Annotated in this window: 52 protein-coding genes, 1 other RNA gene and 1 pseudogene (1 of these 54 running past the window's edge); 18 read left to right on the top strand and 36 right to left on the bottom strand. The window is 56.5% G+C overall.

The features are described from left to right. The 6 genes from BM275_RS19060 to BM275_RS19035 all read left to right on the top strand — a co-directional run. Positions 1-384 carry the final stretch of an oligosaccharide flippase family protein gene (locus tag BM275_RS19060; RefSeq protein ID WP_045667101.1) on the top strand. It extends 849 nt beyond the left edge of the window, so only the last 384 of its 1,233 coding nucleotides appear in the window; the start codon falls outside the window, past its left edge; its stop codon occupies positions 382-384. Between the two features lie 64 nt (positions 385-448). Beyond that, entirely contained in the window at positions 449-1,699 is a 1,251-nt protein-coding gene (locus tag BM275_RS19055) for a Coenzyme F420 hydrogenase/dehydrogenase, beta subunit C-terminal domain (RefSeq protein WP_014820793.1), read from the top strand. Between the two features lie 44 nt (positions 1,700-1,743). Beyond that, positions 1,744-2,997, top strand: a complete 1,254-nt coding sequence (locus BM275_RS19050) for a hypothetical protein (protein WP_090522981.1) — start codon at positions 1,744-1,746, stop codon at positions 2,995-2,997. Beyond that, positions 2,957-3,832 carry a glycosyltransferase family 2 protein gene (locus BM275_RS19045; protein ID WP_042926909.1) on the top strand — a complete coding sequence of 292 codons (876 nt, stop codon included), beginning with the start codon at positions 2,957-2,959 and terminating at the stop codon, positions 3,830-3,832. The genes BM275_RS19050 and BM275_RS19045 overlap by 41 nt, the downstream gene beginning before the upstream one ends. Next, a complete protein-coding gene (locus tag BM275_RS19040) occupies positions 3,825-4,592 on the top strand; it encodes a WecB/TagA/CpsF family glycosyltransferase (protein ID WP_036998962.1) in 768 nt (255 codons plus the stop codon). The genes BM275_RS19045 and BM275_RS19040 overlap by 8 nt, the downstream gene beginning before the upstream one ends. 448 nt (positions 4,593-5,040) lie before the next feature. Then, on the top strand, positions 5,041-6,141 hold the full coding sequence (locus tag BM275_RS19035) for a polysaccharide biosynthesis/export family protein (RefSeq protein ID WP_090522979.1): 1,101 nt from the start codon (positions 5,041-5,043) through the stop codon (positions 6,139-6,141). Between the two features lie 227 nt (positions 6,142-6,368). On the opposite strand, the gene BM275_RS19030 is transcribed toward BM275_RS19035, so the two are convergent. After that, entirely contained in the window at positions 6,369-7,553 is a 1,185-nt protein-coding gene (locus BM275_RS19030; RefSeq protein WP_090522977.1) for a thiolase family protein, read from the bottom strand. A 242-nt stretch (positions 7,554-7,795) separates the two neighbouring features. Beyond that, entirely contained in the window at positions 7,796-9,295 is a 1,500-nt protein-coding gene (gene pap, locus BM275_RS19025; protein WP_090522975.1) for a polyphosphate:AMP phosphotransferase, read from the bottom strand. Positions 9,296-9,611: 316 nt separating this feature from the next. Here pap and BM275_RS19020 point away from each other — a divergent pair, with 316 nt between their 5' ends. Beyond that, complete coding sequence (locus BM275_RS19020; protein ID WP_090522973.1) at positions 9,612-10,349, top strand: 4'-phosphopantetheinyl transferase family protein; 738 nt, start codon at positions 9,612-9,614, stop codon at positions 10,347-10,349. A 182-nt stretch (positions 10,350-10,531) separates the two neighbouring features. Beyond that, positions 10,532-10,939: a PA2817 family protein gene (locus BM275_RS19015; RefSeq protein ID WP_046619785.1), complete on the top strand. Its 408-nt coding sequence runs from the start codon at positions 10,532-10,534 to the stop codon at positions 10,937-10,939. A 206-nt stretch (positions 10,940-11,145) separates the two neighbouring features. Here BM275_RS19015 and BM275_RS19010 read toward each other — a convergent pair whose 3' ends face one another. The 30 genes and pseudogenes from BM275_RS19010 to BM275_RS18875 all read right to left on the bottom strand — a co-directional run bounded on the left by BM275_RS19010 (position 11,146) and on the right by BM275_RS18875 (position 44,348). Next, complete coding sequence (locus BM275_RS19010; protein ID WP_090522971.1) at positions 11,146-13,158, bottom strand: polysaccharide biosynthesis protein; 2,013 nt, start codon at positions 13,156-13,158, stop codon at positions 11,146-11,148. 4 nt (positions 13,159-13,162) lie between these two features. Beyond that, complete coding sequence (locus tag BM275_RS19005; protein WP_090523080.1) at positions 13,163-14,359, bottom strand: DegT/DnrJ/EryC1/StrS family aminotransferase; 1,197 nt, start codon at positions 14,357-14,359, stop codon at positions 13,163-13,165. A gap of 80 nt (positions 14,360-14,439) precedes the next feature. After that, positions 14,440-14,880: a MaoC family dehydratase gene (locus BM275_RS19000; RefSeq protein ID WP_419723458.1), complete on the bottom strand. Its 441-nt coding sequence runs from the start codon at positions 14,878-14,880 to the stop codon at positions 14,440-14,442. 2 nt (positions 14,881-14,882) lie between these two features. After that, positions 14,883-15,539, bottom strand: coding sequence for an acetyltransferase (locus BM275_RS18995; RefSeq protein ID WP_090522969.1), 657 nt, complete (start codon positions 15,537-15,539; stop codon positions 14,883-14,885). Then, entirely contained in the window at positions 15,532-16,176 is a 645-nt protein-coding gene (locus BM275_RS22485) for a sugar transferase (protein ID WP_244153893.1), read from the bottom strand. The genes BM275_RS18995 and BM275_RS22485 overlap by 8 nt, the downstream gene beginning before the upstream one ends. Positions 16,177-16,299: 123 nt before the next feature. Next, positions 16,300-17,385 (bottom strand): annotated as a pseudogene (locus BM275_RS22480) (glycosyltransferase family 4 protein); the annotation flags it as partial. A gap of 5 nt (positions 17,386-17,390) precedes the next feature. Continuing rightward, entirely contained in the window at positions 17,391-18,521 is a 1,131-nt protein-coding gene (gene wecB, locus BM275_RS18985) for a non-hydrolyzing UDP-N-acetylglucosamine 2-epimerase (RefSeq protein ID WP_090523076.1), read from the bottom strand. 19 nt (positions 18,522-18,540) lie between these two features. After that, positions 18,541-19,659, bottom strand: coding sequence for a UDP-2-acetamido-2,6-beta-L-arabino-hexul-4-ose reductase (wbjC, locus tag BM275_RS18980; RefSeq protein ID WP_090522965.1), 1,119 nt, complete (start codon positions 19,657-19,659; stop codon positions 18,541-18,543). Positions 19,660-19,662: 3 nt separating this feature from the next. Beyond that, positions 19,663-20,697 carry a polysaccharide biosynthesis protein gene (locus BM275_RS18975; protein ID WP_090522963.1) on the bottom strand — a complete coding sequence of 345 codons (1,035 nt, stop codon included), beginning with the start codon at positions 20,695-20,697 and terminating at the stop codon, positions 19,663-19,665. 30 nt (positions 20,698-20,727) lie between these two features. Beyond that, complete coding sequence (locus BM275_RS18970) at positions 20,728-21,513, bottom strand: AglZ/HisF2 family acetamidino modification protein (protein ID WP_090522961.1); 786 nt, start codon at positions 21,511-21,513, stop codon at positions 20,728-20,730. 1 nt (position 21,514) lies between these two features. Continuing rightward, entirely contained in the window at positions 21,515-22,129 is a 615-nt protein-coding gene (gene hisH / locus BM275_RS18965) for an imidazole glycerol phosphate synthase subunit HisH (RefSeq protein ID WP_090522959.1), read from the bottom strand. Next, a complete protein-coding gene (locus BM275_RS18960; protein WP_090522957.1) occupies positions 22,126-23,250 on the bottom strand; it encodes an N-acetyl sugar amidotransferase in 1,125 nt (374 codons plus the stop codon). The genes hisH and BM275_RS18960 overlap by 4 nt, the downstream gene beginning before the upstream one ends. Positions 23,251-23,254: 4 nt before the next feature. Continuing rightward, positions 23,255-24,418, bottom strand: coding sequence for a hypothetical protein (locus BM275_RS22155; protein ID WP_139229590.1), 1,164 nt, complete (start codon positions 24,416-24,418; stop codon positions 23,255-23,257). A gap of 37 nt (positions 24,419-24,455) precedes the next feature. After that, entirely contained in the window at positions 24,456-25,097 is a 642-nt protein-coding gene (locus BM275_RS18955; RefSeq protein ID WP_090522955.1) for a CatB-related O-acetyltransferase, read from the bottom strand. A gap of 16 nt (positions 25,098-25,113) precedes the next feature. Then, the gene (locus tag BM275_RS22150; protein ID WP_167362178.1) at positions 25,114-25,920 is read right to left on the bottom strand and encodes a motility associated factor glycosyltransferase family protein; all 807 of its coding nucleotides are present in this window, start codon (positions 25,918-25,920) and stop codon (positions 25,114-25,116) included. A 93-nt stretch (positions 25,921-26,013) separates the two neighbouring features. Further along, positions 26,014-27,075, bottom strand: a complete 1,062-nt coding sequence (pseI, locus tag BM275_RS18945; RefSeq protein ID WP_090522951.1) for a pseudaminic acid synthase — start codon at positions 27,073-27,075, stop codon at positions 26,014-26,016. Between the two features lie 15 nt (positions 27,076-27,090). After that, the gene (locus BM275_RS18940; protein ID WP_090522949.1) at positions 27,091-28,017 is read right to left on the bottom strand and encodes an ATP-grasp domain-containing protein; all 927 of its coding nucleotides are present in this window, start codon (positions 28,015-28,017) and stop codon (positions 27,091-27,093) included. Positions 28,018-28,024: 7 nt separating this feature from the next. Continuing rightward, a complete protein-coding gene (locus tag BM275_RS18935; RefSeq protein WP_090522947.1) occupies positions 28,025-28,720 on the bottom strand; it encodes a metallophosphoesterase family protein in 696 nt (231 codons plus the stop codon). Next, positions 28,720-29,394 (bottom strand): SDR family NAD(P)-dependent oxidoreductase, encoded by a 675-nt coding sequence (locus BM275_RS18930; protein WP_090522945.1) that lies wholly within the window; start codon positions 29,392-29,394, stop codon positions 28,720-28,722. The genes BM275_RS18935 and BM275_RS18930 overlap by 1 nt, the downstream gene beginning before the upstream one ends. Beyond that, positions 29,391-30,497: a UDP-2,4-diacetamido-2,4,6-trideoxy-beta-L-altropyranose hydrolase gene (gene pseG / locus BM275_RS18925; RefSeq protein WP_090522943.1), complete on the bottom strand. Its 1,107-nt coding sequence runs from the start codon at positions 30,495-30,497 to the stop codon at positions 29,391-29,393. The genes BM275_RS18930 and pseG overlap by 4 nt, the downstream gene beginning before the upstream one ends. 7 nt (positions 30,498-30,504) lie before the next feature. Beyond that, positions 30,505-31,197 (bottom strand): pseudaminic acid cytidylyltransferase, encoded by a 693-nt coding sequence (gene pseF, locus BM275_RS18920; protein ID WP_090522941.1) that lies wholly within the window; start codon positions 31,195-31,197, stop codon positions 30,505-30,507. Then, a complete protein-coding gene (gene pseC / locus BM275_RS18915) occupies positions 31,194-32,354 on the bottom strand; it encodes a UDP-4-amino-4,6-dideoxy-N-acetyl-beta-L-altrosamine transaminase (protein ID WP_090522939.1) in 1,161 nt (386 codons plus the stop codon). Before pseC ends, pseF begins: the two co-directional genes overlap by 4 nt. Further along, on the bottom strand, positions 32,351-33,628 hold the full coding sequence (locus tag BM275_RS22145) for an MATE family efflux transporter (RefSeq protein WP_139229588.1): 1,278 nt from the start codon (positions 33,626-33,628) through the stop codon (positions 32,351-32,353). The genes pseC and BM275_RS22145 overlap by 4 nt, the downstream gene beginning before the upstream one ends. A 224-nt stretch (positions 33,629-33,852) precedes the next feature. Continuing rightward, complete coding sequence (locus tag BM275_RS18905; RefSeq protein ID WP_090522936.1) at positions 33,853-35,469, bottom strand: MBL fold metallo-hydrolase RNA specificity domain-containing protein; 1,617 nt, start codon at positions 35,467-35,469, stop codon at positions 33,853-33,855. A gap of 131 nt (positions 35,470-35,600) precedes the next feature. Next, positions 35,601-36,881, bottom strand: a complete 1,281-nt coding sequence (locus BM275_RS18900) for a Wzz/FepE/Etk N-terminal domain-containing protein (RefSeq protein ID WP_090522934.1) — start codon at positions 36,879-36,881, stop codon at positions 35,601-35,603. Between the two features lie 260 nt (positions 36,882-37,141). Further along, positions 37,142-38,422 carry a Wzz/FepE/Etk N-terminal domain-containing protein gene (locus BM275_RS18895; protein ID WP_090522932.1) on the bottom strand — a complete coding sequence of 427 codons (1,281 nt, stop codon included), beginning with the start codon at positions 38,420-38,422 and terminating at the stop codon, positions 37,142-37,144. Positions 38,423-38,573: 151 nt separating this feature from the next. After that, positions 38,574-38,858, bottom strand: a complete 285-nt coding sequence (ihfB, locus tag BM275_RS18890) for an integration host factor subunit beta (protein ID WP_015276650.1) — start codon at positions 38,856-38,858, stop codon at positions 38,574-38,576. A gap of 257 nt (positions 38,859-39,115) precedes the next feature. After that, a complete protein-coding gene (locus BM275_RS18885; protein WP_090522930.1) occupies positions 39,116-40,786 on the bottom strand; it encodes a DEAD/DEAH box helicase in 1,671 nt (556 codons plus the stop codon). 376 nt (positions 40,787-41,162) lie between these two features. Next, positions 41,163-43,325 (bottom strand): methyl-accepting chemotaxis protein, encoded by a 2,163-nt coding sequence (locus BM275_RS18880; RefSeq protein WP_090522928.1) that lies wholly within the window; start codon positions 43,323-43,325, stop codon positions 41,163-41,165. A 273-nt stretch (positions 43,326-43,598) separates the two neighbouring features. Then, positions 43,599-44,348: a spermidine synthase gene (locus BM275_RS18875; RefSeq protein ID WP_003299506.1), complete on the bottom strand. Its 750-nt coding sequence runs from the start codon at positions 44,346-44,348 to the stop codon at positions 43,599-43,601. A 132-nt stretch (positions 44,349-44,480) separates the two neighbouring features. Between BM275_RS18875 and BM275_RS18870 the strand changes: the two genes are divergently transcribed. After that, on the top strand, positions 44,481-45,830 hold the full coding sequence (locus tag BM275_RS18870; protein ID WP_090522926.1) for a class II 3-deoxy-7-phosphoheptulonate synthase: 1,350 nt from the start codon (positions 44,481-44,483) through the stop codon (positions 45,828-45,830). A gap of 130 nt (positions 45,831-45,960) precedes the next feature. On the opposite strand, the gene efp is transcribed toward BM275_RS18870, so the two are convergent. The 3 genes from efp to ffs form a co-directional block, all read right to left on the bottom strand. Next, the gene (gene efp, locus BM275_RS18865) at positions 45,961-46,527 is read right to left on the bottom strand and encodes an elongation factor P (protein WP_003280508.1); all 567 of its coding nucleotides are present in this window, start codon (positions 46,525-46,527) and stop codon (positions 45,961-45,963) included. 177 nt (positions 46,528-46,704) lie between these two features. Next, complete coding sequence (gene earP, locus BM275_RS18860) at positions 46,705-47,859, bottom strand: elongation factor P maturation arginine rhamnosyltransferase EarP (RefSeq protein ID WP_090522924.1); 1,155 nt, start codon at positions 47,857-47,859, stop codon at positions 46,705-46,707. 196 nt (positions 47,860-48,055) lie between these two features. Next, positions 48,056-48,152, bottom strand: an RNA gene (gene ffs, locus BM275_RS18855) — signal recognition particle sRNA small type. 309 nt (positions 48,153-48,461) lie between these two features. On the opposite strand from ffs, the gene BM275_RS18850 reads away from it, so the two are divergent. The 3 genes from BM275_RS18850 (at position 48,462) to BM275_RS18840 (ending at position 51,093) form a co-directional block, all read left to right on the top strand. Further along, complete coding sequence (locus tag BM275_RS18850; RefSeq protein ID WP_031297547.1) at positions 48,462-49,448, top strand: NAD(P)/FAD-dependent oxidoreductase; 987 nt, start codon at positions 48,462-48,464, stop codon at positions 49,446-49,448. Positions 49,449-49,549: 101 nt separating this feature from the next. After that, the gene (locus BM275_RS18845; RefSeq protein WP_003299513.1) at positions 49,550-50,365 is read left to right on the top strand and encodes a motility protein A; all 816 of its coding nucleotides are present in this window, start codon (positions 49,550-49,552) and stop codon (positions 50,363-50,365) included. Then, positions 50,362-51,093, top strand: a complete 732-nt coding sequence (locus tag BM275_RS18840; protein WP_023444995.1) for an OmpA/MotB family protein — start codon at positions 50,362-50,364, stop codon at positions 51,091-51,093. The genes BM275_RS18845 and BM275_RS18840 overlap by 4 nt, the downstream gene beginning before the upstream one ends. 4 nt (positions 51,094-51,097) lie before the next feature. Here BM275_RS18840 and BM275_RS18835 read toward each other — a convergent pair whose 3' ends face one another. Then, positions 51,098-52,030: a ZIP family metal transporter gene (locus tag BM275_RS18835; RefSeq protein ID WP_003299516.1), complete on the bottom strand. Its 933-nt coding sequence runs from the start codon at positions 52,028-52,030 to the stop codon at positions 51,098-51,100. Between the two features lie 186 nt (positions 52,031-52,216). On the opposite strand from BM275_RS18835, the gene BM275_RS18830 reads away from it, so the two are divergent. From BM275_RS18830 to BM275_RS18805, 6 genes are all read left to right on the top strand, one after another. Beyond that, positions 52,217-53,401 (top strand): efflux RND transporter periplasmic adaptor subunit, encoded by a 1,185-nt coding sequence (locus tag BM275_RS18830; protein ID WP_090522922.1) that lies wholly within the window; start codon positions 52,217-52,219, stop codon positions 53,399-53,401. 4 nt (positions 53,402-53,405) lie between these two features. Beyond that, the gene (locus tag BM275_RS18825) at positions 53,406-54,626 is read left to right on the top strand and encodes an ABC transporter permease (RefSeq protein WP_090522920.1); all 1,221 of its coding nucleotides are present in this window, start codon (positions 53,406-53,408) and stop codon (positions 54,624-54,626) included. Then, positions 54,619-55,350, top strand: a complete 732-nt coding sequence (locus tag BM275_RS18820; RefSeq protein WP_090522918.1) for an ABC transporter ATP-binding protein — start codon at positions 54,619-54,621, stop codon at positions 55,348-55,350. The genes BM275_RS18825 and BM275_RS18820 overlap by 8 nt, the downstream gene beginning before the upstream one ends. 154 nt (positions 55,351-55,504) lie before the next feature. Further along, the gene (locus BM275_RS18815) at positions 55,505-56,368 is read left to right on the top strand and encodes an MBL fold metallo-hydrolase (RefSeq protein ID WP_090522916.1); all 864 of its coding nucleotides are present in this window, start codon (positions 55,505-55,507) and stop codon (positions 56,366-56,368) included. Positions 56,369-56,474: 106 nt separating this feature from the next. Beyond that, on the top strand, positions 56,475-56,777 hold the full coding sequence (locus tag BM275_RS18810) for a transposase (protein ID WP_042922387.1): 303 nt from the start codon (positions 56,475-56,477) through the stop codon (positions 56,775-56,777). Beyond that, complete coding sequence (locus BM275_RS18805; protein WP_043220498.1) at positions 56,774-57,637, top strand: IS3 family transposase; 864 nt, start codon at positions 56,774-56,776, stop codon at positions 57,635-57,637. The genes BM275_RS18810 and BM275_RS18805 overlap by 4 nt, the downstream gene beginning before the upstream one ends. The last annotated feature ends 34 nt before the right edge of the window (positions 57,638-57,671 follow it).

Raw genomic sequence — 57,671 nt, 5'->3', positions numbered from 1 at the left:
CTGCGCATCCTCGGCGAATACGCGGGCATGGGACTGGTGTTTGCCCTGGCGTTCTTCTTCATCGGTCCGCTGTTCACCGACTATTTCCTCGGCGCCGAGTACGCCGAGCTGAACACCCTGTGGCTGGCCTTCGCCTGCTTCACCGCGGCGCGCTTCATCGCCGCCGGCCTGGGTGTACAGCTGATGGCGATGGGCACTGGTTTTCTGCGCACCTTCGGAATCATCGCCTCGGGCGTGATCACGGTGCTCTGTTACTGGATTTTCATCCCCTCGCACGGGATACAGGCGGCTCCCTGGGTGTCCACTCTGGGCATGGTCGTCCTGACGCTTATCTACGGTTATGCGGTGCTCAACATCTATCGCAAACGGCGCCAGCCAGCATGACCGCACTCGTTAAATACTGCCGGTCGCGCATCGCGCTCGACTGGCCGCTCAAGGGAAGGCAGGTATGAAAGCTTCATTGAATCGCGTACTGAACAACGACTTGTGCAGCGGCTGTGGCATGTGCAGCTCGGTCGCAGACGACGACGCTATCAAGATTCGTCTGACTGGCGATGGCTATCACCGTCCGGTCCTCAACAGCCAGTACCAGAACAAGCCGGTGGCCAACGAGCAGACCAGCGCCGCTTTCGCCAAGTCCTGCCCGGCGCTGAATCTGGATATTCGCCCGTACAAGTCGGAGAACTACCACCCGATATGGGGCGAGATCCTCGACACGCTCAAAGGCTACGCCGCTGATAACGAGATCCGTCAGGCTGGCTCGTCCGGCGGCGTGATCTCGGCGCTGGCGCAGTATTGCCTGGAGAACAAGCTGGTCGACGGCGTGATCCAGATCCAGGCTTCGCAGACCGATCCGCTGGAGAACGTCGCCACCATCAGCCGCTCGCGGCAGAACGTCATCGCCTCTTCCGGCTCTCGCTACGCGCCGGCCAGCCCGGGCGAAGCGCTGAAGTGGGTGGCCATGTCCACCGAGAAGTACCTGTTCATCGGCAAGCCGTGCGACGTCGCCGCCGTGCGCCAGATGCAGCAGCACAACCCGCGGTTGAAGGAAAACATCCCCTACATCGTCTCCTTCATGTGCGCCGGCACACCGAGCCTGCAGGGCACCGAGCAGGTGCTGGACAAGCTGGAGGTCAAGCGCAGCGACGTTACCGCCTTCCGCTACCGCGGCGACGGCTGGCCGGGACTGACCAAGGCCACGCTGAAGAATGGCGACGAACGCACCATGACCTACAACGATTCCTGGGGAAAGGTGCTCAACCGCCACCTGCAAACCCGCTGCAAGATCTGCCCGGACGGCATTGGCGAATTCGCCGACATCGTCTGCGCCGATGGTTGGGAAGGCGATGAAAAGGGCTACCCGTCCTTCGAGGAGCGCGAGGGCAATTCGCTGATTCTGGTACGCACCGCAAAAGGTCGCGAACTTTTTCGCAACGCGGAGGCTGCTGGCGTTGTCAAAGCCGAGGCTTTCGATACGGGCAGCATCTTCTCCATTCAGCCGTTCCAGTACTACCGCCGCACGACGATCCTGCCGCGGCTGCTGGCGATGAAGCTGCTGTTGCTCAAGACCCCTACGTACAAAGGCTTCGAGCTTGGCAAAGGGGTAAAGGAGATCGGGTTCTACCAGAGCTTCAAGGCGTTCACCGGCCTCCTGGTGCGGCGCAAGAAGATCAAGAAGCGGGCGCTGGAAACAGCTTGAAAGGCTGTGGCGCTCAAGGAACCAATACCTAAGGACTCAGGTTGATGACGAATTTCAGTTCACGCTTCTTCTTTTTTCCGTTGCTGATCCTGGCACTGATACTGCACTTTTCGGTGTTCGGCGACAGCCCGCACAACCCCTACGGCATCAAGGGGCTGAACGAGGCGTACCTGGCAGTCAGCATCGTGTTCACCATTTTGCTGTTGCTGGCATCGGCGGAAAACGCTCCGCGTGAATTTCGCATCCTGATGTACTACTGCCTGTACAGCACGGTCGTTTTTCTCGTGATGCCGGCGGTTTTCGCCTATTACACCTACGGTCAGCCGGTGGTGTTCGGGCTCATCGAAGAACGCCGCGTGCTTTTCTGCCTGGGCTTTGCACCGCTGCTGTTCCTCGGCAAACGGGTCAGCACATTACAGTTCGAGCGTGGCCTGCTGTACGCGGCGCTGATCGCAGCGTTCTTTTCCTGGTGCTTCAAATTTGGCGTAATTCCGGATATGCGGGCTGAAGTGCGCTCGGATGACCGCCCAGATCGGTCCTCAATCGGTCCGTACCTCATCTGTTTCGGTTATTTCTACTGCATCCAGATCTGGTCGAAAGGAATCTCTCCGATCAACGGCGCGGCTCGTAACAAGACCCTTTATATGGTGATCGCCGCTCTGCTGCTGCTGACACTGGTATTCGCCACCCAGACCCGCCAATTGATCGTGCTGTGCCTGCTGTTCACGCTTTTCTGCCTACGTGCCAAGGCAGTCATATGGGCGGCTTCGCTATCAATTCTGCTGTCACCTTTCTATTTCTTTCCAAGCCTGCTCGAGGTTCTCGGCCTCAACACCGAGTTCTACGACAGCACGCTCGAAGGCGTAGAGGATGGCGTACGCACGTACACCATCTCCTCGATCTTCGCCCATCTCGATCAGGTCAACTGGCTACCCAGCGGCTCGCTGTCGCTGATGTGGCAGGACGGTTTCATCCCCTATTTCGGTGAGCACTTCTTCCTCTCCGATGTGGGTGTCTTCGGCACGCTGTTCCGCTTCGGTTTCCTGACCTTCTTTGTCATTCCGATGACCCTGTTCGTCTATCAGCGCATCGCCAAGAACATCACCACCGATATGACTTTCATCTACTCGACGATGTTGGCGTTCTTCGTCATCTGGCCACTCAACGGATTGTTCGAGTACGGCCAGCCGGTCATCGCGATGCTATTCGTTATTCACGCCCTCAAGGCCCGTCACCTTCGCAGCCAGGAACCCATCCATGAACGTCGCGCTTATCCTCAACTACAAGGCAGCTACTGAAACCATCAGTTGCGTTGAGAGCCTGCTCGCTCATTGCCCGGCTCTCAACCATGTGGTGGTCATCGACAATGACTCCCAGGATGGCTCCGTGGTGGCATTCAACCAGTGGCTGGAAGCCCAGCCGCGCCACAACGTTACCGTTCTCGCCAACCCGGAGAACAACGGCTACGCAGGTGGCAACAACTACGGCCTGCGTTGGGCGCTGGACAACCTGCCAGTGACAACTTTCTGGATCGTCAACAACGACACCTATGTCGACAGTGATGCCTTCACGCCGCTGCTCGATGCGCTAAAAGAGAACGATCGCCAATTCGTCGGCTCGGTCATCCTCAGCGCCGACACCGGGCGCCTGGAATGCTACGGCGGCGGCAAGCTCTACCCGCTGCTGGGCAAGGCCAAGCTGCTGGGCAAGGACCAGACCCTCGAAGCCATGGCAAACACCAGCGAGCAGCCGGATTACCTGATGGGCTGCAGCCTTGCGTTCTCGGCCAAGCTGATCGATCGCATCGGCCTGATGGACGAGGCGTACTTCATGTACTCCGAGGAAGTCGACTGGCAGTTCCAGGCCAAGAAGAAAGGCATTTCTATCCGCGTCGTGCCAAGCAGCAGGCTCTTCCACTACGGCTCGCTGAGTTCGGGCGGCCGCTCGGCCTTCTATCACTACTACCGCAATCGCGCCGCGACCCGATTCAACAAGCGCTTCTACGGCCAGGGTTTTGCCTTCGCGTCGGCCTGTTTCCTGTCGGCGATCACCGTCATCAAGGAGTTCAACCACCCCAGCCTCGCCTGGTCCGGCATCAAGGGCGCCTTCAAGGGAGTAACGATGAGTGTCTAACGAGACTAACCACGCGTTCGGTGTGAATTTCTATACCGGCAGCAAGGCCACGCTGCTGAACTGCATTCGCGAGGGGGTCAAGCAGCCCTACTCGTTCGTGGTAACCCCCAATGTCGACCACCTGGCGCAACTGCAAGATAACCCTGCACTTCGCGAGGCTTACGCCAAGGCTCGCCTGCGCCTGTGCGACAGCCGAATCCTGCAGCCACTGCTGCAGCGCCTCGGTGTGCAGATCGAAGAGGTGATTCCGGGCAGCGACCTGACCGTCGACCTGCTGGAATGGGCAGACCGCGAGCGCCTGCGCATCGTCCTGATCGGGGCGACCGAAGAGGAATGCGTCAAACTGCGCGCGATCTACCCCGGAATCACGCTCTATCACCACAATCCACCGATGGGCTTCATCAATCGTCCGGATGAAGTGCAACGGGCATTGCAGTTCGTTCGGGAAAACCCGTCCGAACTAGTGCTCTACGCAGTCGGCGCGCCACGCCAGGAAATACTTGCCAGTTCCATCGAAAGTCACGAACGGACCGGTATGGGCTTTTGTATCGGCGCATCCATTTCGTTCGCTACCGGCAGTATTAAACGTGCCCCGGTGTGGATGCAGAACTGCAAACTCGAATGGTTGCATCGGATGCTTTCCGAACCCAAAAGGCTGGTTAAGCGCTACGCACATGACGCGATGTTCATAGTTCCGGCATTCATGCGGGAAAAAAACTACCGCGTGCAGAAGGCCAAGCCGGCGAAACAGGACAGCTAATCCCAATGATCGAAAAATTGGGCGAAATTGCACTGAACGACGGTGAACCCAGCGAAATCGAGACGGTCTATCCCTTCTGTGTGAGCGTGACAGGATGGCAATTCAACATCTAACTAAACATGAGCGCCATCCCGCCTCGGTGGTAACGCAGCAGCCGTATGTGAAGAACTTAGGAATTAAACCTGCCCAACCAAACAGCCGCTGACTTTACAACCAGGAGGGAAATAAAAACGCGTCTACGTAGCTGAATAGATAGCTGCTGGAGATGAACAATTCAGGAAGGAGAGAAACTTTGGCTACCGATCCAATTTGGTCGCTGAGGAGTGTGGAGTGATGACTCCGGTCCTCTTGGAAAGGCGAAAAAATTACTCAAGCGCCTCAGGCAGAAAAGTGAATCAAGCCGTCTCACTCTTTGAACAACAACCACTCCGTCAAGGATGAACAACCCATGAAACCATTTATCGCTCTAGCTTTTACTTCCGCCTTGGTATTGCAGGGCTGTGCGTTCGCCCCCGGCCAGTACCTCGATCCCGATGAGTTCAAGGAAGGCGCCGAAGCCGAGCACGGCACCGTTCAGCTGATCCGCATCACCCCCGAAATGCTCAAGGGTGACCTCGCCTCCGACGCGGGCACCTCCAGCAAGCAGGAACTGCTCAACTACAAGCCCGGCGCCTACCGCATCGGCGCCAACGACCTGCTCTACATTACCGTCTGGGACCACCCGGAGCTGACCGCGCCGTCCGGCCCGCAGCAGCAGCTGGATGCCAACGGTCGTCTGGTTCGCCCCGATGGCACCCTGTTCTACCCGTACATCGGCAATATAGAAGCCGCGGGCAAGACTATTGAAGAACTGCGTGCCATGATTGCGCGTCGCCTGACCAACTACATCGACAGTCCGCAGGTCGATGTATCCATCCTGCGCTTCGGCAGCCAGCGCGTCGTCGTTTCCGGTGCATTCGACACCGCCGGCGAAGTCCCGGTTACTACCGCTCCGATGACCATCACCCAGGCTATCGGTCAAGCAGGTGTGGATACCGAAACCGCAGACCTCACCGGTCTGACGCTCAAGCGTGACGGTCGTGAGTACATGCTTGACATGGATTCGCTGAACCGCCCGGACTCGTGGCTGCACCAGGTTTACCTGAAGGACGGTGACCAGCTGCACCTGCCATACAACGACCAGCGCAAGATCTACGTGCTGGGCGAGGTCAACCTGCCGCAAGCGCTGTCGTTCAAAGCCACCAATATGAACCTGATGGACGCAATCGGCACCGCAGGCGGCATTCGTCAGGAGACTGCCGATGGTGAGGCGCTGTACGTCATTCGCGGAGCTGAAGACATGATGACCGAGCCGGCCAAGGTCTTTCAGCTGAACGCCGAGTCGCCGACCGCCTTTGCACTGGCCAAGCACTTCCCGCTGCAGCCGCAGGATGTTGTGTTCGTCGGTCCGGCCAACATCACTCGTTGGAACCGCTTCATCAGCCAGCTGCTGCCGTCGGCAAACGTCATCGGCATCGGTGCTGCAGCGGACTACAACCTGGGCCGCTAAGCAAAGCATGGCCTGATCGAATGATCGGGCTCCTATAAGCCGCAGAGTCATCACTCGATGCTCTGCGGCTTTTTCGTGCCCGGGCTACGCATCTGGCGACCACCAGATGTCGATCTGTCGGGCTAACAGATCGCGTTCACAGCACGACTCGTCTTTATCGCCGACCAAAAAAAAGGGCCTGCTACGGCTTCGTAGTAGGCCCGTCTCCAGACGGTATCACTAAGCTGTTAGCGCACGGCTTCGAACAGGCCGGCAGCCCCCATACCGCCACCGACGCACATGGTCACCACGCCATAACGCAGGTTGCGCCGCTTCAGCTCACGGACAATATGCCCGGCGGTGCGCGAACCGGTCATGCCGAACGGGTGCCCGATCGAGATCGATCCGCCATTGACGTTGTACTTCTCGTTGTCGATGCCAAGCGTGTCGCGGCAATACAGACACTGCGATGCAAAGGCCTCGTTGAGTTCCCATAGGTCGATGTCGTCGATCTGCAGCCCCTTGGCCTTGAGCAGACGCGGCACGGCGTATACCGGCCCGATGCCCATCTCCTCCGGCTCACAGCCTGCCACGGTGAAACCACGGAAAAAGGCGCGCGGCTTGAGGCCAAGTTCGATGGCCTTGTCCAGGCTCATCACCAGCGTCATGGACGCGCCATCGGACAGCTGCGAGGCATTACCGGCGGTGACCGAGCCGTCTTCAGCGAACACGGGCTTGAGCCCGGCCAGGCTTTCCAGCGTGGTGTCCGGACGGTTGCAATCATCACCCTCGACCACGCCCTGATGCACGGTGCGCTCGCCAGTGTTCTTGTCCTCGGTGTAGTACTGGACATTCATCGGCACGATCTCATCGCTGAACAGCCCATCGGCCTGCGCACGCGCAGTACGCTGCTGACTCTGCAGCGAGTAGAGATCCTGCTGCTCGCGAGTCACGTTGTAACGACGTGCCACCAGTTCGGCCGTCTGCCCCATGGTGTGGTAGATGCCCGGCACACGCTCCTGGATGATCGGGTTGAACAGGTGATCGGTGTTGCGGCTCTTCAGGGTCAGGGTGATCGACTCCACCCCGCCGGCGACGATGATGTCGCTGCAACCGGAGGCAATCTGGTTGGCGGCCACGGCGATGGCCTGCAGGCCCGACGAACAGTAACGATTGAGCGTCATGCCGGCGCAGCCAATGCCCAGACGGGACAGCACCGCGACGTTGCGACCGATGTTGTAGCCCTGCGCGCCCTCGTTAGAGCCAGCACCGACGATGCAATCCTCGACGAGTGCGGGGTCGAGATCATTGCGCGACAGCAATGCATCGACGCAATGCGCGGCCATGTCGTCAGGACGGGTCATGTTGAACTTGCCACGGAAGGACTTGGCCAGGCCGGTCCGTACGCTATCGACGATCACTACTTCACGCATGACATACCTCGGAGAGACTAGGAGCGATCGCGGGGATATTGTGACGGCGCTGCGCGCACGGATTGTTCCACGACCGCAGGGTGGACGGTGACCCGAGCATAGTTCCCGCCTCGCAGCGCTGGCGACGACCATTCAGCTTGGATATGCACGGCCATCGGCTTGCCGGCCGGATAGCGCGCTTCGGCAGGGGTGTCAGCAATCTCGTAAGTGGGGCAAGCATCCGTCCGGCGCCCCCGCCCCGGTTAACGTCCCTTCTCGATCGCCGCCTCCAGAGCTTCATTCAACGTCCGCAGCACCTTGACCCTGGCGAAGCGCTTGTCGTTGGCCTCTACCAACGTCCAGGGTGCGATTTCGGTACTGGTGCGGTCGACCATATCGGCTACGGCATGCCCGTAGTCGTCCCAGCGCTCACGGTTGCGCCAATCCTCCTCGGTGATCTTGAAGCGCTTGAAGACCGTCTCCTCACGCTCCTTGAAACGCTTGAGCTGGGTTTTCTTGTCGATGGTCAGCCAGAACTTCACCACCACGATATCGGCATCGACCAGTTGCTCTTCGAAGTCGTTGATTTCCGAATAGGCACGCAACCACTCATCCGGGGTGCAGAAACCTTCCACCCGCTCGACCAGTACGCGGCCATACCAGGAGCGATCGAAGATGGTGAACTTGCCGCGCTCCGGTACATTGCGCCAGAAGCGCCAAAGCCAGGGCTGCGCGCGCTCTTCCTCGGAGGGCGCGGCGATCTGTATGGTCCGGTACATGCGCGGGTCGAGCGCGCCGGTCACGCGACGAATCGCACTCCCCTTGCCCGCCGCATCATGACCCTCGAACAACGCCAGCACGCCCCGCTTGCGCAGACGGCGATCCCGCAACAACTGCGACAACCGCGCCTGCTCCTCGGCGAGCTGCTGCTGGTAGTCGTCCTTGGTGAGCTTCTGGCTCAGATCCAAGCTGTCCAACAGGCTCAAATGATCCAGATCGATCTGTAGCGGCGCCGAATGCGGCTGCGACGCCGCCTGCCCAGGCTGCTCCGCGGCGGCCAGCGCGGCCTGCAGACCTTCAAGCAGGATGCGGCCGACGGTCAGGCTGCGATAACGCTCGTCCGCACCCTCGATCACATACCAGGGCGCAAAATCCCGGCTGCTGAGCCGCAGGATCTTCTCACCGTGGCGCACGAACTTGTCGTAAGTCTTCGACTGTTGCCAATCCAACGGGCTGATGCGCCAGCTGTGCAGCGGGTCATTCTTCAGCGAATCGAGCCGGGCGTTCATACGCTCCTTGGACAGATGGAACCAGAACTTGAAGATCAGCGCGCCCTCGTCACAGAGCATCCGCTCCAGGCGCTGCGCCCGCGCGGTGGCGAGTTTCAGCTCGTCACCATCCATGCGCCCGTGCACACGGTCCTCAAGCATCTTGCTGTACCAGTTGCCGAAGAAAATCCCGGTGTGGCCCTTCGGCGGCAGGCGTCGCCAGAAACGCCATGCCGGTGGATGCGCGAGTTCTTCGTCGCTGGGCACATCGAAGCTGTCGACACGTATCAGCCGCGGATCCATCCACTCGTTGAGCAGCTTGATGGTTTCCCCTTTGCCGGCGCCTTCGATGCCATTGATCAGTATGAGGACCGGGAACCGCGCCTGGGCCTTGAGCCGGTACTGCGCCTGCAGCAGCGCTTCACGCAACTCGGGCACCGCCGCATCGTAGGTCTCCTTGTCGATGGAGTGACCAATTTCGGCTGATTCGAACATCGCTTTCTCCGTCCAGGTGATGCGCTCAACCCTAGCAGGCACCCTGAAGGCATAGCGAGCAGCGCGTGAAAAAATAACCGCAGCCTTGATACGGTCTATTCCTCCTGAAGCGGAGCTGCAGCCGTTAGCAACGATGGCGTGCAGTTGATTTGCACACCCTCTCCCTGCGGGAGAGGGACGGCGGGAAGCAGTCCAGATGCCAAGCATCAACCTGGAACGGGACCGATGCCGGTGAAACAGCGCGAGGAGCAACGGGTCGGCGCGTCCGCCGCAGCGCGATGACATTCACCGCCAGCCTTGAGGCAGAATAGCGGCCATGAACGATATGCCTTTCTACCCGCGCTGCTGCACGCCACTCACCGACCACTGGCCGCTACCGCAAGCCTTGGCGGGTGTCAGCCTGATGAGCACACGCTTCGACCCGGCATTGCTCGATCCCGAGGATTTTAGTCGCTGGGAGATTCCCGCACAGAAAGGCGTAAGCAAGCGGCAGGCCGAGTTTCTCGCTGGACGCTTGTGCGCTCGGGAGGCCCTGCGAGGCCTGACCGGCACTGCATTCGTGCCGCCAGTGGGTGAAGACCGCGCGCCGCGATGGCCGGCCGGCATCGTTGGCTCCATCACCCACGGCGCAGGCTGGGCAGGCGTGGTGGTGGGCTCCAGTCAGCAATGGAGCGGGCTGGGACTGGATATCGAGCGCATTCTTGCCCCCGAACGAGCCGACCGCCTGGCCGCCGAAATCCTCACGCCCCGTGAATTGGAGCGCTACTCTCCGCTAAGCGAAGACGAGCGCGCCGAATTGGTCACCCGAACCTTCTCGTTAAAGGAAAGCCTGTTCAAAGCGCTGTATCCACTGGTGAAGCAACGTTTCTACTTCCAGGATGCCGAAGTGCTGGAGGTGACTCATGAAGGGTCTGCGCGCCTGCGTTTGTTGATCGATCTATCCGCAAACTGGCGTAACGGCATCGAGCTTGGCGGCCAGTTCACAGCCTTCGAAGGCTATCTGCTCAGTTTGGTCAGCATTCCAGCCCAGCCCGGCGAGATCGAGCCAAGCTAGTACGTCGGGCTGCCAGCAAAGCAATAGAAGACCCCGTTTTTCAGCGCTGGCAAGCCGACGAGCCACCATCGCCTCATCCGAAAAACCGAACCTGCGAGCTATAAGCGAGTCAACCAGACACCCCAATTCACCGGCGCGCACGCCTATAATCGCGCCTTTCAGAAAACCGACACAGGTGAACCATGGCCAATCCATACCACGATCACAACCTGGCCCTGCTGGCCCATCTGCGCGGCATCCTGCTCGCCATGGGCGAGGCCGAACAAGTCTCGGAAGAAAGCCACGCACTGTTTCTCGAACGCTTCGACGAACTGATCATGAACCTGCAGAACGTCCCGGAAGAGCGCCACATGGGCCAGGACCTGATCTGCCAGGTCTTCCACCGCTATCCCCAGATCGCCCACCTGGTTCCGCGCGATTTACTGTGGTACTTCGGCGGCGACTGCCTGCACTTCATGCCGGATGACGAGATTGCCGTCTTCCAGCAACTCGAAGAGCGCCGCTACGAAGCCGAGCAGAACGACGAACCGTTCGACTGGAACCGTGAAAAGCAGCTGTTGAGCATGTCGGATGAGGGCGCACGGCACTGATATCCGACACTAGCCAGCCGAATGGCGAGGAGTATTTGACCAACAGAGAGGCAATCAACAACCGCTAATGGTGGGGGCTGAAGCCCCCTTGGGAAGGAGGCACCTTCACGATGGAGGCTGTTGCAGAGCAGATTTAAAAGCGCGCTTACCCAACAGCTGAGCAGTTCAGAAGCTGCCAGACTAGGCCACCCCTGACGTAACTCTACTTACTCAGGCTCTACCCGCCGCTGCTGGTAGATCCAGTCGACGATTTCCCCTTCAGGCACATAGCCGCTCACCAGTTCACGAAGCAGCTGCCGTACCTGCGGGTAATCATCGCTTTCCACCGCCTTGAGCAGCTTGGCCAACCGGTCCTTGAGCACATCCCAGTCAAGATGCTCCTCATTGGCGCGCATGATCATCGGATGTTCGGTAGCGCTCACGTTGTCGCCGATCAACAGCTCCTCATACAGCTTCTCGCCGGGCCGCAGTCCGGTGTATTCGATAGCGATATCCCCGTGCGGGCATTTCTCGGAACGAACACTCAGGCCAGACAGATGAATGAGCTTCTCCGCCAGCTCAGCGATCTTCACCGGCTGTCCCATATCCAGCACAAACACGTCACCGCCCTGCCCCATCGAGCCCGCCTGGATCACCAGCTGAGCCGCTTCGGGAATGGTCATGAAGTAACGGGTGATCTTCGGATGCGTCACCGTCACCGGCCCGCCCGCGCGGATCTGCGCATAGAAACGAGGGATGACCGAGCCCGACGAGCCGAGCACATTGCCGAAACGCACCATGGTGAAACGGGTCTTGTTGACGTGATGCACGCTGCCCGCAGTGCGAAACAAGCCCGGCGCCGGCTCACGGCTGAGCGCCTGCAGAACCAGCTCAGCAACACGCTTGGTACTGCCCATCACGTTGGTCGGCCGAACAGCCTTGTCGGTAGAGATCAGCACGAAGTTGCTAACACCCGCCTGAACCGCTGCCTGCGCGGTGTTCAGTGTACCGATCACATTGTTCAGTACGCCCTCTGCCACATTGTGCTCGACCATGGGCACATGCTTGTAGGCAGCCGCGTGATAGATCGTTTCCACTCCCCAGGTGCGCATCACATCCAGCAACCGATCAGCATTGCGGATGGAACCCAGGATTGGCATCAGCTTGATCGGCAATGACATGCGCTCGATCAAACGCTCCAATTCCATATGAATGCTGTAAAGGTTGAACTCACTGTGTTCGAACAACAGCAGCGCCTGCGGCTTATTCGAAAGGATCTGACGGCACAGCTCCGATCCGATCGACCCGCCCGCACCAGTCACCATCACCACCTTGCCACGAATACACTTCTCGAACAGTGCCTGCTGCGGCGGCACTGCATCACGCCCTAACAGATCGGCAATATCAACCTCCTGGATGTCTTCGACCTGCACTTTGCCGCTAGCCAAATCCATAAAGCCCGGCACACTGCGAACATGCAGCGGATACCGCTCGAGCGTCTCCAGAATCTCGCGCCGACGACCACGCGAAGCTGAAGGAATGGCCAACAGGATCTCCCCCGCCCCCGTATCCTCGACCAATTGCCCGATGTGCTTGGCCGAATACACACGTAGTCCGGCAATGACCCGGTTCTGCAGGTTCGAATCATCATCGATAAACGCCACCGGCCGCATCGCACGGCCCATGCGCAACGCGGCAACCAGCTGATTGCCCGCTGCGCCTGCGCCGTACACGGCAACCTTGGGCAGCCCCGCCTCCTTGCCCTTGAACTTGGTCAGCGAATCCGGCGAAAACCAATCGCCCATGAAGTACTGGCGCATCACCAGGCGTAAGCCGCCGATCAATACCAAACTCAGCCACCAATAGTTGAACACCATCGAGCGCGGTATCAGCTTCGGCGCGTCACTGCGCCAATAAACAGCCAAGGCAAGCACAAGGGCGGAAAGGGTAACTGCCTTTACGATAGCCATCAGGGCGTCATTGCCGAAATAACGCATTACTGCTCGGTACATGCCGAAGCGGATGAAGAAGGGAATCGAAACCAGCGGCGCTACGCCGAACAGCCAGGCATGCCCCCCAAGTGGCTCGACAAAATCGGACTCCCCTAGACGAAGGAAAAAAGCCAGCCAGAGAGCCAGCCAGACCAATAGCACATCAGTCGATACCTGTATGGCACGTTTCTGTCGGCGTGGCAGCCGTACCAGACGAGCACGCAGCTTCTCTGCAAGTCTTAACACCATTACCTCACTTGATGGGAAGGTCAGGGCGCGCTGTCGCTTCGGTCATAACTTCTTTAATCACCGCGCAGGTCTTTTCGATTTCAGCTCCCGTTAGCGTCGGATGTACCAGAAACATCAGGCTGGTTTCACCCAACTCACGGGCAATCTCCAGACGATTCGCAGGTCGCCATCCCGTGTTGTCAAACGCTTTTTCCAAATAAACCTCGGAGCAGGAACCTGAAAAACAGGGAACGCCCTTTGCCGATATTTCATTCAGAATTCGATCCCGACTCCAGCCCTCAGACAATTCTCCGGGCTCGACAAAGACATAACACTTGTACCCGGCATGAAGAATCGCTCCCGGAATATCCGGCACGCGCAGTCCCCTTAAAGCCTTGGCAGCAGACCAAACACGCTCGCAGTTAGCTAAACGGCTTGCATGCCAAGTTCCCATTCGTCGTAGCTGTATACGCCCTATAACGGCTTGCACTTCCATCATTCGCCAATTGGTACCGAAACTTTCATGTAACCAACGGAAGCCGGGAGCATGCTGGCGCTCATACACCGCATCCCAGCTCTTTCCGTGATCTTTCATGGACCACATCCGCTTCCAGAGTGAGCGGTCATCCGTAGTAACCATCCCCCCCTCGCCTCCGGTTGTCATGATCTTGTCCTGACAGAACGACCAGGCACCGATATGCCCAATGGACCCAACTGGCCGCCCTTTGTAACGCGCCCCGTGGGCTTGTGCACAATCCTCAATAACCTTGAGGTCATGCTCTGCCGCCAAGGCCATTATCGGATCCATATCGCATGGCCAGCCTGCCAGATGCACACAAATCACTGCCTTGGTACGCGAAGTAAGCACCGCACGGATGGTTTCGGCTGTGATGTTTTGCGAGTCGCGATCCACTTCTGCGAATACAGGCACAGCACCGGCATTAACGATGCTGGAGACCGAAGCGAGAAAAGTGCGCGGCGTTACGACTACCTCGTCGCCTTCGCCGATGCCCAGCGCAAGCAGCGCCGCATCCAGCGCTACGGTGCCATTGGCCAACGCGATCGCGTACTCGGTGCTGGCCCAAGCAGCGAATTCCTTCTCAAACTCACGCCCTTCATGCCCAGTCCAATAATTGACTTTGTTGGAAAGGATCACATTGCGTACGGCATCGGCCTCTTCATCAATAAAGGACGGCCACGGGGAAAAAGGAGTATTCAGCACAATATTTATTCTCTTATACAATTTAATCCCAGCGGCCACGTCTCGCCTCTATGCCGGGATCATAAATCCAAGTCAGAGCATCAATCCTTTTTGCTCTTTGGTATATATATTTCAGCCTCACCGCTGATCACGACTTTCCCACCAACCGCACATAATGTCTCGAAAAATACTCGGCGCTGTGCAGCATCGATCGATTTAACTTTTACCGTCGCCGTCACGGTATCATCGATATAAACAGGCCGTTTAAAATTAAGACTTTGTGAAACATAAACACAGCCCGGCCCTGGCAGTCTCATCCCAAATAATGCCGAGAAAAAACCCGCAGACATCAGTCCATGAGCGATGCGCTTACCGAACCGTGACGAGGCCGCATATTCGCTACTCACGTGCACTGGGTTGTGATCTCCCGACAACCCCGCGTAGGCCTTTATATCAGCATCCGTAATTGTCTGTGAGTAACTTACCGTCATGCCTGGATGGATATCCTCAAACGGTATAGAGCCCAATGAGCGATCATCCACCTCTAACCTCCAAGTCCCTTACGAGCCAATGGTTTTGCCGGATTACCCACGACAACGGCGCCTTCAGCAACATCTTTTGTCACCACTGCACCCATGCCCACCACGGCGCCCTTTCCGATACGCAGAGGCTTGCCCGGCCGACCCTGCTTGATAATGGCCCCAGTACCAACATAAGCATAATCTTCTATAACAACGTTACCGTTACATTTCACACTTGGAGCAAACGTGACGTAATCCCCCACAACACAATCATGTGCTATATAACTGTAAATATTGGCGTGAAAAGATTTTCCGATTTTCACGTTTGAAGTTATGGTTGTAAACGGACAGAGGATAGCGCCCTCCCCTATAGAAACCTCATCCATTAAAACAACGTTACTAGCGGTCACGTCGAAAACTTCAATCCCGTCACCCAAGCAACGCTCGGTTAGTTTTTCGCGTATTTCCGCGTCTGCGATGGCGATCGTAATATATTTTCTTCCTGCACGCAGTTTAAGAAAACTATCATAGGTCATAACTTCGTGACCGTTTAGCGGAGACTGTGAAATATTGTCATCAACAAAAACTAACTCGTTACCGCCAACCGACCCTCGAACGAGTGGCATAACTTCCCGACCAAAACCACTTGCACCAAAAACCGCGTAAATATTCTTATCCATTCTTAATGTGATCCACGGAACCTTCGAATTTGCTCATGGTTGCTTCACCCTCAGCGCTGATCCCTTCGCGTAAAAACACTTTCTTTACAGTGAGAAAAATAATTTTCAGGTCCTGCCAAAAAGAATAATTGTCCACATACCACACATCCAGCTTGAACTTTTCCTCCCAGCTCAATGCATTGCGACCATTCACCTGGGCCCAACCGGTGACACCGGGCCGCACTTCATGGCGGCGGTATTGTTCTGGACTATACAGAGGCAGATACTCCATCAGCAGCGGGCGCGGGCCTACCAGACTCATGTCGCCCTTAAGCACATTCCATAACTCGGGCAACTCATCCAGACTGCTGGAACGCAAGAAGTTGCCGAGCGGCGTCATTCGTTCGGAATCCGGCAGCGGGTTACCGTGGGCATCCACGGCATCTCGCATGGTGCGGAACTTGATCATCTCGAACGGCTTGCCGTGCAGGCCCGGGCGCACCTGGCGGAACAGCACAGGCGAGCCGAGCTTGCGGCGGATCAGCCAGGCGACGATGCCGATGACTGGGGAAAGCAGCAACAAACCGAAGGCCGAGGCCAGGATGTCGAACAGACGTTTAACGGCCGGCAGCGAGCGAACCTTTGGTTTGCTGGCCATCTGCAGGAACAACTCGCCGAATCGGGCAGCGCCCACGCGCAGGGAAAGCCGCTTCTGATAGAACTGGCGAGCGTTCTCGGCCATGGCTTGGCGTTCTTCCTGGCTAGCTTCATACAGCGCCAGCGCCGCATTGGCAATCGCCTGCGGGTTCTCCGACTCAGCAACTCGTCCACAGCCGCTGTCACACACCAGATCAGCGGCATCCCCATCTACTGCCATCAGGATCGGCTTACCAACCGCCATGTAAGCCTGGGTCTTAGACGGAATAGTGATGCTGAACAGCGGATCCTTGCGCAGATGAACCAGCAGCGCATCGGCTGCATTCAGGTAGCTGCCAACCTCCGCCATGGGCACCGACGGCAAGAAGGTCACGTTGGTCAGTTGTCTTTCCGCTGCCTGTTGCTGCAGACGTTGCACCTCGACGCCGCCGCCGAGGAGCACGAAAGTAATGTTTGCCGCCTGCTGCTGCAGTAACTGTGCGGCCTGCAGAACGGCATCCAGCGCCTGAGCCTTTCCCATATTGCCGGCGAACAGGATGCGGAACTGCTGTCGGTCGGGGAAGCTGGTAGGAACCACGCCCCGGGGAGCGCCCAAGGCACCTTCCGCGCACCAGTTGTAAATCACCTCGATCTTGTCTTTCGGTACGCCGCGCTCGATCAGTAGGCGCTTGAAACCGGGCGACAGCACCACAATCTGATCGACTTGCCGATATAGCCAGTCGCACACTTTGGAGACGACCTTCAAGGCGTTTGAGTTGGAGAACATGCCCGTCGCCCGCAGGGTGTCTGGCCACATATCCTGAATGTCATAGACCACCGGTACACGGCGGAACATGCGAATCAATGCAGCAGCAATACCTACGGTAAGTGGAGGATGATAGGCGTAAATCACATCTGGTCGCTTGGCAGTAAAAAGTCCGTAAAACAGCGAGGCTGTTGCAAAGCTGACATAGTTGAGTACTCGACCCACGGCACCCTGGTCATGACTGGGATAAAGCGGCACACGTGTCACCTGCACCCCATCGATGACTTCCCGCTGTATCAACCTGACCTTGTAGCCGGGATAGATTTTGCCACCCGGGTAGTTCGGAAAGCCGGTCAGGACTTCCACCTCGAAGCCTTGCCTGACCAGCTCACGAGCAAACACCAACCCCTTGAAGGTCGGTTCGGGATCGAACCACTGTGTCAGCAGCAGAACGCGGGTAGTCATGCGACTTAGTACCTCTTCCAGACTGTACGCATCACGTAGTCGCGGTAGCTGTGGATGATCCGTACAACCTTGTCCGCCACGTTGGGCATGCTGTAGTCACCAACCAGGCGCAGAGTGCGCTCATCACCACGGGCCTGGCTTTCGAGAATCTGGAGCCCTTGCAATACACGTTCCCTCTCAAGACCGACCATCATTGCCGCGGCCTCCTCCATGCCTTCCGGGCGTTCATGCGCCTCGCGGATATTCAACGCAGGGAAATTCAGGATTGAAGACTCTTCGTTGATCGTGCCGCTATCAGACAACACTGCCTTGGCAGTGAGTTGCAGCTTGTTGTAATCCTTGAAGCCCAGCGGCTTGAGCAGGCGAACATTGGCGTGGAACTGCACGCCCATCGCATCCACGCGCTTCTGGGTGCGCGGATGGGTAGAGACGATTACCGGGAAGCCATAGTGCGCAGCGACGGTATTCAGCACCTCAACCAGCTTGAGGAAGTTCTTGTCGGTGTCGACATTCTCTTCACGGTGCGCACTGACCACGAAAAACTTGCCGGCCTCAAGGCCCAACCGTTCCAGCACATCGGAAGCCTCGATACCCTCGCGATAATAATTCAGCACTTCGAACATCGGGCTGCCGGTCTTGATCACCATGTCCGGCGACAACCCTTCGCGCAGTAGATAATCGCGGGCAATGGTGCTGTAGGTCAGGTTGATATCGGCCGTGTGATCAACGATGCGGCGATTGATCTCTTCCGGTACGCGCATGTCGAAGCAACGGTTACCCGCTTCCATATGGAAGGTGGGAATCTTGCGGCGCTTGGCCGGGATCACAGCCATACAACTGTTCGTATCGCCCAGTACCAGAAGCGCTTCGGGCTGCACTTCAGCCAGCACGCGGTCCACAGCGATGATCACATTACCGATGGTTTCCGCACCGCTGGCACCGGCAGCATTGAGGAAATGATCCGGCTTGCGAATGCCCAGATCCTGAAAAAAAATCTCGTTCAGTTCGTAATCGTAGTTCTGGCCGGTATGCACCAGCACATGCTCACAATATTCATCCAGCTTGGCCATCACCCTCGACAGGCGAATGATTTCGGGGCGAGTACCTACTACGGTTACGACTCTCAGCTTCTTCATTGCGGTTTCCTGTTCGTACTCAGGCTTCGGTGCCGACTGGCCGAGCATAGGTATCGGGGTGTTCACGATCGAAGATTTCGTTGGCCCACAGCATCACGATCATCTCGTCCTCGCCTACGTTGGTGATGTCATGCGTCCAACCCGGGACAGTTTCGACGATTTCCGACCGCTCTCCGGTGGTGAACAGTTCGTAGAACTGACCAGTCAGAATATGCCGAAAACGGAAACAGGCCTTGCCCTTGATGACCAGGAATTTTTCCGTCTTGGAATGATGGTAATGCCCACCACGAGTAATACCGGGATGAGCCGTAAAAAAGGAGAACTGCCCCGAATCCCTGGTTTTGAGCATTTCCACGAAGACGCCGCGTGGATCACCATACCTGGGCACCTCGTAAGTGAAGCGCTCGGGTGGCAGGTAGCTCAGATAAGTGGAATACAACGCTCTGATCAAACCGCCACCTACAGGCTCGGTGAGCATGGACTTGCGGCTATCACGGAAGGCATACAACTGCTCGGCCAGCTCGCCAACCGAAATGCTGTATTGCGGTTCAACACCGACGAAAGGCTTCCCGGTCAACTTGCCATCCATGATCGCAACGAACTGACTGATCACATCATCGATGTAGACGAGATTGATACGCGCGGCGGAATCATTAATCTGGATTGGCAGGTCACGCGCGATGTTATGACAGAAGGTCGCCACTGCCGAGTTGTAATTTGGTCTCGCCCATTTTCCGAAGACATTGGGCAGGCGAAATAGATGAACCGGAGAGCCTTGGGTGGACTGCAGCTCCAGTAACGCCTGCTCAGCGCCCCGCTTGCTACTGCCATAGAGGTTATCCAGCTCCGCCTGGCTGGAAGAGGTGTAAATCACCGGGATCTGCCGGCTAGAGGATTTGATGGCTTCGCACAGCGTACGTGTCAAATCGGTATTGCCGGTATGAAATTCCTGCGGGTCTTGTGGGCGATTGACGCCGGCGAGATGAAAGATGCATTCCACCTGAGCAACCAGGCAAGGCAGGTTTTCCAGCGAATCCTCACGGGTAAAACGTAGCACCTCGATGTCGGCGCGCTCGCCTAAATGTGCGATGAGGTTCTGGCCGACAAAGCCGTTAGCCCCGGTAATCAGAACCTTCATCCTTCACTCCTCGGGCGTTGCGTGCTCACCGCGCTGGATAGCGCGCATGAAGTCAAGCTTCAGGAGCAGCTGCTGCATCCCCGCTACATCCAGTCGCTCGGTGTTGTGCGAGTTGTAGTCTTCAGTGCGCGAGATTTTTGTTTCACCCTGCTCCACGAACTTTGCGTAATTGAGGTCACGCAGATCCGGCGGTACACGGAAATACTTTCCCATATCCTCGGCGCAAGCCATTTCCTCGCGACTGAGCAAAGCTTCATAAAGCTTTTCGCCATGGCGAGTACCAATCACCTGGATTGGATGGTCGGGATTTCCAACCAGATCGGTCAGCGCCAGCGCCAAGGTTTCTACGGTTGCAGCCGGCGCTTTCTGTACGAACAGGTCGCCGTTATTACCGTGCTCGAAGGCATAGAGCACCAGATCGACCGCATCGGCCAAGGTCATCATAAAACGGGTCATATTCGGATCCGTGATCGACAACGGCTTGCCGGCACGAATCTGCTCGATAAACAAAGGGATTACCGAACCACGCGAAGCCATCACGTTTCCGTATCGCGTGCCGCAAATGACCGTCTTGCTCTCATCAACATTACGCGACTTGGCGACCATGACCTTTTCCATCATTGCCTTGGAAATACCCATGGCATTGATCGGGTAAACGGCCTTATCCGTACTAAGACAAACCACTCGATTCACTTCATTCTGGATTGCAGCCTCCAAGACATTCTCGGTGCCAAGCACATTGGTTTTAACCGCCTCCATAGGGTGAAACTCACACGACGGGACCTGCTTCAACGCTGCAGCATGGAAGATGTAGTCCACCCCTCGCGTCGCGTTCAACAAGCTCTGGTAATCGCGCACATCACCAATATAAAACTTCAGCTTGGAGTTGGCGTAGCGTTTACGCATATCATCTTGCTTTTTCTCGTCACGGCTGAAAATGCGGATTTCATTGATATCCGTATCGAGAAAGCGCTTGAGTACGGCGTTGCCGAAAGAGCCGGTGCCACCAGAAATGAGTAACTTTTTTCCTTTGAACATAAAAAACCTAGAGTCGAGGTGCAGAGTCGCTTAGCGGCCATCCTGCAAGGCTGAATAGATAGAGTCGAGTTTTTGCTGTGCGGTGGGATAGCTAATCAACACCGCGCGATAAGGGCCCTTGAACACGAAAAAACTACCTGCCGCGACGCCAACAACACCACAGGCAGCGACCACCTTGTGCATATCATCGAGGCCGCCGCCGCCACCAAGCACCGTCAGCGGGACGGTCAACAGCTCGCGCAAGTGCGCAGCCAGCGCGAGGTCATAGCCTTTCATCTTCCCGTCGTTATCGATGGAGTTGATGACGATCTCACCCGCTCCGAGCCTCTCCATTTCCAACGCGACCTCGACGACGCCGCGTTTGGTGTTGCTCGTGCCGTTATGGGTCCAGACGTCCTGAGTCTTACCCAGTAACCGCTGCTTGTGATCAAGTACTACGACCACACTCTGCCGACCAATCTCGGCAGCGATTTCACTAATCAGTGCGGGGTTGGCCAGTGCAGCCGAACTGATGGCAACCTTCTCGACGCCCAGCGCGATGATGCGCTTGGCCTGTTCGGCTGTACGCACGCCTCCGCCGTAGCAAAGCGGCATTCGGCACTCAGAGGCAAGGTGAGCGATCTGCTGATAGTCGGGCTCTCGGCCCTTGGCAGTGGCGTCGATATCGATGACGATCAGCTCGTCCGCTTCCTTCTCGTTGAAGATCTTCACTGCATTAATCGGATCACCAACGTATTTTGGATCCTTGAAACGAATGGTCTTGACGAGGCCGCTGTCTTGAATCAACAGGCAGGGGATAATGCGTGGTCTCAACATTTCACAGTTCCGCGAAGTTCTTCAGCAGGGCGACGCCACAGTGGTGGCTCTTCTCGGGGTGGAACTGCACCCCATGCACATTCTTCGATGAGACTGAACAACTAAAACCAGCGCCATAGATGGCAGTAGCAGCAATATGCTCAGGCTCAGCGCACTCGAAGAAGTAGGAATGAAGAAAATAGAACAGCCAGCTTTCCTGTTGCCCTCGGAACAACGGGCTGCCAGGCGTTGGCAGCACATCGTTCCAGCCCATATGGGGAAGAGCCAGCTCGCTCGACTCGGGCACCGAATGGAAACTGCGCACCTGGCCTGGAATCCACCCCAGGCCAGGCAGCACACCTTCTTCACTGGAGTCTGCGAGCATTTGCATACCCACGCAAATACCCAGTACAGGTACGCCCTGCCCGATAATCATGTCATCAAGCGTCTGCCGCATGCCCGAAGCGTTCAGCCGCTGCATGGCATGGTCGAACGCACCTACGCCGGGCAGGATCAGTTTGCTGGCCCCGGTTAGCTGCTCGGCGTTCGTCGCTACCTTGACTGGGATATGCAGCCGCTTGTAGACGTTGACGAATGCTTGGATGTTGCCCAGACCGTAATTGATGATGGTAATCATCTGAAAAGCCTTCTTTCCAATCCAAGTGCGCTCATCACGCGCGAGCCGATACCGATAAGAAAGCGTTTGTTCTTGTAGTCACGATAGGTTTTGTTTTCCCCATCGAAAATCGCCTGCAGCTCATCGACCGACAGCCCCAGCTTGTTGGCCACGAACTCGAATTCCGTTTTCAGGAACTGCTCGTCCATCTCCGGCTTGGCTATACGCTCCAGTGCCTCGTCTCGGGCCATCTGCCCAGTCATGATCAGGCTGGAGAAATGAGCGCGACGCTTCTCATAGCCGAATTTACGTGGCATCCAGTAATCTTCATAGAAGCGCGTAAAGCGGGACTCGTGGTGCTTATGCTGAAATTTTTGCCAGCCAAACAGCCGCCCCAACTCCTCCTCTGCATCCTTCTTTATGTAAGGCACCAGATTCAGAGGTTTGACAATCTTCATCCCCAGCACGCGCTGATATAAGATTTTATAAATCAGAATATCCACCAAAGGAAAAGTCTTCAGTGAACGCTTACCGAAGCGCCGATGAATGTCCCTGAAGAGGGTTTTATCAATCCCCGGATACGCCCCCCATTCCTCAGGCTCACGACAGCACTCAGTGGAATAATTAGCGCCTGTCAAGACATATTTTATTTTATGCTGTCGAGCAAACTTATATAAAGCTGAAAAGAACGCACCATCTTGCGGCATGTCCTGATCAGCGATTTGCGAGCGTAGGAAAGCAACCTGCAAATCTTTCATCTCTTCCCAGTTAATCACTTCGGTGTAGAGATCCAGACCAAGGCCATCCACCAACTTTTCGATATTGCCTACTGCTTGGTCAGTATTCCATCCAGCGTCGACATGGAAAAGCAATGGTCGCAGCCCCATTTTCTCCTTAGCTATGTAAGCTGCATATGAACTATCAAGGCCGCCACTCAAGCCGATAATGCAATCAAAATCCTGGCCTTCCCCCTGGTTCTTGATCTTCGTGGCGAGCGCTTCAAGTTCCGCTGCACCACGCTGATCTGGGTGCCAATTGGGCAATATTTCCGAACTAAAATTATTACAATAATCACAGACGCCTTGATCATCGAAGCTTATATTAGGATCCGACGCATCCATAATACACTTTACACAAATCATACTTTCACCGCCATAATACAGCACCCTTATTATGTAAAACCGTAGGACGCCTAACAGCCTGCCCCTTAAAGAAAAACAAAAATATAACAAAGTAAAAAATATCCAACAATGTTGGAAACAATATTGGCTCAGAAAATGCTCTAAAAAACAAAATCATCACAAGCGAAAAATAAGCAATCTTAGCAGAGAACTTTACTCTTGAAAAAAAGAACAAAAACGGCGAAAACAAAACCATCAAAAATACACCCAAGCCCATATAAGAATGAGATCGTATAAAGGAATTATGAGGATTATTTCCATAGAGCTCAGCAATTACAGTACCATCAAAACTGGAGCCAGCAAAAAGACCTATAGCGGAAATGCCCCCTACGTAATCACTAATCATTTCAACCCTAGCGGAATCATATAATCCTCTGGAAAGATTTGTTCTAGCATAAAAATACTCGAAAACAGCATCATAGCTAAAACAAAAAACAAAAAACAAAACAGCAACAAATCCTATAACACCCAAAACCCTACCAGTTCTTTTATATTTAACATCGAGACAAAAGTTAAATAGAAAGCTGAAAGCAAAAATAGCAAAGGCCGCCAATATAGCACCTCTTCCAATGCCTAGCACCGCAATGAAAAAGGTCATAGCCGCAGACAATAAAGGAAGCCTGCCATTAATAGAAAAAGCGATTAAAGACAGCGTCACTTGCAAAACTATAAAATACGACGGAACCCCATTAGTACTTGCACCCTCAATAATAGCTCCAAAAGGCTCAGCCTCATCCCTATAGATATAATAAAGAAAAATAAAAATAAAAAATAAAAAATAAAATGAAAACTGATAAGCCTGCAACACCAAACATCTATGGATCGATACCATTTTACGAGCTGCAAAAAAACAAAAAACGGTTGATACGTAATAGAAAAACACGCTGAAGCCATGATTTAAAGCCAAGAAAACTGGAATTATAAACATTGAAAACAACAACAAAAAAACCAAAACATTACGCGAAACAGGCTTTTGGATAATATCAGAAATAGAATAAATCCCTACAACTAAAGTACCCACCAACAAAGAGAATGGACTATTTATAAAGAAACTAAAAAACACGAACAATATAACAAAGGCCATAACATAGAGATGCCGACGCTCCGACTTTAGAAAGTTTCCACACATGGCTTTAAACTCTTTGCTGGCACACCGAGGACTTAGGCTATAGCACGCCCTTTTCTACACTCTTCAGCTCATGCAAAAAAGCATCTAAGTCATTGAATTTACCGCCTAAATTAGCCAACTTTGCATCTGAAAACTCCCACCATTTTATCTCCTCCAGCTGGTTTATCACAGCTGGGCTAAATCGATATCTAATGATTTTTGCCGGATTGCCGACAGCGATGGCGTAAGATGGCACATCTTTCGTTACAACTGCTCCTGCCCCAACTACAGCTCCATTGCCGATACAGACGCCGGGTAAAATAATTGCCGATCTCCCTATCCATACGTCGCTTCCGATGTAGATCTTAGATGCAATCTGTAACGTGTGCTCGGCAAATTTTTTTGTGACACTGTCTCGCCCCCTGTAAAAGACAGGCGACATACTTACCCACTCCATCGGGTGCCTGGCGCCCCCGATGACGACGCCACTGGCGATAGAGGTAAAAGCACCTATATCACAATGAGAGATATCACAATCGTAACCACAAAAGCTGTAGCGCCCCATACGTGATGAAACAAAATTCGTACCCGCCTCTACTTTGGCTGACTTATGAATTTCGGAATCTATAACCGAGGGAAACCGCAATTTCTTTATTACTTTTGAAAGCAAATAAGTAATAGTGTATCCAAAAATCTTCATAAGCACCTACACTAAACTAAATAACGGAAGCAACCGGGCGGCGTGGATAAGCATCCAACAAACTCACATCGGTTAAATTTACAACACTAACGCCGTGCTTTTTTGCGAGCTTCGCTATTAAATAATGGAACTCCGTGGTGATATGATAGTACTTAAGATAAAAGGCAAGGTTATATGAGACCTCCTCCATCTCCTTTTCATCATCATAACAATGACCATGCCCAAAATTGCAAAAAGCGTTATAATCGCACCCCAACAAATAAATCTCTTTAAACCCCATATACATCGCAGAAACAATACAAACACTTACAACATTCATCAACCCATAGATATCTTTATCTAGTTCAAAGCTAACCTGGCCTACTGGATATTTTTTTGCATACACATAAATGGCACTCACCTCTTGCTGAATCTCTTCAACTATTCCTTTTGCCCGAGGGTCTGTTATAAAAACTGGCGGGGCCTCTTTATACAAACTAACAACATCCGAATATGTGCCTTGCAAGCACTCCCAATAATTATTATCAACTAAAGCATAATAATCAGGACGTAAAGCCTTCCCCACATCGGCCTTATATAAAGAATTCAAGCCAAAGGTATACTCGCCACCCAACTGCGCAACTTGTCTATCGCTTAACCCACCTAAAGAGGGGCCTGTTCCCAATATAAAGCAACGCTCACCTTTATGTTTGTTTTTATATACCAAATTCCCTTTAACAACATGCCTAACTTTATAATTTGCCAGAAAAACCAGCTTAGCTACAATGTTATACGCAACATAAATACAATTATCTAAGAATTCTTTTATTTTAAATTTATCCATGCTTCTCACCATAAAAACCCAACAAAAAACCAACTAGACTATTGTTCTGAACATCCAATGATATGTCGCATTCATACCACTCTTGGACGCCTTCTAGCACCGCAAACTCAATTTATCCAATGTGACGGGTGTATTTTTAAGTACACTGCACGAAACCGTTGCCCCTATAACCATATCGATATATTTAGGCGCAACCCCGAATCCCGGCCTAACGCTGCGAACCGCATCTAGCGTAATAACATCGCCTGCCTTTAGATCTTTTACAAAGTAAAGCGAGCGTCGAAACTTGACACTGCCCTGTTCGCTCGATTTACGTCCGTAATCCACCCGCCCAAGTGCCTGCCAAGCCGTTTTAGTATCACGGCATAATGCAGCCAACTCCTGAGGCTCTAGTGAAAAGCTGTCATCCGGACCGCCAGCAGAGCGATCTAGGGTAAAATGCTTTTCAATTATCGAGGCCCCCAGCGCCACACTGGTAAGGGCCGTGGTATTGTCCAAAGTATGATCAGAAAGCCCTGTTACCAAGCCATGACGCATGATCATATCGGGAATAGTACGTAGGTTGTAATCCTCCGCAGCAGCCGGATAGCCGCTGACGCAATGCAGTACAGCCAACTCGTTGCATCCCCCCTCACGCGCAGCCTCTATGGCCTCGGCAATTTCCTCTGCATCGGCCATACCGGTAGAAATGATCATAGGCTTGCCCGTACTAGCTACATATTTGATCAAGGGCAAGTCAATGGCCTCGAAAGAGGCGATTTTGTAGGCTGGTACGTTTAGCCCCTCCAGCAGATCGACCGCAGTGTTGTCGAATGGCGAGCTGAACATCGTGATGTCGCACTTTCGAGCATGCTCGAACAGTGTCTTGTGCCATTCCCAAGGCATGTGGGCTTCTTGGTAGAGTTGATAAAGAGTCTTATTATCCCACAGACCGCCGCGGATTCTAAATTCTTCAGAGTCGCAGTCAAGAGTGATTGTATCTGCAGTATAGGTCTGAAGCTTGACTGCGGACGCCCCACTTTTTTTTGCAACTTCTATTAACTTTAAAGCATTCTCCAACTTACCATTATGATTAGCAGAGACTTCAGCAATAACGTAAGGCTGTTCATCGACAGAAATTCGGCGCCCATCGATGGTTATATAAGGGACTGTCATTCTAGGATCTCGATCTTAACTATTAGAAATATATTCCTGTGCACCACGATAAAATCTCGTCCCTGGTTTTGGCGCATAATATTCAGGGCTTTCAAAGCCTAAACTGTCAGCTATCCACCACCGAAGATCTGTAAAGCCTATCTTGTCACGAAAAACTAACGTACTAGAAAGGCGGGGGTTGATCTCAAACAATAGTGGGCCGCTTTCGGTTAAGCGTAGCTGTATGTTTATCGCTCCTTCTAGCTGCATGGCTTTCGCAATAGCGCGGACATACTCATCAATTTCTACGTTATCGACAATGATGCCGCTTCCAGTCAATCCTCCCATTAGCTTTCGTTTGATAATCAAAGTGCGCATATCTGTTTTCGATGATACGTAAACTGGGCAGGTATATTCTTGGTTATCAGGCAGCAAACATTCCTGCCAGACCCAGCCAACATTACACACCTTTAATTCATCTGCGCTTTTTATCAATGTAACGCCCTTGCTGCCTTGGCCAGAGCGAGGTTTCACGATTACCGGGTAGCTTGATGGAGTTGTGCACCCTACTATTCCATTGGCGGGCACGGATATACCGCATGACTTTAAATGAGAAAGACAGTCAAATTTATCTAGAGACCTCTGAACTGTAAACTTATTGTTACGAATAATCGAGGCACCAGCAATATCAGTTATACCAGCTGAAGCCAGCGTACTAATTTCCGCTTCGCTACTCGGAATAAAAACATCAATTCCATTTTTAGAGATATAATCAGCAACCCAAGAGAGATACTTATCCTCATTGGCTCGCGGAGCAACATCACACTTATCAAGAACAAATAACCCAGGGTGATCCGGATGAATATCTATTCCATGTAGTTCGGAAAACACCCCCCATTCCTTGAGTATCCGAGCAATTCCCAAACCAATGTCGCCAGCTACACCGCTTACAAGAACATTCATACTTAAACTACCTACTCATAATGGCCGAAAGATAGTCAAGCTCTGGATTCCTCTCGCGAACTGCACGTATGATCGACTCTGTATCGAATGCCTTTCTCTTAAAGCGTATGACTTGATTTTCTGTATTAACAACGATGTAGCTGGCCGAGCCCCCAAGATCTCTAGGCTGGCCAACAGACCCAGGATTCAGCAGATAGCGATTACCATGCTTATGCAAAAAAGGATAATGAGTATGACCAAAAACGGTGTATTCCCTATCTGAGTAGTTCTTCAATAACTCTTCCAACGGAGCGTCAGGATAGAGATATTCATCAGTACTTCCTAGCGCCCCATGACCTACATGAAACTGCATTCCACCTATGTCTAGGCGCATTTCCTCAGGCAGCGACTTAAGCCAAAGCATCTGAGTGCTAGAAAGCTGATTTCGACAGGCCTCGTATCCAGATCCGTATTTTTTCCGGTAACGATGGGCAGCCTCGTCGTTTATCAATACTTCATCAAGTATCTTCTCGTGATTTCCACGAATGCAGATGAATCGATCATCTGACATTAGCATTTCAATAACTTCACGAGGCCAGTAGTAATAGCCAACCAAATCACCCGCAACCAGAATTTTTTCTACTCTTTCCTTGTTCAGGTCATCTAGTACAGCTTGCAAGGCATATATATTGGCATGCAGATCGGACAGCAAAGCGATTTTCATCAGATGACATCTCGGACAATGGACATTATCTGCTCAGCTACTTCGCGCGGATTTTTTAACGCATGATTCGTACTGAAACCCTTAAAAATCTCAACATCAGGCATGACTTCTGCTCGCTGCAGTCGAATATGACCCTGCATCTCTGTATTCATGACTCCTGGGTCGAAATGGAGAACCTTCACATGATTATTTTCTGCAGCCAATACGTCTAGTGCCATGATAGCCGCTGCCTTACTGACACAGTACGCCATCCACCCCTTGACCGGCCGATGGGCAGCACCGGAGCTGATATTAAGAACGAACAGCCGAGCGCCAACACTCTTTGCCTTAACGGCTAATTGCTGAGCAAGCGCCAGCGGCCCTAGGCAGTTAACTCTTAGGGCGCTTTCCATACTAAAAAAAGATACATCGACAGCCCTTTCGATCGGCTCGATGGTACCGGCATTGCTGATGAATACTACGAACTTCGTATTTGGCAAGATATCTATGTTTATATTCATTCCGCCCTGCTGATCAAAATCTGACTGAATATATTGATAGCCCTCATGAGTTTCGCCCAAAGACTTGCGGGAAATAAAGATACGCTGCGCCACTGGGAATTTTTCACGAACTAGCAAATCGTGAAGCTCATAACCCAAGCCACGACTAGCACCAGTCAGAATGATTGCGTTCATTGAGTTCCCATCAAGTAGTCAAAAACTTTTTCGCAGCCTGAACCGTCGGTTACAGAAGCTGCGCTCTCAGACATTTGCGGGGCTATACGCCAAGCTTGTTTCAGCGCGTCATCAAGGAAGCGACCTCCCGGCTTTTCTAATGCGTGCACACTCAGTGTTATAACTGCACCTTGCTTGGATAATTCCTCAGAGACCATTTTCTGATTTTCTGCTAAACAGAGAAGGATGCAGGGCAAACCGAGCACACAACGTTCCCAAGAGGTCGCTCCTGCTGCACCAATCGCTAGGTCGCTATCGGCCATCAGACGTGCCATATCGCTGACTCCAACCAAAACTTGGGTAGGCCAAGCCATGCTGAGTGCCTGTTGCTTTATTTCGCTCAGCCAAGGGGCGGTGGGCCCCATAACCACGGTGATCTGGCAGTTGCCCGGAAGTGGGCTGTCGCGAAGCGCGTTCAGCACTCTCCCTGTAGCGTTATCGTTATCAACACCGCCCATGCTTATCAAGAGTTGACGCAACTGCGGTTTCGCTCGACGCTGCAAGCTACGGGGGCGCTGTGCAGCGAATTCCGGGCGAAGCAGTGCATATTTCGAACCACAGAGCAGTTTGCAGTCGTGAGGCACCCACGCGCGATAATGCTCATCCTGGCGGCCAAAATTTTGGTCCAGAAGTAGATCGCACGCATGTGCTCGGTCAGCTAGGTCATCGACCACCATCAATTTGCGATAGTACGGTTTGAGGGCCTGCTCCCAGTGAAAGTCCAGCGCATAGTGATCAACAATTAGCCAATCGGGTTGCCGTTCCGCGAGGATCGATGCGCAGGCTGCAGCGTCCTCGGGCTGGCTGGCACCGAGCCAGTGACTATGAACAGGAGATTGCTCGTCACTCGCCGTCGTGCATCCAGACACACCTGCCCCTACCGCGAGTGCATGAGCGATGTAGCCCTTGTTGCGGATTAGATCCAGCAGATGGCCGGGATGCGCCCGGCCGATGAACTCGCAGCTCGCCCCGCCCGCCGTGAGCGCATCAGCCAGGGTCAGGCAGCGCATCACATGGCCCGTACCCATCTGCAGAGAAGCATCTACGCGAAAGACGACTTTCATCAGTACCTCAGCCTTCCTGCATCATGGCTTTAAACAGCCATTCGGCCCGCATCCAGTCTTCGGGGGTATCGATGTCTTGCACGCGATGACGCTGCAGCATTACTGGCAGTGCGTCGGGGCTGAAGATCTGCTTACCCTGTAGCCAGGCATCGGCTCCGCCCCAATAGAACTGCCCGGCGTCATGAAAGGCCCCTTCCAAATCCTGTGAACGGGTGTTGAAGTATTCGGGATTGAACATTTCCACACGACCTTGACCATTGATTCGAATGGCGCGCTGGATGGGAAACGCATAGCTCGTGACCGAGAAGGCATAATCACAGTCATTGCCTTGCAATACTTGCATGCCCCGATTCAGATCTTCGGCAGTAACAAAAGGCGCAGTGGCATACAGGCAACAAACCTGCTCGACCGTGCGCCCTTGCAGGGTGAACCATTCAATGGCGTGGCGGATTACCGGAATGGTGCCGGTATGATCATCGGACAGTTCAGCCGGGCGCATGAACGGTACGTCAGCGCCGTGCTGACGGGCCACGTCGGCAATCTCCGCATCGTCGGTGGAAACGACAACCTGATCGAAGCATCGGCTCTGCAGCGCCGCCTCGATGGACCAGGCAATCATAGGCTTACCACAGAACTGCTTGATGTTCTTGCGCGGAATACGCTTGCTGCCGCCCCGTGCGGGAATGACAGCTAGCTTCATGAGCGCAGCAACTCCAAGAGTGTTTCGACAACATAATCTTGTTCTGACTCTTTGAGATTTGGAAAAAGTGGAATACTAATAGCCTCCGAATAATATTTTTCAGCCGCCGGAAAGTCACCCAAACCAAACCCCAACGTTTGATAATACGGTTGAGTGTGAACAGGTATGTAATGGAGGTTAACCATTATTTCCTTAGCTCTGAGCGCTTCAAATACCTCAACATGAGAAAGCTTTATTTCATTAAGCCTTAATCGAATAACATAAAGATGAAAAGCCGACCAACCATCCTTGTGTTGCCACGGCGTAATGACAGGCAAATCCGCAAGGAGCTTATTATAACGCTCAGCCAACTCATGCCGGCGAGCAACATAATGCAGAAGCCGACTCATCTGACTGCTTCCAAGCGCCGCTTGAATATCCGTCATGCGATAATTAAAACCAAGCTCAACCTGTTGATAATACCAAGAGCCTTCCATTGGCTTTGTCATCAAACTGGAGGCGCGGGTAATTCCATGACTCCTCAACAATGACATTTTTTCCGCAAGTTTTTCATTATTGGTGACAGCCATACCACCTTCTGCGGATGTAATTATCTTGACAGGATGGAAGCTAAATACCGTAATCTCACTATATCGACAATTACCAATCGGCTCATTCAAATATAAACCACCAATAGCATGAGAAGCATCCTCTATGATTTTAAAACCATACTGTAGCGATAGATTATATATAGCCTTCATGTCACATGGCTGACCACCGAAGTGAACCGGCACAATTACCTTCGGCAGCACACCTTGTTTTTCAGCAGCAATTAATTTTGCCTCCAAGGCAACTGGACACAAATTGTATGTTCGAGCGTCAATATCAACAAAATCAACCTTTGCACCACAATAAAGCGCACAGTTAGCCGAGGCAACGAACGTATTGGGCGTAGTCCACAACCAATCCCCTGTTCCCAATCCCAATGACAAACAAGCTATGTGTAGCGCGGATGTAGCACTATTTACGGCAACAGCGTATTTTACGTTACAATGGCGTACTACATCCTGCTCAAACTTAGGTACAGCTGGCCCTTGAGTAAGATGTGGCGAACCAAGAACTTCCAGCACCGCTTTGACATCACTTTCAGTAATATCTTGACGTCCGTAAGGAATCATTTCAGCCCCTGCAATTTAAGTTTACTTATGTCAAACCCAAGAAAATCCACTGGCGTCAAACAGTAATAGGCGTATAGCTTCCAAATCAAAATTACAACTTGGGAAACGCACAAGCCTATCAACACAGACTCATCCGGGAAAGGAAAGTAGAACACAAATGCGCTAAACAAAAAAGCCACCAAAGCAACTACGCGCGAATACACTATTTGGCTATCGAGTTGCTGAGCATACAAGGCATAATGAAAAACCAACCATAGCGAGTTAATCACAACCGCAAACAAGACCCAATAAAAAATAAAATAATTATCAAGATAAGCCTCCTTGCCAATCCACTTAAGAAGATATGGAAAAACCAACAAACTAGCAAATACAAAAATCACAACACATATAATTGTCGAAAACAACATTATCCGCATATTTCTTTTAAACAAACTTACATCTCGACTTTTATAAGCCCCAATTAAGGCCGGATAAGAAAATGAAAAAACCGCAGCATCAAGGAAAGCAAGAAGCGTACCCGCAACTCCTATAAACAATACATATGCAGCAACTATTTCAAGCCCAGAAAGCTCACTTATAAGATAGCGGTCAAATGTAAAAACCCCCCTAAACGCCAACGTCGCAACCAACATTGGCACGGCGATCTTTATGCCTGCCCAAACCCACTGAAAATCAACTGTATTATTCCATCCACCTAGCCGCATACTTTTGAGCTTAAAAAATGAATATATAAGAGCTGAAATTGATCCGGCACACCAGAAAAAAAATACGCAATCTAAGCTCTTGTAAACATCATCAACAACCATAAAAAGGACAGCAACGACAGCCCAAAACGCTTGATTTAGAAACAAAACAATACTTGCTGACAACTGCTCTGACGCAGCTATGAAAAATCGAACCAACTCCAAACACAAGTACTCAAATATTAAAATAACAAAAAACCACTTAGCTAGCGTCCAAGGCAACCAGCCTAAGAAAAATATAGAAAGCAGAAGCGGAAAAACAGAAAAATACAACAAACAAGCAAGAAACGCCTGGGATTTAATATACCACCCCCAAAGCGCTCTATCTCCGCCAGAAACTTTCCTATTAACGTAATTATAAAAATCGAGCCCAACAAAATAAATCGAATAACCTATAGCTGCCACCAACAGCCCATACAACCCTATTTCGGCCGGATCCAGAAACTTCACTAAAGCAAACAAAAAAACAAATCGACTAATAAGAACCAAACCACGTATAGATACATTTACAATCCTAACGATCAAAGCCACGATCCATCCATAAAAAACAAAATAATCATTAGTGCCTCGTAATATAATTCACACACAAGCATCCACTTCCTTCATTATTCTTCTTATAGTCTTTCAAGCAATGCTTGTAGTTAATAAAAAATGACTATGGCTCAGCACGGTGTTCCGGTTCTACTTGGAAAACCTGCCTGATCGCAGCTTACAGGGGCCTCACTATAATCTGCATCTGGCCGATATCCGTTCTGTCATTCCGTTAGGCGCTCGCGACCAGAAAGATCGACAGCGCTCCGTTCGACCGCATCATATCGCCCGGTAATAACTGTAAGCGGCTTACTTTGCTGCTCATAGCTGGCATACAGCCGAGCGGTCAAGGCCTGCTTTGCATTATCTTCACCATGCACCACCCGTATCTCAGTCGGCCATTGCTGCATCCCAGTCACAAAATCCACCAACCCGTTCTGGTCCGCATGGGCAGAGTAGCCACCGATGCTGCTAATGCCAGCACGGATATCGAAGTGTTCGCCATCCAGGTTTACATAGCCGCCTTTCGGACCGTAGGTTTGGATAGCGTGCCCTGGCGTGCCTTTGGCCTGGTAGCCAACGAAAAGGACGTTGTGCCTTTTGTCGCCCAGCATGGCATTCAGGTAATTGACGATGCGGCCACCCGAGCACATGCCACCACCGGCAATCACGATGGCGGGGCGTGCGGTTTGAGTCAGGTGGTTCACTATTCGTTGGTGGTCGCTGTGGCTGTCTATTGTAATGAGTTGTTCAAAGGCCAGCGGGCGGCGCCCGGATTGGACTCTGTCGTGGGCTTCCTGATTCCAGTATGGCTGCAGGCTTCGATAGGCTTCGGTGAAGCGCGTGGCCAAGGGCGAATCGAGAATGATCGGGAGCTTGGGCCAGTTTGTTTCGAGGCCGTATTCGGAGCTGTCGTTATTGCCCCTCACCCTAGCCCTCTCCCCAGGGGGGAGAGGGGATTGGACGTGCGGGTTGTCAGTGTTTTCTACGCTCTTGCTCGCGTGTTCATCGGCGTGGAGAACGGAGTGACTTGTAGAGGTCTGCAGTTTGCTGTGAATGATCTCTTCCAGCTCGTACAGTAACTCCTGCGTGCGGCCAATGCTGAAGGCTGGAATCAGTACGGTGCCCTGATCCTGCAGGGCATGTTCGATGACGGCTTCTAAACGCTGACGGCGGCTGGCGCGGTCTTCATGCAGGCGGTCGCCGTACGTGCTTTCAAGGACGAGGATATCGGCTCGCTCGGGTGATTCGGGCGGCATCAGTAGTGGCGCATGTGCTGCCCCAAGGTCTCCGGAGAAAACGATGCGCTTGCTTTCGCCACTGGCGGGGTACGTCAGGTCAATTTCCACGTATGCGGAGCCGAGAATATGACCAGCTCGCTGTAGCCGTACACGGGCGATGAGCTCTTCGGTTTCCAGCAGTGTTGACCATCGCTGGTACGGCAACGGCCGCAACCGCTGCTCGACCAGCTTGAGGTAGCGCTCGACGGCTTTTTGATCACGGCTGAAGCCTAGCTTGAAGGCATCTTCAAGAACGATAGGCAGTAGTTTGGCCGAAGGCTCGCTGCAGTAAATCGGGCCTTTGTATCCGGCGGCAAGCAGATAGGGAATTCGCCCCACGTGGTCGATATGCACATGCGTGACGACGAGCGCTTGGACGCTGGCCAAGGAGAACTCGATATCCAGCCGTCCTGTAGCAGCGCGCCCATCGCTCGAAGTCTCCTTACCCTGGAACAGGCCGCAATCGACCAGCAAGCTATGGCTCGCGTCCATGTGTAGCTGATGACAGGAACCAGTTACGCCATCCTTAGCGCCGTGGTGTTCGATATCTGGATAGCGCACGGTTATTCCTTTAACGATGTCAACCAACGCACTCGCGACATGCTAGTCACGAGCCACCTTAAAAAATAGGCGGGAATACTACCGTCTTTCGGGGCCGTTGAGGTCTCAACGGCACGCCGACGGATGGATGGTCAGATTGCGGCGACCGGACGGCGAAGGTTGCGCACCAGCGCGACGAACACTCCGAGCATGCCGCCCAATACCAATGCGAGAGCAACAATCAAAGTCTTCTTGGGCTTGATGGGCTGACGGGGCTCAACTGCTCGTTGATCAATGGCGACCAGCTTGAGCGAACCAGCATCGAACTGCAGGGAGCGCAGCCTCGCTGCTTCCTCGCGCCAACCGGCCAGATCTTTCAGGAACAGGTCTTCGTTCTCTCGGCTTTTTAAGACCTCGATCTGGCGGTTGTGTTCAAGCAGCTTCAGCTCCCTGGCAATCTGTGCAATGCGCGGCTCGGTGAAGTCGTCGGAGCGACGAGCCAAGAGCGCCTTACGCTCGGCTTCCAACGCTTCGCTGCCCATAAAATACAAAGGTATCTGCTGGTTATTGACCTCGGTACGGATCACGCTGCCTTGGCTCGTGATCTCAGGCGCTCCAAGGGACGATGGTGTGGTGGGCTTGCTTATACCAAGCGAAGTCGCGATTCGAATCGCTTCGTTGAGCTGATTGATGCGGTTATCGCGACGCGTCCGGAGCTGCTGGCGCAGGGCTGCCAATTCATCATTCAACTCTGCACGCTTGAGCGCATCCGCTTCGGTCAGCTTGGCGATCTTGATTTCCTTGCTGGCTTCATAGCTGGCACGAGCAGCGGCAATCTTCTTGTCAAGCTGACTGAGCCGGTTGCCGATTAGGGTTTCCAGATCAGCCGCTATCTCCTTGCGGACATTAGCCAGGGAGAAATTCACAAAACTGTTGACGATCTCAACCCCATCCAGCGCTTCGGGATAGGTCAGCTGGAGGCCGACATACGGAGACATCCCCTCGGGCTTCTTTGAATCGGGTTGCAGCAACTTGAAGGCCTCATCGTTGAAGGCTTCAAAAGTCTGCTCAAGTGTTCGCCCTGGCTGCACGAGATCAGCGAAGAGCTGCGGGTGTTCGCGGAAGAAGGCCAGCCGATTCTCGTACGAGTCAAGCGTTGCCCCGACCTGCGCCAGCGCTTGTTTCGGCGACAGCTTGTAGATACCAAGATGATTCAACTCATCGAGATCTTTGATAGCGGCCGGTCGTAGCACGCTTTGAACGGTGTAATAACGAGGCGCCAGCATGGCGTAGAGCAACCCGACGAGCGTGCACACCACAGCTACGCCGCCAATCAGGAACTTTTGCTTCCACAAAGAGCGAAAGAGCTGGATCAGGTCAATTTCATCAGGCGTTGCCGAAGCAAGGACTTGCGGAGGAGTTACTGCGTTCACTTGAGGTCCGTCTCGCTGAATGCGGCGACGCAGAGCGCGCGCCAGGGGCTATACCGCAAGCACACGGAAAAGTTCCGTCATGCTGCCGGCCGCCATTTTGCCAGCCAGTTCACAAAAAACAAGTGACGCGCATCAACTTTATTTGGCGATTGTGAGCACCTATAACGTCGTGCCAGATGCTCGCCGACCTTCAGTTACGCAGCCAGGCAAAGCGTTAAACGCCGTGCCTGGCTCATCGCGGAAGAAAGGGACGCGGCAATTTACGACTCCGATGGGGTTTGCAGCTCGCGGCCGCGATTTGCAAGGCTGCGTACCAAAGCGGCGAATACGCCAAGCATGCCGCCAAGCACAAAGCCCAACGCCAGAATCAGCGCCTTCCTAGGTTTGATTGGCTTGGACGAATCCAGCGCTGGTTGATCCAGACGAACAAGCCGCAACCGATCAGTATCGAGTTTAATTCCCTTCAAGCGGGCGGCCTCTTCGCGCAACTCAGCGAGATTGGTCAGGTAGAGGTCTTCACCCTCTCGCTCTCTGAGAATTTCCACTTCGCGATTGTTTTCTAGCATTGCGAGCTCGGATTGGATCTCGGCGATTCGAGGCTCCATGAAGTCATCCGACTTGCGACTCGCGAGGGCATTACGCTCCGCGGATAGTGCTTCTGTTCCCATGAAATACAGCGGGGTTTCCCGACTGTTTACCTCCGTCCGAATAACTTGCGCGCCGCCTCTGGCCGAGTCGGACATTGCAGACGGGCTTGTTGGCTTACGAATACTCAACGACTCGGCTATGGATATCGCCTCAGTCAACTCCTGAATTCGGTTGTTCCGTCGAGTTTTGAGTTCCTCACGCAGAGCAGCGAGCTCGTCCTGAAGCTGGGCCCGCTTCAGCGCGTTCTCTTCGAGCAGGGACGCAATCTTCGCCTCCTTGGACGCTTCGTAGTTTGCACGCTGCGCCTCAATGTTCATCTCAAGGCTGGCCAAACGATTGTTGACCAGGCTTTCCACATCCTCAGCGATTTCGCGGCGCTCCAGCTCCAACACATAAGCGACAAAGCCATTTACTACCGAAGCACCAGCGACACCCTCGGGGTAAGTCAGCCTCAGACCCACGAACGCGCTGCGGTTCTCCGTACGCTTCGGGTCAGGGAACAGCATCTCAAACGCTTCCTCATTGAACTCAGCGAATGCCTGCTCTGATTGCTCGCCCCGCTCGGTGAGATTCGGAAACAGCTCCTGATTGTTCATGAAGAATTCCAGGCGGTTGTCATAAGACGACAATCCGCCAGCCACGCGATTTATGGCCTCTTCCGGAGTGAGCTTGTAGATGCCCGTTTCGTTGAGCTGATCTAGATTGCTCTGCGGCACTGGGCGAAGGTAGGTTCGGGCTTGAAAGTATGGTGTCGCCAGGAAGGCGTACAGGGCCGCTAGCAGCGTAACGAGAAGCGTAACGCCAACGATCAGGATCTTCTGCCGCCAAAGCGCACGGAACAGTTCGACCAAGTCAATTTCATCGTTAGGTGAAGTGGGTTGCTGCACGATCATCCGAAATCCTTGTTATGTGTGCTCTTCACTGCGGAGCAAGCGAACCGGATTTTGTACGTACGAACCGCAAAAAGTTCAGCCGAATGATGGCTTTTAACAACTATTTAGGCTGATGCCACGCTGCTACAGGGAGAGCTAGCCTAGCCGCTTGTCAGTCCTCCTCATTCACCCGATCGCGCAACTCCTTCCCTGGCTTGAAATGCGGGACGAATTTTCCGTCAAGGCTGACGGATTGGCCGGTTTTGGGATTGCGGCCTACGCGGGGGGCGCGGTAGTGCAGGGAAAAGCTACCAAAGCCGCGGATCTCGATCCGGTCGCCAGTGGCCAGAGCCTGAGCCATTTGCTCAAGCATGGTCTTGATGGCCAGCTCGACATCCTTCGACGAAAGCAGCCCCTGCTGGGTGACGATTCGCTCGATCAACTCCGACTTGGTCATGGTTTTCCCTTCGTTTTCAAGCGGCTAGATCATTCGGGTTGCGGTCGTTTGTAGCATGTTGTTCAGAGTTTGAACAGCCCGAGAGGGATTGACGAGGAAGGAGTGCTTCGTTTATTGCACCGCGACACGAACGGCCAAGAAGCGGAGGAGCGAACCGGCTAAAGGCCGTATGGATGGGAGTCGAGAGCTAAGCCGTCTTTCTCTGGGCAATAAAAAAGGCGGGCTATAAGCCCGCCTTTCATTCAACTACCTACCGCTCAATCCTCGCGATAGCGACGCAGCTTGAGCTGCTTGCCGCCGACGCGGGTGTCCTTGAGTTTGCCGAGCAGGCGGTCAAGGCCGTCTTCCGGCAGCTCGACCAGGCTGAAGCTGTCGCGCACCTGGATGCGGCCGATGGCTTCGCGAGCCAGACCGCCTTCGTTGAGGATCGCACCGAGCAGGTTGCGAGCGGCGATGCCGTCACGCGCGCCCAGTGGGGTGCGGCAACGGGCGCGGCCTTCAGCCAGCGGTACCGGTGCACGACGCTCGCGATCACCACTGCGCTCAGGACGATCCGAACGCTCAGTGCGCTCACGCGGGCTGCTGGTCGGAACCAGCGGTTGCTCTTTTTCCACTTCAGCCAGGGTCAATGCCTGACCATTGGTGGCCTTGCGCAACAGCGCAGCGGCCAGAGCACGTGGGCTGCAACCGATGTCGGCGACCAGCTTGTCGAGCAACTCGCCATGGGTGGCTTCGGCATCGGCAACCAGCGGAGCGAGGCTGTTAGTGAGTTTCTTGATGCGGGCGTCCAACACCTGCTGCGCATTCGGCAGACGGGCTTCAGCGACCTTCTGGTTGGTCACGCGCTCGATAACCTGCAGCATGCGACGCTCACGCGGGGTGACCAGCAGCAGCGCGCGGCCTTCGCGACCGGCACGGCCGGTACGGCCGATGCGGTGCACGTAGGATTCCGGATCGTAGGGCATGTCCACGTTGAATACGTGGGTGATGCGCGCCACGTCGAGACCGCGGGCAGCGACGTCGGTGGCGACGACGATGTCCAGGCGGCCATCCTTGAGCGATTCGATGACGCGCTCACGCTGATTCTGGGCGATGTCGCCGTTCAGCGCAGCAGCCTTGTAGCCCTTGGCTTCCAGCGCGGCGGCGAGATCCAGCGTGGCTTGCTTGGTGCGCACGAAGGCAATCAGGGCGTCGAAATCCTCGACTTCCAGCAGGCGCAGCACAGCCTGGATCTTCTGATCGGCATGGACCATCAGGTGTGCCTGCTCGATACGAGCGACGGTCTGGGTCTTGGCAGCGATCTTGATGTGCTGCGGCTCACGCAGGTGCTTTTCGGCAATCGCGCGAATGGAGTGCGGCAGCGTAGCGGAGAACAGAACAGTCTGACGGCTCTCTGGCATCGCTTCGAAGATCACTTCGAGGTCGTCCATGAAGCCCAGCTTGAGCATCTCGTCCGCTTCGTCGAGGACCAGGAAGCGAATGGTCGACAGCAGGCCACTGTTGCGGCTCAGGTGATCGACCAGACGGCCCGGGGTCGCAACGATGACCTGCGCGCCCTGGCGAATGGCCTTGAGCTGCGGGCCCATGGGTGCGCCACCGTAGACCGCGACGACGGTCAGGCCAGGCATCTGCTTGGAATAGGTTTCGAATGCAGTGGCGACCTGCAGGGCCAGTTCGCGAGTCGGCGCGAGGATCAGTGCCTGCACTTCCTTACGAGCGGGATCGATCTTGGACAGGATCGGCAGCGCAAAGGCCGCGGTCTTGCCGGTACCGGTCTGCGCCTGGCCGATCATGTCGTGACCGCCAAGGATCACCGGGATCGCCTGAGATTGAATAGGGGATGGTTCTTCGTAGCCGACTGCGCTGATGGCAGCCAGAACAGCGGAGTGAATACCGAGTGCGGCAAAGCCGCCGATTTCCTGGGTCATGGGTCTTGTCTCTGATGCTCCGCAAGACCCATTGTTCCGAAGCTGCGCATGCCGTGCAAAACCCGAAGGTCACCCTGGCAGCCTGGTCGGCGGGGTTGCGAAAACGTATGAATGATGAATCGTCAAGGATAGCCCGCTCGAAGCGGACAGCAGCCGAAGCAGTGCTTCGTGTGTTGCAGTACCTGAACGCAGGCTGGGTTTCAGCCGGCGCGTACTATACCGGATTAACGTGAAGCTGTGCGGGTATTTTGCGCTGGCGGTTGGGCTGCCGGGCGCGCCGTTGGCCAGCAAGCTCCGCCGCGTGGCTCGCCTGCACCGAGCCAGGTGCACAGCAGCGGCACCGTGGCAGGTCTCGTCCTCACGGCGGGCATCACTTTCAGGCAGCCTCGCTATTGGCGGCGCTGACGCGGAAGCGGCCGACCAATTGGTGCAGCTTGCCAGCCGTATGACGAACACGCTCGGCGCTGTCCTTCAGCACGCCAAGGGTCTGCCCCATCTCATTGGAGGCCTGGTCGACGCCACGGATGGTCTGGCCGTAATGCAGGCTGCGCTCGTTCAGACCCTTGATGATGTCGAACATGCGCTCGACCGTGTGATGCAGATGCACATTCTCCGAGGATGCCTCCTCGGTCAGGCGCAGGCTGCTGTCGACATTCTGGACGCCACCCTCCATGAACGACACCGCCTGGCGCGTTTCCGCCTGCAGGCTCTCGACCTTGTGCCGAATGTCCTCAGCCGCCTTGGCCGTACGTTGCGCCAGTGAGCGGACCTCACCCGCCACCACGGCGAAGCCGCGACCATGGTCCCCCGCCCTGGCCGCCTCGATTGCCGCGTTCAGTGCCAGCAGATTGGTCTGCGTGGTGATGTCGCTGATCAGCCCGACGATCTCATCGATCTCGCCCATGCGGCTGTCAAGCAGCTGAACGCTCTGAGCCGAGCGCTGCACCACATCACGGATCGATTCGGTACCGTTACGCACGGTGTCGAAACGCTCGCGGGCGCGCTGCATCACCTCGTCCATGGCGCCCTTCATTTCCTCGGCGGTCATCGATGCCTGCTGAATTTCGCCAAGTTGCTCCTCCACCAGCAGCAACAATTGATGGATCGATTCGGCCACATCGCTGGTGGTCTGCCCCGCTTCGCTGCTGCGTTCGAGCATCAGCTCGTTGTCCTGACGAACGTGTTTCGAGACCTGGATCACCTGGCCGACCACACCGTCCAGGCTGTCGATGAAACTGTTGATCCAGCGCCCCATGTCGCCACTCTCATCGCGCTGCATGGTGCTGCTGTCGACCCTTTGGCGCAGATTGCCCTCGCCCTCGGCCAGCGTACGAATCACCTCGGTCATCTCCTGCATGCGCGCAGCCAGCCGTCGCGGCCCGAAGGACGCGAACGCCCAGGCCCCCAGCAGGAGCAGCAAACCGTTGACCAGGTGCAGCGCGGTGGTGGGCAGACCGCTGAACTCATGCAGCAGACTGCCGATGGCGAACAGAGTGGTCACCGTGAGCAAATAGGTCTTCATCAGCCCGACGCTCAGCGAACGGCGACGATAGACCTCCTCCAGATCCGCCTCGCACATCATCCCCCAACGGTCTGGCGAGCCTTGCAGCTGAAAGGTAACGCCCTTGCCAATGACCGGAATATGGCGGTAGTCCGAGTAGCCGGGATAGGTGACGAACAGGTTGGCACCCTTGGCGATCGTCTCCCGCACACCAGGATGCAACTGGCCGGTGGCCGGATCGGTAAAACGCAATTCCAGCTCGGTATGCTGCTGCACGCGCACCGTTCCCCAGCGCGTGTGCACACCGCTTTTCAGGTTCTCGCCGTGGCTGAAGGTGGCATCTTCGAAGCGCGAGCGTGACAGCGCCGTGCCGGTCTGAACACTGCTGTCGAAGCGCGACTCCACCATGAACAGGTAGTTGTCACCCGATTCCGGGTAGACGTGGCCGGCCTCGCGCTGGATGAGGTCACCGATCACATCATTGGGCACCCGCGCGCAGATGCAACCGAGACACTTACCGCCAACATGCACCGGCTGATAGAACATCAGGGTGACCGCATCATGGAAGCGCGACGTGCTCGCGCCCAGGCGCTGGGTCAGCGGATCACGATAGGGCCCATGCAGGAACGGCTCACTCATCCCGCGCGCTACCGCTCGGCCATCAAGATCCTGCTGCCCGACATGAGCCGCACAGGTGGATGCCAGCACGCGGCCTTGCGAATCGATGACGAACAGCTCGGAAATATCCGGCAGCTGTGCCCGTTTCCCCTCCAGCACATCGCTAGCGACGTGGCCAACGGCTTCGCCCAGATTGGCGGCGAGGTCCGCCAGATGACCCCAGTGACTGGCGACCCAGTTCTGCAGGATGCGCACCCGTGACTGCGCAACGCCCTCGAAGACCTGCTCCACCACGGGATACACGCCACGATTCAACCAGCACGACCAGCGCATCGCCAGCTTGCCGGTTGGCCCCGACCACGGAAGCCAATGGCGCTCGCTAGCGGACAGATGCATCAGATTGCTTTGAAGATGAGGCACGGGCGATTCCTTACTGCCGACGAAACATGATGGCGTTTTGCAATTAGCAGACCAGCCATGCCATCACGTTTGCTCATCAGCGCGGCAAGACACAGCGCTCCAGCATTGATTAATTGCTGGCTTCGTGGGTCCCAGATATTGAGCGTGACGAGTGAGGCCCCGCGATAGAGCCACGCGTCGCGCTTTTCGGCACCGGACGGCGCCGGTCAGTACGCACCGATATGGAACAGCCACAAACCTTCAATACCGCCGACGCACCCGTTCGGTGCAGAGTTAGCTCGCGGGCCGCAGTGCCGCAATCAACGAATCCAGCGAATAGCCCAGGCGCGGCGCCAACGCTTCAGCGCGCTGGCGCAGCCCGGTCATGTCCAGCTGCTGATCGAGATCCGCTGGCACCAGCAGCACCACGTTGCCCTCCTTCACGGGGCACTCCCAGTAATGCCGATGATAGAGGCCACGCAGCAGCGCCGCGCCCAATGGGCGGTCGTCATCGGTGCCCCACTGATTGATGATCAGCCAGCCGCCCGGATTGAGTTTTTCCTGACAGCGCTTGAGGAACGACCAGGCCAGATGCGCGGCATCCGGGCCGGCATCGTTGTACAGGTCGACGAAGATCAGATCGGAACTCTCGGCGGTATCCAGCAACTCGGTGGCATCGCCGATGCGGATATACAGCCGCGAGTCGTTCTGCAAGCCGAGGTACTGCATCGCAAGCTCCGGCACCGCCGGCCGCAGCTCGATGACCTCGACGTCCTCCAGCGGCAGGAACTGCAGACAGGCCTGGGTCAGGTTGCCGGCACCAAGCCCTAGAAACAGTGCGGTTTCCGGCTCTGCATGACACAGCCCACCGAGCAGCATCGCGCGGGTGTAATCGTATTCGAGCCAGGCAGGATCGGCGGTGAATACGCAGCTCTGCTCGACCGCCGCGCCAAACTCGAGAAAACGGTAGTCGCCCACCTCGAGTACGCGAATCAGCCCGAAAGCGTCATGCACTTCGGCGAGCAGGCGTTCCTCTTTGTCCATCAATGTGCTCCGCAGCTATCCGATCACCGGCGTGTCGGCGAACGCATCTTACGCAGCCCCATAGGCCATCGCTATCTCCGGGGCTAGGACGCTTCAGGTAAAATCGCCGCACTTTTATCAGTTGGAACGATCATGAACGACGCCTGGAGCCCCGATAGCTGGAGAAGCAAGCCGATCCAGCAACAGCCCGAATACCCGGATGCCGAACACCTCTCGCGCGTTGAACGCACCCTGGCCGGCTTGCCACCGCTGGTCTTCGCCGGCGAAGCACGGGAGCTGAGACGGCAGTTCGCCGAGGTGACCCAGGGCCGCGCGTTCCTGTTGCAGGGCGGCGATTGCGCCGAGAGTTTCGCCGAATTCTCGGCCACCAAGATTCGCGACACCTTCAAGGTGCTGCTGCAGATGGCGATCGTCATGACCTTCGCGGCCGGCTGTCCGGTGGTGAAAGTCGGGCGTATGGCCGGCCAGTTTGCCAAGCCCCGCTCGGCCGGTGACGAAACCGTCGACGGCATGACGCTGCCGGCTTACCGGGGCGATATCGTCAATGGCATCGACTTCAACGCACAAAGCCGCGTGCCGGACCCGGAGCGTCTGCTGCAGGCCTACCATCAGTCCACCTCCAGCCTGAACCTGCTGCGTGCATTCGCCCAGGGCGGTTTCGCCGACCTGCACCAGGTGCATCAGTGGAACCTGGACTTCATCGCCAACTCCCTGCTGGCCGTGAAGTACCACCAGCTCGGCGCACGCATCGACGAAACGCTGAAATTCATGCGCGCATGCGGCCTGGATGGCGCGCCACAGTTGCGCGAGACCAGCTTTTTCACGGCTCACGAGGCACTGTTGCTGAACTACGAGCAGGCTTTCGTCCGCCAGGACAGCCTCAGCGGCGGCTGGTACGACTGCTCCGCGCACATGCTGTGGATCGGTGACCGCACCCGACAGCTCGACGGCGCGCATGTCGAATTCCTGCGCGGAGTGGGCAATCCCATCGGCGTGAAGGTCGGCCCGAGCATGGACAGCGAGGAGCTGATCCGCCTGATCGACATCCTCAACCCGCAGAACGACCCCGGTCGCTTGAACCTGATCGTGCGCATGGGCGCCGACAAGGTCGAAGCCGGCCTGCCGCGACTGGTGCGCGCGGTACAGAACGAAGGTCGCCATGTGCTCTGGAGTTCCGACCCAATGCATGGCAACACCATCAAGGCGTCCAGCGGCTACAAGACGCGGGACTTCGAGAAGGTGCTCGCCGAAGTGCGTCAGTTCTTCGATGTGCATCGTGCCGAGGGCAGCTACCCCGGTGGGATTCATATCGAGATGACCGGACAGAACGTCACCGAATGCATCGGCGGTTCGCGGCCGATCACCGAAGCCGGCCTCAGCGATCGCTATCACACCCAGTGCGACCCGCGGTTAAACGCCGATCAGTCGCTGGAAATGGCGTTCATGATCGCGGAAACCCTGAAGCAGCTGCGGCCCAACTGATGGCGAGGTAGAAGCCGCGGGCTGCCGGTCACGGTGCTCGACACTTATCGCGCACCGATCGGCAAGTGAAAGGACATAAAAAAACCCGGCACCAGGCCGGGTTTCTTTTTCGAGCAGTCTGCGTGGCCTATCAGGCCTTGACGCGGGACTTGTACTCGCCGGTGCGGGTGTCGATTTCGATCGAGTCGCCGATTTCGCAGAACGCGGAAACCTGCAGCTCGGCACCGTTCTTCAGGCGAGCGGTCTTCATGACCTTGCCGGAAGTATCGCCACGTACGGACGGCTCGGTGTAAACGATTTCGCGAACGATGGTGGTCGGCAGTTCGACGGAAATCACCTTGTCGTTGTAGAAAACGGCTTCGCAGACGTCGGTCATGCCGTCTTCGATGAAGGTCATCACGCCTTCCAGGTCGTCTTTTTCGATTTCGTACTGGTTGAACTCGTCGTCCATGAACACGTACAGCGGGTCGGCGAAGTATGAATAGGTCACTTCCTTGCGCTCGAGGATGACCGGCTCCAGCTTGTCGTCAGCCTTGTAAACGGTCTCGGTAGCCGAACCGTTGAGCAGGTTCTTCAACTTCATCTTGACCACGGCACTGTTACGGCCGGACTTGTTGAACTCGGCTTTCTGGATGACCCAGGGTGCGCCGTTGATGATGGCCACCTGGCCGGCACGGAACTCTTGTGCGGTTTTCATACGAAATATCCGAAGGGGAATTAGAGACAAAAAACAGGCCGCGTATCATAGGGTCTGTTCCCGCCTGGTCGCAAGCCACGTTGCTGCGCCAAATGGCGCCATACGGAGCGGCGTACAACAAGGCGCGGAGATCAGGCCACGGCCTTTCCCCACCATAATTGAAGGTGCGGTCGCACGCTAAGCGTGAACAGCACCTAGCCAATCGGTGTAGAAAAACACCAGCTTTCCGGCCAGATCGCCATTGGCCACCTGCTCGTGGGTCCAGGCTTCGGCATGCTCGAGCAACGCCGGATACTCGCGGACCAGAGCGGTCCAGGCTTCGCCAGCCCCCTGCCCAGCGTTCCAGGCACGCCAGAATTCGCGTAGCGCTGCGTTGGCCGTGGGCGACAGCTCATGCGCGTACAGATCGAGAAAGGCATGGAGTTTATCCCAGTGGGCATCGTCTTCCTGAGGATAGATGTGCCACACCAGCGGTCTGCCGGCCCACTGGGCGCGGATAAAGGACTCCTCGCCGCGCACCGCGTTGAAATCGCAGCTCCACAGCAGCAGGTCGTATTCGTCCTGAGTCATGAACGGCACGATGCACAGCTGCAGACTGCCGTGCCGATGCTGATCGCCCGTCTGCAGGCTCGGCACGCCAAGCCAGGCGGCAACATCGCCAAGTACTCGCCCTTCCGGGACCAGCAGCTGGTTGCTGCGCGAATCGGCCGCGAGGGCGTCTAGCCAACCCGCGACCGCAGTGTTTTCGTAGGCGAACAAGGACAACAGGCGCGCGCCGGGCTGTCGCGCTACGCCGAGCGAGGCAAGAAAAGCGGTCTGTTGCGCCATATCGCTCTGAAATTCCGCACGGCGCAACATCAGATCGGCTTCACGGATCAGACCGCCGGTCCGGGCTTCGAAGCCCGGAAAGAAGAAGTACTTCTGCAAGCCGTTGGCCTGCAGTGAGGGCAGCGCATGGCAGCCGACGATCCAGTCCTCGGCGCTCAGATACTCGAGGTTCAGCCAGAGGATGCGACGACCGCTGGCAGCCATGGCATTGATGTAGGGCTGCGGCAGATTGCAGGCGAACGCCTCGATGACCACATCGGCGGGCTCGGTAGCTGACCATTGGCCGGACCAGCGCCGGACCTCCACGCCCTCGTGCAGCTGCTGTTCCGCCTCGGCATTGGCCGCCGGGCAAAGCCGAGCGAAGGTATCCAGGTCATCCACCCACAGCCGCACGTGCTGACCGTGTTCCGCCGCCAGCTGCCGGGCCAGGCGCCAGGTGACACCGATGTCACCGAAGTTATCCACGACTGCGCAGAAGATGTCCCACTTCGCTTTTACAGACAAAACCGTGCTCCTCGAGCCGATACCGGCACTTCGTGCCTCTGGAAACGCTGCGCAGGATACAAGGTTGGCGCCAACAACCGGTTGCCATACCACAACACAGGAACGGCAGACACGCGTATACGCCCGAGCCTGCAAAGGCGTCAGCGGATTCAGATAAGAGAGAAAGGAAAAACGAGAAGATCGTTATGGAGGTGAACCCTACCAGCCACACCCCGGCACACAATGTCACCGCTGCGGCTGCTCCCTTCCGGGCCTGACCGGGTTCACGGCTGATCGTTGCGAGGGGACCGGCAGGGCCCACCATAACGAAACCCGCCTGGCGGCGAGCGGCGCCATTGTACCGGCTTATCAGCAACTTACAACCACAGACTGCTGCCACGCTTACGGCAGGCCACTTGCATCCTCTTCCATGAAGCGCCAGCAACCCGACTATCAATGGATTGAACCGGCGAGCGGTATGCGCATTGCGTCGAAAGCCTCTAGCCAAAGACCAACGTCTGTCCGAGGATGGGCAGGCTCAAGCGCTATCGAACGCTTGTCATGAAACCATGCTGTGCAGCGATTTCGCTGTGCGGCTGATGGCAACAGCACACGAGGTAATCATGAGCAAGGCTCCAATCGCCGTCATCGGAACCGGGATCGCGGGGCTCTCCGCTGCGCGCGCCCTCCACGATGCCGGGCAAGTAGTACATCTGTTCGACAAGAGCCGCGGCAGCGGCGGCCGCATGGCCAGCAAACGCAGCGATGCGGGCTCGCTCGACCTGGGCGCGCAATACTTCACCGCCCGGGATCGCCGCTTTGGCGGAACCGTCCGCCAGTGGCAGAGCGAAGGCTGGGTCGATCAATGGTCGCCCAGCATGTACCAGTCCCATGACGGTCAACTGAAACCATCTGCCGACGAGCAGGTGCGCTGGGTCGGCACACCGACGATGAGTTCGATCACCCGCGGGTTGCTGGGCGACATGCCGGTCAACTTCAGTTGCCGCATCACCGAAGTGTTTCGCGGCGAGCAGTTCTGGACGCTGGTCGATGCCACAGGCGTAAGCCACGGACCATTCAGCCAGGTGGTGATTGCCGTGCCGGCGCCGCAGGCGGCTGCGCTGCTCTCCAGCGCGCCCAAGCTCGCCGCCGTCGCCGCCAGCGTAGCCATGGAACCCACCTGGGCGGTCGCGCTGGGCTTCGCGACTCCGTTGAACACCATGCTGGAAGGCTGCTTCGTTCGCGACGATGCGCTGGACTGGATTGCTCGCAACCGCAGTAAGCCCGGCCGCAACGGCGAGCTGGATACCTGGGTTTTGCACGGCACCAGCAGCTGGAGCCGGCAGCACCTCGACCTGCCCAAGGAGGCGGTGATCGAGCGCTTGCATGGCGCATTCGCCGAGCTCATCGATTGTGTGGTGCCGGCCCCGGAGTTCACCCTGGCCCATCGCTGGCTGTATGCCCGCCCGGCCCAGGCCCACGAATGGAATGCCCTGGCCGACGCCGGGTTGGGTCTTTACGCCTGCGGCGACTGGTGCCTGTCCGGCCGAGTGGAAGGCGCATGGCTCAGCGGCCAGGAAGCGGCGCGCCGGCTGCTTGAGAATCTGTAGAGCGGCTGCCAGCGGCTGATCTGACTCAGGTCAGCCGTACGCGCAAGGCCAGCTGCTATGATCGCGCGCTTTCTGCACTGGCCCCCTTCAGCGGAGTTCCGATGAATCCCTCCACCCTGATCGGCATCGTCGCGAGCATCGGACTGCTCGCCGTCGTCATGCTCTTCGCCGCCAAAGAACCCGCGCTTTTCATCGACCTGCCAAGCCTCGGCATCGTACTGGTCGGCACCCTGGCGGCGACCTTTATCAGCTATCCGTTGCGCGAAGTCACCCGAGTGTTCGGGCTGATCTGGACCGTGATGCGCAACGAGCGCCTGTACACGCGGCAGGATCTCGATGAGCTGGTGCAGATCTCGCGACTGTGGATCAGCGGTGACCTACCTGCGGTGGAAAAAGCGGTCGAGCAGGTCAGCAATCCCTTTCTGCGCACCGGCGTGCAGCTGGTGATCGACAACACCCCGGAAGAAGACATCCTGGAACTTCTGCAATGGCGCATCGCACGACTGCGCGCCCGGGAGAATGCCGAGGCACAGCTGTTCCGGGCGATGTCCAACTATGCGCCGGCGTTCGGCATGATCGGCACGCTGGTCGGGCTGATCAACCTGATGTTCATGCTCGGTAGCGGCAATATGGACCTGATCGGCCGCAGCCTCGCGGTCGCGCTGATGACGACCTTCTACGGCGTGCTGCTGGCCAACCTGATCCTCAAACCAGTGGCCGTGAAGCTCGAACGGCGTACCGAGCAACGCGTGGCGCTGATGAATCTGGTGATGCAGGGCATCTCCATGATGTGCAATCGCCGCAGCCCGGCCTACATGCGCGAAACGCTCAAGTCGTTCATCGCCCACCACGACGACGAAATTCGCGACGGCAGCCCCGCCGCACCGCGCAGCGCGCCGCAGGACGAACGCACGTGAACGGCCAGGCATCGCCGGGCAGCCGCTTCTCCCGCTGGCATATCGAGCCGCAGCGAGAGGAAGAGCAGGAAGCCTGGCTGATCACCTACCTGGACATGCTCACCCTGCTGCTGGTGATGCTGGTGATCATGCTGGCGCTGGCCGGCAAGGGCGAAGGCCAGCAGAGCGAGCCCTCGATGGTAGAAGCCACGCAGCAGTCGGCTGGCGATCAGCTGGTAGCACTGCAGCCAAGCGCTTCACCCATACCATCGATCGTGCCGCTACCGGCGCCGGCGGCTGATACGCAGCAGGACGACACGAGCGAAGCGAAGCCCGATCTGGCGCTGGGCGACGACATCGAGGTCATCGTCAACGATGGCAGCATCAGCTTTCGAATCAGCAGCGAAATTCTGTTCGGCTCAGGGCGGGCGGAGCTGGAAGACGCCGGGCTGGATGTGATCGACCGATTGGTCCCGACCCTCGCCGCAGGCGGTCATCGGATCATCGTCGAGGGCCATACCGACAATCTGCCCATCCAGACTGAGCGCTTTCCGTCCAACTGGGAGCTTTCCGCCAGCCGCGCCAGCAGCGTGGTGCGCTACCTGCAGCTGGCCGGCATCGAATCGACGCGGCTGAGCGCAACCGGCTACGCCGACACGCGACCGCTCGCCGACAACGGCGACGAACAGGGTCGCGCCAGCAACCGCCGCGTCGAGCTGATCATGCAGACCGAGGCGGACAAGCCCTGACGCGTCAGCCCAGCGCGGTATCGAGGAACATCATCACCGCGAAGCCCACCATGAGGCCCAGCGTGGCGGGCGTCTGATGGCCGTTGCGGTGGGTTTCCGGGATCACCTCGTGGGATACCACGAAGATCATTGCCCCCGCGGCCAGGCCGAGGCTGATGGGATAGGCGATGGCGAAGCCGCTGGACATGCCGATACCCACCAACGCGCCGATCGGCTCCATCAGCCCGGATGCCGCGGCGACCAGCACCGAACCCAGCGCCGACAACCCGGTGGTGCGCAACGCCAGCGCGACGGCCAGGCCTTCGGGAATGTCCTGAATGGAGATCGCCGTGGTCAGCGGCAGGCCAACGCTCAGGTCGCCATTGGCGAAGCTCACACCGATGGCCATGCCTTCGGGAATGTTGTGCAGCGCAATGGCGAGCACAAACAGCCAGACCCTGTTCAGGCGTTCGCACTCGGGACCACAGGGGCCAGTGCTTTCATGCTCGTGCGGCGTGAAGTAATCCAGACCGAGCATGAGCAACACGCCAAGCCCCAGGCCGACCACCACCGTCAGCGCCGCAGCCGGGCCGTTACCGAACAATTCACGCCCCGCTTCCAGCCCCGGAAGGATCAGAGAGAAAGCGCTCGCAGCGAGCATCATGCCGGCGGCAAAGCCAAGCATGCTGTCCTGGGTGCGGGTAGAAATGTCACGCAGGCCGATCGCCAGAAACGCGCCGACCGCCGTCGCTACGAAACCGGCGCTGCCGCCCAACAGCGCGTAGCGAACGTTGCCCGCCTCACTGCTCTGCAAAGCGTTGGCGGTACCCGCCACTAGCAGCAACAGCACCGCCACTGCAGTTGCCGCAAGACCGAAGGTGATCCAGGGGTTGGCTTGCGCCTGTGCGAGCCAGGCAGCGCGCAGAGTGGCCGCCGGGCTTTGAACGGTGGACGCCATGATTTCAGAATCCTCGATGCGGGCGGCCAGTGTACTCCGCCACGCCCTGCTCCAGAGCCTATGGTCACGATAGCCGCAGACCATCGCCCGACCTGCGCGCAACGCCCGCGTTGTACCCCCATGGGTATGACCGTAAGCTTGGCGGGTTCGATGGCCCGGAGGGGCCGCATTAAGGAGTGGTCCGTCGTGCCCGCTGCAAAAACCATTCGTCGCGCGCTTTTGCTGATCATCCCGGTCCTGCTGCTGGCCGGCTGGATGATCTGGCGCCAGCTTCAAGGGCCAGAATTGCCCGGTTATCGCCTGGAAACACGCCCACTGGTGCAACGCGTGGTCGCCAGCGGCGAGGTGGACAGCCAGTCGCTGGCGCAGGTCGGCAGCGAAATCACCGGCGTTATCGCCGTGCGCCATGTGCGCGAGGGCGATGCGGTAAAGGCTGGCGATCTGTTGCTGGAGCTGCGCGACGACGAGCAGCGCGCCCGCCTGCGCGAGGCGGAAGCGGCCCTGCGGCAGCTGATCGATTCCAGCCGCCCCCAGGCACAGGCCACCCTACGCGAGGCACAGAACAACCTCGAACAGGCCGATCGCGAACTCCAGCGCCGGGAGACACTGTTCGAACGCAAGCTCCTGGCCTCCGAGGCGCTTGAGCAGGCTCGACGCGCAACGCTGACTGCCCGTGTGGTCCGCGATCGCGCCCGCTTCGCCGCCGCGGCCGTGGGCGAAGGCGGCAGCGAGGAACAGGTCCTGCGTCAGCGCCTGGAAGCGGCGCGCGCAAACCTGGCGAAAGCCCGCATCCACGCCCAAGTCGACGGCATCGTGCAGACGCGCGAAGTCGAACCCGGCGACCTGGTACAGCCCGGCCGCACCCTGCTGACGATCGCCCGCTCCGGCAGTAGCGAAATCCTGCTGCCTCTGGACGAAAAGAATCTGGCCCCGATCGAACTGGGCCAGGCCGCCAGGATCATCGCCGATGCCTACCCGGATCGAGTGCTGCCGGCACGCGTCAGCTTCATCGCGCCGAGCGTCGATACCGCCCGTGGGACCATCGATGTCCATCTCGACCTGCTGGAACCAGCCGACTTCCTGCGTCAGGGCATGACCGTCTCGGTGAACATCGAGACCGGCCGACGCGAGCAAGCCCTGGTACTGCCCAACGATGCGCTGCGCGCCCGCGACGGAACACGTGCGCAGGTATTGCGCGTCAATGACGGCGTAGTGGAGCGGGTCAGCGTGCGTCTGGGAATGCTGGGCACGGCGCTGAGCGAAGTGAGCGAAGGGCTGGCCGCTGGTGATCTGGTGCTGATCGGCGACGCCGAGGAAGGCCAGCGCGTACGCGTGCGTGAGCAAGCGATTCCAACCGGCATTCAGGACTGACTGCATGCACCTGGCCGACTCGCTGTGGACCGAATGGAAGATCGCCCTGCGCTTCTTGTTGGACAACCGCATGCAGACGTTGCTGATCATGTTCGGTATCGCCGTCGGCTCGGCGGTGATCGTGTTCATCACCGCGCTGATCACCGGCCTGCAGGCCAATGTGGTCGAGCGCACCCTGGGCACCCAGGCGCATATCCGCATCCTGCCGCCGGACGAGGTCAACCGCCTTCTGCCCGCCGATGACCATAGCTGGTCGCTGGTGCTGGAGAGCCCGCGGGCGCAGCGCCTGCGCTCGATCATCAACTGGCAGGACGTACGCGACGTGCTCGACCAGGACACACAGATCCTCGCGGTGTCGCCGGTGATCAGCGGCCCGGCCATCGCCCGACGCGGCGTGGCCCGCGCCTCGGTGGCGCTGCTCGGCATCGACCCGCCCCGCTATCAGCGCATCATCCCGCTGGCAGACGACCTGATCGCCGGGCAGTTCACCGTGGGCGCCGGCCACGCGGTTATCGGCAAGGAACTGGCACGCGACCTCGGCCTGGGCATCGGCGACAAGCTGCGTTTGGACGCCGGCGAAGGCCGCGAGGCGGTCGTCGATATCGCCGGTATCTTCGAGCTGGGCGTGCGCGAGCTGGATGCGCGCTACGTGTACCTGGACCTGAAACAGGCGCAGACACTGCTCGACCTGCCCGGCGGCGTCACGGTGATCGATACCACGGTCGCCGAAATCTTCGAGGCCGATCAGGTCGCCGAGCGCCTCGCGCGCCTCACCGGGCTGCGCGCCGAAAGCTGGATGGAAACCAATGGGCAACTGCTCAACGCGCTCGCCTCGCAGAGCATGACCACGGAGATGATCCGTGTATTCGTCGGTATCTCCGTGGCTTTTGGCATCGCCAGCGTGCTCGCCGTGAGCGTCGTTCAGCGCACCCGCGAGATCGGCATCCTGCGCGCCATGGGCAGCCCGCGTGGGCAGATTCTGCGCGTGTTCCTGCTGCAGGGCGGGCTGCTCGGGCTGCTCGGTTCGGCCTGCGGCGGAGGCGTCGGCTGGGGCCTGGTGCAGGTTTTCAATCTGTTTGGCCCGCGACTGTTCACCATTCCGGTCGATCCGACGCTGGTGCCGCTGGCCATGCTGGTAGCGACAATCACCGGCGTGCTGGCGGCGGCGATGCCGGCGCGGCGTGCGGCGCGCTACGACCCTGCGGTGGCGATTCGATATGTCTGAAACCCTGCCAGCCAGCCCGGCCAATGAGGTCCTGCGCCTGGAACAGGTACGCAAGGCCTTCAACATAGGCACACCACTGGAAACCGAGGTGTTGCACGGTATCGACCTGCGTCTGAGCCGTGGTGAGCTGGCCGCGCTGATCGGCCCGTCCGGCTCAGGTAAGAGCACGCTGCTGAACCTGATCGGCCTGCTCGATACGCCCAGCTCCGGCGAGCTGTACGTGCTCGGCCAGGCGACACGCGACAGCAACGACGAAGCGCGCACGCACCTGCGCAACCAGGCAATCGGTTTCGTGTTCCAGTTTCACCACCTGATCTCGGCGTTCAGCGTGCTGGAGAACGTGCTGATGCCGCTGATGATTCGCCACGGCAAGCCGTCACACGCGGATATCGACCTGGCTCGCGGCCTGCTCGACGAAGTTGGACTGGCGCAGTTCGCCGACAAGAAGCCGACGCAGATCTCCGGCGGCCAGCAGCAACGAGTTGCCATCGCCCGGGCGCTGGTGACCCGCCCGCCTCTGTTGCTGGCCGACGAGCCGACCGGCAATCTCGATACCCGCACCGCGCAAAGCGTGTTCGAGCTATTTCATCGCATCAATGCCCAGTTCGGCTGCGCAATACTGGTGGTGACCCATGATCCACGGCTTGCGGCCGATTGCGGGCGGACCATACAGCTGGTCGATGGCCATATCGTCAGTGACGCTGCCAATCCGCCCAGTCGCTGACCCGACAGCCGCTGCGCCCCTTCCATAGCGGGTCGCGGCGAACGTCCCGTCACCAGCTAATAACTATTAAGTCTAAGCATATAACCTAAATCAGGGCTAACATCACTCCACATACATACCCCTACCGGTATTAATCTTGGAGAGGAGCGCGTCCATGAATGCCCATATCGAACCCTTCTTCGATCCCGCGACTTTCACCTACAGCTACGTGGTCAGCGATCCGCAGACACGCCAATGCGCGGTGATCGATTCGGTGCTGGACTACGATCCGGCATCCGGCCGTACCTCCCATGCTACCGCCCAGCGTCTGGTCGACTATGTATGCGAGCAGGACCTCAAGGTGCAGTGGCTGCTGGAAACCCACGTGCACGCCGACCATCTGAGCGCCGCGCCGTACCTCAGGCAGCAACTAGGTGGTCAGCTGGCGATCGGTGATCGCATCACCGTGGTGCAGGACACCTTCGGCAAGCTGTTCAACGCCGGTACTGGCTTTGCGACCGATGGCCGCCAGTTCGACCACCTGTTCCACGATGGCGATACCTTCCAGGTCGGCAACATCCAGGCGCGCGCCATCCATACCCCGGGACACACCCCGGCCTGCATGACCTATGTCATCGGTGATGCGGCGTTCGTCGGCGACACGCTGTTCATGCCCGATTACGGCACTGCCCGTTGCGATTTCCCAGGCGGCGACGCGCGCACGCTGTACCAGTCGATCCAGAAGCTGTTCGCCCTGCCGGGCGACACACGGGTATTCATGTGCCACGACTACAAGGCGCCCGGCCGTGAAGAGTTCCTCCATGAAACGACCATCGCCGCCGAACGCGAATACAACGTGCACGTGCACGCAGGCATCAGCGAGGACCAGTTCGTCTCCATGCGCACGGCACGGGATGCCACGCTGGGCATGCCTACGCTGATCCTGCCCTCTGTGCAGATCAACATGCGCGGCGGCGAGCTGCCCGAGCCGGAAAGCAATGGCACGCGCTACCTGAAGATTCCCCTGGACGTGCTGTAGCTCCAAGCGTGGAGGACGTCGACATGCAAACAATAAAACGACTGATCTAGCCCCGGTTTTACGGACACCTCAAATGTGACTATACCGTCAGATAGGAAGGTGTCCCATGACAGACAAACGCGAGTACCAACGCTACAGCCCCGAATTCAAGCGAGAGGCAGTCCGTCAGCTGACCGACTCGGATAAGTCCTGCACGCAGCTTGCGCGTGAGCTAGGTATCCGGGTCAATCAGCTCTACAAGTGGAAGCAGCAGCTTGACCAGAAGCAGGGCCACGCGTTCCCGGGCTCTGGCCGCCAGGCTGAGCCAGAAAGCGAAGTGGCTCAGCTGAAGCGCGAAATGGAGCGATTACGTGAAGAGAACGAAATCCTAAAAAAGGCGGCTGCGTACTTCGCCAAGAGCCTCGTGTGAAGTACGCCTTCATTCGTGATCATGCTGCCCAGTATCCGATCCGCAGGCTTTGCCGAGCGGTTGGCGCTTCGCCAAGCGGGTACTACGCGTGGCGCAATCGAGCAGAGTCGCGGCGTTCGAAGGCAAACCGTATTTTGCTGGGCCAGATCGAGGCGGTTCATCGTGATAGTCGCCAAACGTATGGGCCGATACGTATTCACCGAGAGCTAACTAGTCAGGGGAACAGTGCAGGCCTCAATCGCATAGCTCGTTTGAAGCGAGAGGCCGGTCTCAGGACAAAGCAGACCTTGGTTTGGCAGCAGGCCGGTCGCGGGCGAACGTTTGAACATATCGTTGAGCATCGACTGCTGAGGCGCTTCTATGCGGATCGACCAAACGAGCGTTGGGTGGCGGACATTACGTTCATTCCGACCGCTCAAGGATGGCTGTACCTATCGGTGATCATGGATCTCTACTCTCGGCTGATAGTTGGCTGGGCAATGGATAAGAAGCCCAGCCAAGAGCTAGCAACGCTGGCACTGGAAATGAGCCTGGGCAGGCGTGCCAAGCCTGTTGGCCTGCTGCTCCATACCGATCAGGGCGTGCAGTACAGAACCGCTCGTTATCAGGCTCTGCTTGCTCAAAACGATATCCAGCCGAGCATGAGCCGTAAAGGTAATTGCCACGACAACGCAGCGATGGAGAGCTTTTTCCATACGCTCAAAACCGAGCATGTGCGGCATCAGAAATACCGAACCTTCGACGAGGCTCGGCAAAGCTTGTTCGACTACATCGAAGTGTTTTACAACCGACAGCGACGGCATTCGTATTTGGCGTATATGACGCCGTTCGAGTATGAACGCCTGCACGCTGTCTCTTAGGTCGGTGTCCGTGAAATCGGGGTCAGTTCAGACT

It is taken from the genome of Stutzerimonas kunmingensis (genome assembly GCF_900114065.1).
Taxonomy (GTDB): Bacteria; Pseudomonadota; Gammaproteobacteria; order Pseudomonadales; family Pseudomonadaceae; genus Stutzerimonas; species Stutzerimonas kunmingensis.
Note: the sequence above shows the minus strand (reverse complement) of the source record. Positions and strands in the feature narration are given on the sequence as shown.

What these genes read in the sequence shown, in the direction of transcription:
- BM275_RS19055 (WP_014820793.1), top strand. Translation starts at nt 449, where the DNA reads ATGAAAGCTTCATTGAATCGCGTACTGAACAACGACTTGTGCAGCGGC.
- BM275_RS19050 (WP_090522981.1), top strand. Translation starts at nt 1,744, where the DNA reads ATGACGAATTTCAGTTCACGCTTCTTCTTTTTTCCGTTGCTGATCCTG.
- BM275_RS19045 (WP_042926909.1), top strand. Translation starts at nt 2,957, where the DNA reads ATGAACGTCGCGCTTATCCTCAACTACAAGGCAGCTACTGAAACCATC.
- BM275_RS19035 (WP_090522979.1), top strand. Translation starts at nt 5,041, where the DNA reads ATGAAACCATTTATCGCTCTAGCTTTTACTTCCGCCTTGGTATTGCAG.
- BM275_RS19030 (WP_090522977.1), bottom strand. Translation starts at nt 7,553, where the DNA reads ATGCGTGAAGTAGTGATCGTCGATAGCGTACGGACCGGCCTGGCCAAG.
- pap (WP_090522975.1), bottom strand. Translation starts at nt 9,295, where the DNA reads ATGTTCGAATCAGCCGAAATTGGTCACTCCATCGACAAGGAGACCTAC.
- BM275_RS19020 (WP_090522973.1), top strand. Translation starts at nt 9,612, where the DNA reads ATGAACGATATGCCTTTCTACCCGCGCTGCTGCACGCCACTCACCGAC.
- BM275_RS19015 (WP_046619785.1), top strand. Translation starts at nt 10,532, where the DNA reads ATGGCCAATCCATACCACGATCACAACCTGGCCCTGCTGGCCCATCTG.
- BM275_RS19010 (WP_090522971.1), bottom strand. Translation starts at nt 13,158, where the DNA reads ATGGTGTTAAGACTTGCAGAGAAGCTGCGTGCTCGTCTGGTACGGCTG.
- BM275_RS18995 (WP_090522969.1), bottom strand. Translation starts at nt 15,539, where the DNA reads ATGGATAAGAATATTTACGCGGTTTTTGGTGCAAGTGGTTTTGGTCGG.
- BM275_RS22485 (WP_244153893.1), bottom strand. Translation starts at nt 16,176, where the DNA reads ATGGCCAGCAAACCAAAGGTTCGCTCGCTGCCGGCCGTTAAACGTCTG.
- wecB (WP_090523076.1), bottom strand. Translation starts at nt 18,521, where the DNA reads ATGAAGAAGCTGAGAGTCGTAACCGTAGTAGGTACTCGCCCCGAAATC.
- wbjC (WP_090522965.1), bottom strand. Translation starts at nt 19,659, where the DNA reads ATGAAGGTTCTGATTACCGGGGCTAACGGCTTTGTCGGCCAGAACCTC.
- BM275_RS18975 (WP_090522963.1), bottom strand. Translation starts at nt 20,697, where the DNA reads ATGTTCAAAGGAAAAAAGTTACTCATTTCTGGTGGCACCGGCTCTTTC.
- BM275_RS18970 (WP_090522961.1), bottom strand. Translation starts at nt 21,513, where the DNA reads ATGTTGAGACCACGCATTATCCCCTGCCTGTTGATTCAAGACAGCGGC.
- hisH (WP_090522959.1), bottom strand. Translation starts at nt 22,129, where the DNA reads ATGATTACCATCATCAATTACGGTCTGGGCAACATCCAAGCATTCGTC.
- BM275_RS18960 (WP_090522957.1), bottom strand. Translation starts at nt 23,250, where the DNA reads ATGATTTGTGTAAAGTGTATTATGGATGCGTCGGATCCTAATATAAGC.
- BM275_RS22155 (WP_139229590.1), bottom strand. Translation starts at nt 24,418, where the DNA reads ATGTGTGGAAACTTTCTAAAGTCGGAGCGTCGGCATCTCTATGTTATG.
- BM275_RS18955 (WP_090522955.1), bottom strand. Translation starts at nt 25,097, where the DNA reads ATGAAGATTTTTGGATACACTATTACTTATTTGCTTTCAAAAGTAATA.
- BM275_RS22150 (WP_167362178.1), bottom strand. Translation starts at nt 25,920, where the DNA reads ATGGATAAATTTAAAATAAAAGAATTCTTAGATAATTGTATTTATGTT.
- pseI (WP_090522951.1), bottom strand. Translation starts at nt 27,075, where the DNA reads ATGACAGTCCCTTATATAACCATCGATGGGCGCCGAATTTCTGTCGAT.
- BM275_RS18940 (WP_090522949.1), bottom strand. Translation starts at nt 28,017, where the DNA reads ATGAATGTTCTTGTAAGCGGTGTAGCTGGCGACATTGGTTTGGGAATT.
- BM275_RS18935 (WP_090522947.1), bottom strand. Translation starts at nt 28,720, where the DNA reads ATGAAAATCGCTTTGCTGTCCGATCTGCATGCCAATATATATGCCTTG.
- BM275_RS18930 (WP_090522945.1), bottom strand. Translation starts at nt 29,394, where the DNA reads ATGAACGCAATCATTCTGACTGGTGCTAGTCGTGGCTTGGGTTATGAG.
- pseG (WP_090522943.1), bottom strand. Translation starts at nt 30,497, where the DNA reads ATGAAAGTCGTCTTTCGCGTAGATGCTTCTCTGCAGATGGGTACGGGC.
- pseF (WP_090522941.1), bottom strand. Translation starts at nt 31,197, where the DNA reads ATGAAGCTAGCTGTCATTCCCGCACGGGGCGGCAGCAAGCGTATTCCG.
- pseC (WP_090522939.1), bottom strand. Translation starts at nt 32,354, where the DNA reads ATGATTCCTTACGGACGTCAAGATATTACTGAAAGTGATGTCAAAGCG.
- BM275_RS18895 (WP_090522932.1), bottom strand. Translation starts at nt 38,422, where the DNA reads ATGATCGTGCAGCAACCCACTTCACCTAACGATGAAATTGACTTGGTC.
- ihfB (WP_015276650.1), bottom strand. Translation starts at nt 38,858, where the DNA reads ATGACCAAGTCGGAGTTGATCGAGCGAATCGTCACCCAGCAGGGGCTG.
- BM275_RS18885 (WP_090522930.1), bottom strand. Translation starts at nt 40,786, where the DNA reads ATGACCCAGGAAATCGGCGGCTTTGCCGCACTCGGTATTCACTCCGCT.
- BM275_RS18875 (WP_003299506.1), bottom strand. Translation starts at nt 44,348, where the DNA reads ATGGACAAAGAGGAACGCCTGCTCGCCGAAGTGCATGACGCTTTCGGG.
- BM275_RS18870 (WP_090522926.1), top strand. Translation starts at nt 44,481, where the DNA reads ATGAACGACGCCTGGAGCCCCGATAGCTGGAGAAGCAAGCCGATCCAG.
- efp (WP_003280508.1), bottom strand. Translation starts at nt 46,527, where the DNA reads ATGAAAACCGCACAAGAGTTCCGTGCCGGCCAGGTGGCCATCATCAAC.
- BM275_RS18850 (WP_031297547.1), top strand. Translation starts at nt 48,462, where the DNA reads ATGAGCAAGGCTCCAATCGCCGTCATCGGAACCGGGATCGCGGGGCTC.
- BM275_RS18845 (WP_003299513.1), top strand. Translation starts at nt 49,550, where the DNA reads ATGAATCCCTCCACCCTGATCGGCATCGTCGCGAGCATCGGACTGCTC.
- BM275_RS18835 (WP_003299516.1), bottom strand. Translation starts at nt 52,030, where the DNA reads ATGGCGTCCACCGTTCAAAGCCCGGCGGCCACTCTGCGCGCTGCCTGG.
- BM275_RS18825 (WP_090522920.1), top strand. Translation starts at nt 53,406, where the DNA reads ATGCACCTGGCCGACTCGCTGTGGACCGAATGGAAGATCGCCCTGCGC.
- BM275_RS18820 (WP_090522918.1), top strand. Translation starts at nt 54,619, where the DNA reads ATGTCTGAAACCCTGCCAGCCAGCCCGGCCAATGAGGTCCTGCGCCTG.
- BM275_RS18815 (WP_090522916.1), top strand. Translation starts at nt 55,505, where the DNA reads ATGAATGCCCATATCGAACCCTTCTTCGATCCCGCGACTTTCACCTAC.
- BM275_RS18810 (WP_042922387.1), top strand. Translation starts at nt 56,475, where the DNA reads ATGACAGACAAACGCGAGTACCAACGCTACAGCCCCGAATTCAAGCGA.